The sequence below is a fragment of the Cupriavidus sp. 05T42 genome, from assembly GCF_056396345.1.
In genome coordinates, this window is sequence record NZ_JBFTLH010000008.1 from 113790 (window position 1) to 171460 (window position 57671).

Annotated in this window: 56 protein-coding genes and 1 other RNA gene (2 of these 57 cut by a window edge); 48 read left to right on the plus strand and 9 right to left on the minus strand. The window is 66.2% G+C overall.

Annotated features, from left to right (window positions below; translation table 11 throughout):
* The 17 genes from AC1EJR_RS13080 to AC1EJR_RS13160 all read left to right on the plus strand — a co-directional run.
* Positions 1 to 145: the final stretch of a YqaA family protein gene (locus AC1EJR_RS13080; protein ID WP_092291800.1), read on the plus strand. 434 nt of this gene lie to the left of the window's left edge; only the last 145 of its 579 coding nucleotides appear in the window; the start codon falls outside the window, past its left edge; the stop codon is at positions 143 to 145.
* A gap of 117 nt (positions 146 to 262) precedes the next feature.
* A complete protein-coding gene (locus AC1EJR_RS13085) occupies positions 263 to 4243 on the plus strand; it encodes a DUF3683 domain-containing protein (protein ID WP_477147174.1) in 3981 nt (1326 codons plus the stop codon).
* 27 nt (positions 4244 to 4270) lie between these two features.
* The gene (locus AC1EJR_RS13090) at positions 4271 to 4705 is read left to right on the plus strand and encodes an HIT family protein (protein WP_092291804.1); all 435 of its coding nucleotides are present in this window, start codon (positions 4271 to 4273) and stop codon (positions 4703 to 4705) included.
* Between the two features lie 142 nt (positions 4706 to 4847).
* Positions 4848 to 6782, plus strand: coding sequence for an ABC transporter ATP-binding protein/permease (locus AC1EJR_RS13095; protein ID WP_477147175.1), 1935 nt, complete (start codon positions 4848 to 4850; stop codon positions 6780 to 6782).
* A gap of 7 nt (positions 6783 to 6789) precedes the next feature.
* A complete protein-coding gene (locus AC1EJR_RS13100; protein ID WP_092291808.1) occupies positions 6790 to 7206 on the plus strand; it encodes a gamma-butyrobetaine hydroxylase family protein in 417 nt (138 codons plus the stop codon).
* Between the two features lie 37 nt (positions 7207 to 7243).
* Positions 7244 to 7975, plus strand: coding sequence for a bifunctional demethylmenaquinone methyltransferase/2-methoxy-6-polyprenyl-1,4-benzoquinol methylase UbiE (gene ubiE, locus AC1EJR_RS13105; RefSeq protein ID WP_477147176.1), 732 nt, complete (start codon positions 7244 to 7246; stop codon positions 7973 to 7975).
* 50 nt (positions 7976 to 8025) lie between these two features.
* Positions 8026 to 9036 (plus strand): Tim44 domain-containing protein, encoded by a 1011-nt coding sequence (locus AC1EJR_RS13110; RefSeq protein ID WP_454756804.1) that lies wholly within the window; start codon positions 8026 to 8028, stop codon positions 9034 to 9036.
* A gap of 108 nt (positions 9037 to 9144) precedes the next feature.
* Positions 9145 to 9810, plus strand: coding sequence for a ubiquinone biosynthesis accessory factor UbiJ (locus AC1EJR_RS13115; RefSeq protein WP_092291815.1), 666 nt, complete (start codon positions 9145 to 9147; stop codon positions 9808 to 9810).
* Positions 9811 to 9892: 82 nt separating this feature from the next.
* Positions 9893 to 11470: a ubiquinone biosynthesis regulatory protein kinase UbiB gene (gene ubiB, locus AC1EJR_RS13120; RefSeq protein WP_477147177.1), complete on the plus strand. Its 1578-nt coding sequence runs from the start codon at positions 9893 to 9895 to the stop codon at positions 11468 to 11470.
* A gap of 16 nt (positions 11471 to 11486) precedes the next feature.
* Positions 11487 to 12101: a methyltransferase domain-containing protein gene (locus AC1EJR_RS13125; RefSeq protein WP_477147178.1), complete on the plus strand. Its 615-nt coding sequence runs from the start codon at positions 11487 to 11489 to the stop codon at positions 12099 to 12101.
* A 182-nt stretch (positions 12102 to 12283) separates the two neighbouring features.
* Complete coding sequence (locus AC1EJR_RS13130; protein WP_092291821.1) at positions 12284 to 13720, plus strand: high affinity choline transporter 1; 1437 nt, start codon at positions 12284 to 12286, stop codon at positions 13718 to 13720.
* 243 nt (positions 13721 to 13963) lie between these two features.
* Positions 13964 to 14320 (plus strand): FmdB family zinc ribbon protein, encoded by a 357-nt coding sequence (locus tag AC1EJR_RS13135; protein ID WP_441591677.1) that lies wholly within the window; start codon positions 13964 to 13966, stop codon positions 14318 to 14320.
* A gap of 17 nt (positions 14321 to 14337) precedes the next feature.
* Entirely contained in the window at positions 14338 to 15054 is a 717-nt protein-coding gene (locus tag AC1EJR_RS13140; protein WP_477147179.1) for a DUF502 domain-containing protein, read from the plus strand.
* A gap of 48 nt (positions 15055 to 15102) precedes the next feature.
* Positions 15103 to 16911, plus strand: a complete 1809-nt coding sequence (aspS, locus tag AC1EJR_RS13145; protein ID WP_092291825.1) for an aspartate--tRNA ligase — start codon at positions 15103 to 15105, stop codon at positions 16909 to 16911.
* Between the two features lie 252 nt (positions 16912 to 17163).
* Positions 17164 to 18081: a hypothetical protein gene (locus tag AC1EJR_RS13150; RefSeq protein WP_092291827.1), complete on the plus strand. Its 918-nt coding sequence runs from the start codon at positions 17164 to 17166 to the stop codon at positions 18079 to 18081.
* Positions 18082 to 18128: 47 nt separating this feature from the next.
* Entirely contained in the window at positions 18129 to 18602 is a 474-nt protein-coding gene (gene nudB, locus AC1EJR_RS13155; protein WP_092291829.1) for a dihydroneopterin triphosphate diphosphatase, read from the plus strand.
* Positions 18599 to 19357, plus strand: coding sequence for an endonuclease/exonuclease/phosphatase family protein (locus tag AC1EJR_RS13160; protein WP_177219860.1), 759 nt, complete (start codon positions 18599 to 18601; stop codon positions 19355 to 19357). Before nudB ends, AC1EJR_RS13160 begins: the two co-directional genes overlap by 4 nt.
* A 10-nt stretch (positions 19358 to 19367) precedes the next feature.
* Here the strand turns inward: AC1EJR_RS13160 and mobB are convergent, their stop codons facing one another.
* A complete protein-coding gene (gene mobB / locus AC1EJR_RS13165) occupies positions 19368 to 19880 on the minus strand; it encodes a molybdopterin-guanine dinucleotide biosynthesis protein B (protein ID WP_092291833.1) in 513 nt (170 codons plus the stop codon).
* A 93-nt stretch (positions 19881 to 19973) separates the two neighbouring features.
* Here mobB and clsB point away from each other — a divergent pair, with 93 nt between their 5' ends.
* The 7 genes from clsB to AC1EJR_RS13200 all read left to right on the plus strand — a co-directional run bounded on the left by clsB (position 19974) and on the right by AC1EJR_RS13200 (position 29792).
* On the plus strand, positions 19974 to 21302 hold the full coding sequence (gene clsB, locus AC1EJR_RS13170) for a cardiolipin synthase ClsB (protein WP_255370713.1): 1329 nt from the start codon (positions 19974 to 19976) through the stop codon (positions 21300 to 21302).
* A gap of 379 nt (positions 21303 to 21681) precedes the next feature.
* Positions 21682 to 22272 (plus strand): TetR/AcrR family transcriptional regulator, encoded by a 591-nt coding sequence (locus AC1EJR_RS13175; protein WP_092291837.1) that lies wholly within the window; start codon positions 21682 to 21684, stop codon positions 22270 to 22272.
* Between the two features lie 88 nt (positions 22273 to 22360).
* Complete coding sequence (locus AC1EJR_RS13180) at positions 22361 to 24148, plus strand: acyl-CoA dehydrogenase C-terminal domain-containing protein (protein ID WP_477147180.1); 1788 nt, start codon at positions 22361 to 22363, stop codon at positions 24146 to 24148.
* Positions 24149 to 24233: 85 nt separating this feature from the next.
* Positions 24234 to 26660 carry a 3-hydroxyacyl-CoA dehydrogenase/enoyl-CoA hydratase family protein gene (locus tag AC1EJR_RS13185; protein ID WP_092291841.1) on the plus strand — a complete coding sequence of 809 codons (2427 nt, stop codon included), beginning with the start codon at positions 24234 to 24236 and terminating at the stop codon, positions 26658 to 26660.
* Between the two features lie 21 nt (positions 26661 to 26681).
* Positions 26682 to 27881 carry an acetyl-CoA C-acyltransferase gene (locus tag AC1EJR_RS13190; protein ID WP_092291843.1) on the plus strand — a complete coding sequence of 400 codons (1200 nt, stop codon included), beginning with the start codon at positions 26682 to 26684 and terminating at the stop codon, positions 27879 to 27881.
* 136 nt (positions 27882 to 28017) lie between these two features.
* Complete coding sequence (locus AC1EJR_RS13195) at positions 28018 to 28974, plus strand: DegV family protein (RefSeq protein ID WP_092291845.1); 957 nt, start codon at positions 28018 to 28020, stop codon at positions 28972 to 28974.
* Between the two features lie 41 nt (positions 28975 to 29015).
* Positions 29016 to 29792, plus strand: coding sequence for an enoyl-CoA hydratase (locus AC1EJR_RS13200; protein ID WP_477147181.1), 777 nt, complete (start codon positions 29016 to 29018; stop codon positions 29790 to 29792).
* Between the two features lie 18 nt (positions 29793 to 29810).
* Here AC1EJR_RS13200 and AC1EJR_RS13205 read toward each other — a convergent pair whose 3' ends face one another.
* On the minus strand, positions 29811 to 30215 hold the full coding sequence (locus tag AC1EJR_RS13205) for an acyl-CoA thioesterase (protein ID WP_477147230.1): 405 nt from the start codon (positions 30213 to 30215) through the stop codon (positions 29811 to 29813).
* 97 nt (positions 30216 to 30312) lie between these two features.
* Between AC1EJR_RS13205 and AC1EJR_RS13210 the strand changes: the two genes are divergently transcribed.
* From AC1EJR_RS13210 to AC1EJR_RS13225, 4 genes are all read left to right on the plus strand, one after another.
* Entirely contained in the window at positions 30313 to 32214 is a 1902-nt protein-coding gene (locus tag AC1EJR_RS13210; RefSeq protein WP_477147182.1) for an ABCB family ABC transporter ATP-binding protein/permease, read from the plus strand.
* Positions 32215 to 32396: 182 nt separating this feature from the next.
* On the plus strand, positions 32397 to 33455 hold the full coding sequence (locus tag AC1EJR_RS13215) for an ABC transporter substrate-binding protein (RefSeq protein WP_477147183.1): 1059 nt from the start codon (positions 32397 to 32399) through the stop codon (positions 33453 to 33455).
* Positions 33455 to 34324, plus strand: coding sequence for an ABC transporter ATP-binding protein (locus AC1EJR_RS13220; RefSeq protein ID WP_092291855.1), 870 nt, complete (start codon positions 33455 to 33457; stop codon positions 34322 to 34324). The genes AC1EJR_RS13215 and AC1EJR_RS13220 overlap by 1 nt, the downstream gene beginning before the upstream one ends.
* A 15-nt stretch (positions 34325 to 34339) precedes the next feature.
* On the plus strand, positions 34340 to 35113 hold the full coding sequence (locus AC1EJR_RS13225; protein WP_477147184.1) for an ABC transporter permease: 774 nt from the start codon (positions 34340 to 34342) through the stop codon (positions 35111 to 35113).
* 19 nt (positions 35114 to 35132) lie between these two features.
* On the opposite strand, the gene AC1EJR_RS13230 is transcribed toward AC1EJR_RS13225, so the two are convergent.
* Complete coding sequence (locus tag AC1EJR_RS13230) at positions 35133 to 35591, minus strand: Lrp/AsnC family transcriptional regulator (RefSeq protein WP_092291859.1); 459 nt, start codon at positions 35589 to 35591, stop codon at positions 35133 to 35135.
* A gap of 6 nt (positions 35592 to 35597) precedes the next feature.
* The gene (locus AC1EJR_RS13235; RefSeq protein ID WP_477105515.1) at positions 35598 to 36128 is read right to left on the minus strand and encodes a cysteine dioxygenase family protein; all 531 of its coding nucleotides are present in this window, start codon (positions 36126 to 36128) and stop codon (positions 35598 to 35600) included.
* A gap of 176 nt (positions 36129 to 36304) precedes the next feature.
* On the opposite strand from AC1EJR_RS13235, the gene AC1EJR_RS13240 reads away from it, so the two are divergent.
* The 6 genes from AC1EJR_RS13240 to AC1EJR_RS13265 all read left to right on the plus strand — a co-directional run bounded on the left by AC1EJR_RS13240 (position 36305) and on the right by AC1EJR_RS13265 (position 42093).
* Positions 36305 to 37255 (plus strand): LysR family transcriptional regulator, encoded by a 951-nt coding sequence (locus tag AC1EJR_RS13240; RefSeq protein ID WP_092292143.1) that lies wholly within the window; start codon positions 36305 to 36307, stop codon positions 37253 to 37255.
* Between the two features lie 122 nt (positions 37256 to 37377).
* On the plus strand, positions 37378 to 38685 hold the full coding sequence (locus AC1EJR_RS13245) for a Glu/Leu/Phe/Val family dehydrogenase (protein WP_092291861.1): 1308 nt from the start codon (positions 37378 to 37380) through the stop codon (positions 38683 to 38685).
* 288 nt (positions 38686 to 38973) lie between these two features.
* Positions 38974 to 39873 carry a glutamate/aspartate ABC transporter substrate-binding protein gene (locus AC1EJR_RS13250; RefSeq protein WP_092291863.1) on the plus strand — a complete coding sequence of 300 codons (900 nt, stop codon included), beginning with the start codon at positions 38974 to 38976 and terminating at the stop codon, positions 39871 to 39873.
* 66 nt (positions 39874 to 39939) lie between these two features.
* A complete protein-coding gene (locus tag AC1EJR_RS13255; RefSeq protein ID WP_092291865.1) occupies positions 39940 to 40668 on the plus strand; it encodes an amino acid ABC transporter permease in 729 nt (242 codons plus the stop codon).
* Positions 40669 to 40678: 10 nt separating this feature from the next.
* Positions 40679 to 41362, plus strand: a complete 684-nt coding sequence (gene gltK, locus AC1EJR_RS13260) for a glutamate/aspartate ABC transporter permease GltK (protein WP_092291867.1) — start codon at positions 40679 to 40681, stop codon at positions 41360 to 41362.
* Positions 41359 to 42093: an amino acid ABC transporter ATP-binding protein gene (locus AC1EJR_RS13265; RefSeq protein WP_092291869.1), complete on the plus strand. Its 735-nt coding sequence runs from the start codon at positions 41359 to 41361 to the stop codon at positions 42091 to 42093. The genes gltK and AC1EJR_RS13265 overlap by 4 nt, the downstream gene beginning before the upstream one ends.
* Positions 42094 to 42180: 87 nt before the next feature.
* Here AC1EJR_RS13265 and AC1EJR_RS13270 read toward each other — a convergent pair whose 3' ends face one another.
* Positions 42181 to 43011, minus strand: a complete 831-nt coding sequence (locus tag AC1EJR_RS13270) for a class II glutamine amidotransferase (RefSeq protein ID WP_092291871.1) — start codon at positions 43009 to 43011, stop codon at positions 42181 to 42183.
* Positions 43012 to 43141: 130 nt separating this feature from the next.
* On the opposite strand from AC1EJR_RS13270, the gene AC1EJR_RS13275 reads away from it, so the two are divergent.
* The 5 genes from AC1EJR_RS13275 to rnpB all read left to right on the plus strand — a co-directional run bounded on the left by AC1EJR_RS13275 (position 43142) and on the right by rnpB (position 47738).
* Positions 43142 to 44215 (plus strand): tartrate dehydrogenase, encoded by a 1074-nt coding sequence (locus AC1EJR_RS13275; RefSeq protein ID WP_092291873.1) that lies wholly within the window; start codon positions 43142 to 43144, stop codon positions 44213 to 44215.
* A 23-nt stretch (positions 44216 to 44238) separates the two neighbouring features.
* Positions 44239 to 45537: a glycerate kinase type-2 family protein gene (locus AC1EJR_RS13280; RefSeq protein ID WP_477147231.1), complete on the plus strand. Its 1299-nt coding sequence runs from the start codon at positions 44239 to 44241 to the stop codon at positions 45535 to 45537.
* A gap of 10 nt (positions 45538 to 45547) precedes the next feature.
* Positions 45548 to 46582: a dihydroorotase gene (gene pyrC / locus AC1EJR_RS13285; protein ID WP_092291877.1), complete on the plus strand. Its 1035-nt coding sequence runs from the start codon at positions 45548 to 45550 to the stop codon at positions 46580 to 46582.
* A 5-nt stretch (positions 46583 to 46587) separates the two neighbouring features.
* Positions 46588 to 47373 (plus strand): DUF3025 domain-containing protein, encoded by a 786-nt coding sequence (locus AC1EJR_RS13290; protein WP_255370715.1) that lies wholly within the window; start codon positions 46588 to 46590, stop codon positions 47371 to 47373.
* A gap of 24 nt (positions 47374 to 47397) precedes the next feature.
* An RNA gene (gene rnpB / locus AC1EJR_RS13295) (RNase P RNA component class A) lies at positions 47398 to 47738 on the plus strand.
* Between the two features lie 22 nt (positions 47739 to 47760).
* On the opposite strand, the gene AC1EJR_RS13300 is transcribed toward rnpB, so the two are convergent.
* Positions 47761 to 48183: an OsmC family protein gene (locus AC1EJR_RS13300; RefSeq protein WP_441591695.1), complete on the minus strand. Its 423-nt coding sequence runs from the start codon at positions 48181 to 48183 to the stop codon at positions 47761 to 47763.
* A gap of 701 nt (positions 48184 to 48884) precedes the next feature.
* Here AC1EJR_RS13300 and rplM point away from each other — a divergent pair.
* From rplM to erpA, 5 genes are all read left to right on the plus strand, one after another.
* Positions 48885 to 49313 carry a 50S ribosomal protein L13 gene (gene rplM, locus AC1EJR_RS13305; protein ID WP_092291883.1) on the plus strand — a complete coding sequence of 143 codons (429 nt, stop codon included), beginning with the start codon at positions 48885 to 48887 and terminating at the stop codon, positions 49311 to 49313.
* A gap of 12 nt (positions 49314 to 49325) precedes the next feature.
* Positions 49326 to 49718 (plus strand): 30S ribosomal protein S9, encoded by a 393-nt coding sequence (gene rpsI, locus AC1EJR_RS13310; protein ID WP_092291885.1) that lies wholly within the window; start codon positions 49326 to 49328, stop codon positions 49716 to 49718.
* 202 nt (positions 49719 to 49920) lie between these two features.
* Positions 49921 to 50676 (plus strand): DUF6776 family protein, encoded by a 756-nt coding sequence (locus AC1EJR_RS13315; RefSeq protein WP_477147185.1) that lies wholly within the window; start codon positions 49921 to 49923, stop codon positions 50674 to 50676.
* Positions 50677 to 50698: 22 nt separating this feature from the next.
* Positions 50699 to 51193, plus strand: a complete 495-nt coding sequence (locus tag AC1EJR_RS13320; RefSeq protein WP_092291889.1) for a bactofilin family protein — start codon at positions 50699 to 50701, stop codon at positions 51191 to 51193.
* A 112-nt stretch (positions 51194 to 51305) separates the two neighbouring features.
* Entirely contained in the window at positions 51306 to 51674 is a 369-nt protein-coding gene (gene erpA / locus AC1EJR_RS13325) for an iron-sulfur cluster insertion protein ErpA (RefSeq protein WP_092291891.1), read from the plus strand.
* A gap of 81 nt (positions 51675 to 51755) precedes the next feature.
* Here the strand turns inward: erpA and AC1EJR_RS13330 are convergent, their stop codons facing one another.
* Together AC1EJR_RS13330 and AC1EJR_RS13335 are read right to left on the minus strand one after the other, a co-directional pair.
* A complete protein-coding gene (locus tag AC1EJR_RS13330) occupies positions 51756 to 52898 on the minus strand; it encodes an anhydro-N-acetylmuramic acid kinase (protein WP_477147186.1) in 1143 nt (380 codons plus the stop codon).
* Positions 52899 to 52900: 2 nt separating this feature from the next.
* Positions 52901 to 54295: a M23 family metallopeptidase gene (locus tag AC1EJR_RS13335; RefSeq protein ID WP_092291895.1), complete on the minus strand. Its 1395-nt coding sequence runs from the start codon at positions 54293 to 54295 to the stop codon at positions 52901 to 52903.
* A gap of 215 nt (positions 54296 to 54510) precedes the next feature.
* Between AC1EJR_RS13335 and tyrS the strand changes: the two genes are divergently transcribed.
* The 4 genes from tyrS to AC1EJR_RS13355 are packed head-to-tail and all read left to right on the plus strand — an operon-like array spanning position 54511 to position 57627.
* Entirely contained in the window at positions 54511 to 55752 is a 1242-nt protein-coding gene (gene tyrS / locus AC1EJR_RS13340; RefSeq protein ID WP_092291897.1) for a tyrosine--tRNA ligase, read from the plus strand.
* 6 nt (positions 55753 to 55758) lie between these two features.
* Positions 55759 to 56229 carry a D-aminoacyl-tRNA deacylase gene (gene dtd / locus AC1EJR_RS13345; protein WP_092291899.1) on the plus strand — a complete coding sequence of 157 codons (471 nt, stop codon included), beginning with the start codon at positions 55759 to 55761 and terminating at the stop codon, positions 56227 to 56229.
* 19 nt (positions 56230 to 56248) lie between these two features.
* Positions 56249 to 56896, plus strand: coding sequence for a YbhB/YbcL family Raf kinase inhibitor-like protein (locus tag AC1EJR_RS13350; RefSeq protein WP_092291901.1), 648 nt, complete (start codon positions 56249 to 56251; stop codon positions 56894 to 56896).
* A gap of 56 nt (positions 56897 to 56952) precedes the next feature.
* Entirely contained in the window at positions 56953 to 57627 is a 675-nt protein-coding gene (locus tag AC1EJR_RS13355) for a histidine phosphatase family protein (RefSeq protein WP_477147187.1), read from the plus strand.
* Between the two features lie 30 nt (positions 57628 to 57657).
* On the opposite strand, the gene AC1EJR_RS13360 is transcribed toward AC1EJR_RS13355, so the two are convergent.
* Positions 57658 to 57671: the 3' end of a queuosine precursor transporter gene (locus AC1EJR_RS13360; RefSeq protein WP_255370731.1), read on the minus strand. The gene runs 649 nt beyond the window's last position; only the last 14 of its 663 coding nucleotides appear in the window; the start codon falls outside the window, past its right edge — the gene reads right to left on this strand; its stop codon occupies positions 57658 to 57660.

The window sequence follows — 57671 nt, forward strand, 5'->3', positions numbered from 1 at the left end:
GTGGTTGCGCCTGTCGTTCTGGCCCAGCCTCGGCTATATGGCGATCGGCAAGTTCTTCCGCTACCTTGTGATGACGGCCAGCCTGATGTGGATTCCAGACTCGTTCTGGCACGGCGTGGGGGAAGCGATTCGTCAATGGTTCTGACAGAACCGTCTCTTATGCCTTGTTGCGGTGCAGCGAAGCGGGCCGTTGCAGTACAATCGCGCTTCAATGAACGACAATCGCGCACTGTCCCCGTGCGCAGCAGGAAGCGGTCCCGCCATGAACGCCCCACTCGTGCTCGATGCCAAGCTCGCCGCACAGGACGCCCCCGCGCGCCTGCGCGAGATTCCCTATAACTACACGTCCTTTTCGGACCGCGAGATCGTTATCCGCCTGCTGGGCGAGGAAGCCTGGCGCATTCTGGATGAACTGCGTGGTGAGCGCCGCACTGGCCGCTCCGCGCGAATGCTGTACGAAGTGCTCGGCGACATCTGGGTCGTACGGCGCAACCCGTACCTCCAGGACGACCTGCTCGAGAACCCCAAGCGCCGCCAGATGCTGGTCAGCGCGCTGCATCACCGCCTGAGCGAGATCGAGAAGCGCCGCGCCGCCGACCGTGCCGAGCACGCCGAGCCGGCCGCCGAGGATCGCTCGCACCGGGTGGAGCAGCTGGTGGCCTTCGCCAAGCAGGCCATCGAGTCGTTCAAGCAGGAATTCGCCGACGCCTACGACCTGCGGAAGCGCGCGCAGCGCGTGCTGGGCAAGGTCACGCAGAAAGACAACATCAAGTTCGACGGGCTGTCGCGCGTCTCGCACGTGACCGACGCCACCGACTGGCGCGTGGAATACCCGTTCGTCGTGCTGACTCCGGACAGCGAGGAAGAGATCGCCGGGCTGGTGAAGGGCTGCTTCGAACTCGGCCTGACCATCATCCCGCGTGGGGGCGGCACCGGCTACACCGGCGGCGCCGTGCCGCTGACGCCGTTCTCGGCCGTCATCAACACCGAGAAGCTCGAGGAGCTTGGCCTGGTCGAGCAGACCGACCTGCCCGGCGTGGACCACAAGGTGGCGACGATCTTCTCCGGCGCCGGCGTGGTCACGCGCCGCGTGGCGGACGCGGCCGACAAGGCCGGTCTCGTCTTCGCGGTGGACCCGACCTCGATCGATGCCTCGTGCATCGGCGGCAATGTGGCGATGAACGCCGGCGGCAAGAAGGCCGTGCTGTGGGGTACCGCGCTCGACAACCTGGCCTGGTGGCGCATGGTCGATCCCGAGGGCAACTGGCTCGAGATCACGCGCCTGGACCACAACCTCGGCAAGATTCACGACGTGCCCGTGGCCACCTTCGAACTGAAGTGGTCGGACGGCAACCGCGCGCCGGGCGACAAGGTGCTGCGCACCGAGACGCTGGCCATCGAGGGCCGCAAGTTCCGCAAGGAAGGGCTGGGCAAGGATGTCACGGACAAGTTCCTGGCCGGCCTGCCCGGCGTGCAGAAGGAAGGCTGCGACGGCATCATCACCAGCGCGCGCTGGATCCTGCACCGCATGCCCAAGCACGTGCGCACGGTCTGCCTGGAGTTCTTCGGCCAGCCGCGCGACGCGATTCCGAGCATCGTCGAGATCAAGGATTACCTGGACGGCGAGTCCAAGCGCGAAGGCGGCGCCATCCTGGCCGGCCTGGAGCACCTGGACGAGCGCTACCTGCGCGCCGTGGGCTACGCCACCAAGAGCCGCCGCAACGCCTTCCCGAAGATGGTGCTGATCGGTGACATCGTCGGCGACGACGAGGACGCCGTGGCGCGCGCCACCTCGGAAGTGATCCGCATGGCCAACGGCAAGAGCGGCGAAGGCTTCGTCGCGGTGAGCCCGGAGGCCCGCAAGAAGTTCTGGCTCGACCGCTCGCGCACGGCCGCCATCGCCCGCCACACCAACGCCTTCAAGATCAACGAGGACGTGGTGATTCCGCTGCCGCGGATGGGCGAGTACACCGACGGCATCGAGCGCATCAACATCGAACTGTCGATCAAGAACAAGCTCAAGCTGGCCGACGAGCTGGAAGCGTTCTTCGCGCGCGGCAACCTGCCACTGGGCCGCAGCGACGACGCGAACGAGATTCCGAGCGCCGAACTGCTGGAAGACCGGGTTGCACACGCGCTGACGCTGCTGCGCGAGGTGCGCGCGCGCTGGCGCTACCTGCAGGACCACCTGGACGTGCCGCTGGCCACCGCGCGTGCCGCGCTGATCGGTCACGGCCTGGGCCTGCTCGGCCCGGCGTTCGAGGAGCGCCTGCACCAGCAGCCGGACGCGAACGTGTTCCACCTGCTGCAGGACCGCACCATCCGCGTGAGCTGGAAGAGCGAGGTCCGCGCCGAGCTGCGCAAGATCTTCAACGGCGGCGAATTCAAGCCGATCCTGGACGAGGCGCAGAAGATCCACAAGCAGGTGCTGCGCGGCCGCGTGTTCGTGGCGCTGCACATGCACGCCGGCGACGGCAACGTCCACACCAACCTCCCGGTGAACTCGGACGACTACGCCATGCTGCAGGACGCCCACCGCGCGGTGGCCCGCATCATGGCGCTGGCGCGCTCGCTGGACGGCGTGATCTCGGGCGAGCACGGCATCGGCATCACCAAGCTGGAGTTCCTGACCGAGGACGAGATCGGCGAGTTCCGCGCCTACAAGCAGCGCGTGGACCCGCAGGGCCGCTTCAACAAGGGCAAGCTGCTGCCGGGCGCCGACCTGCGCAACGCGTACACGCCGTCGTTCGGCCTGATGGGGCACGAGTCCATCATCATGCAGCAGAGCGACATCGGCGCGATTGCCGAAAGCGTGAAGGACTGCCTGCGCTGCGGCAAGTGCAAGCCGGTGTGCGCCACCCACGTGCCGCGCGCCAACCTGCTGTACAGCCCGCGCAACAAGATCCTGGCGACCTCGCTGCTGATCGAAGCCTTCCTGTACGAGGAACAGACGCGCCGGGGCGTGTCCATCAAGCACTGGGACGAGTTCTMGGACGTGGCCGACCACTGCACGGTCTGCCACAAGTGCGTGACGCCGTGCCCGGTGAAGATCGACTTCGGCGATGTGTCGATGAACATGCGCAACCTGCTGCGCAAGATGGGCCAGAAGAAGTTCAACCCGGGTACCGCGGCGTCGATGTTCTTCCTGAACGCGACCAACCCGCAGACCATCAACCTGACCCGCTCGGCAATGATCGGGCTCGGCTACAAGGCCCAGCGGCTCGGCAACGAGGTGCTGAAGAAGTTCGCCCGCAAGCAGACCCAGCACCCGCCGGCCACGGTCGGCAAGCCGCCGGTGCAGCAGCAGGTGATCCACTTCATCAACAAGAAGATGCCGGGCAACCTGCCCAAGAAGACGGCCCGCGCGCTGCTGGACATCGAGGACAACGAGATCGTGCCGATCATCCGCGACCCGAAGCTGACCACGGCCGAGAGCGAGGCGGTGTTCTACTTCCCGGGCTGCGGCTCGGAACGGCTGTTCTCGCAGGTGGGGCTGGCCACGCAGGCCATGCTGTGGCACGTGGGCGTGCAGACCGTGCTGCCGCCGGGCTACCTGTGCTGCGGCTATCCGCAGCGCGGCAACGGCCAGTACGACAAGGCCGAGAAGATGGTCAGCGACAACCGCGTGCTGTTCCACCGCGTGGCCAACACGCTGAACTACCTCGACATCAAGACCGTGGTGGTCAGCTGCGGCACGTGTTACGACCAGCTCGCCGGGTATGAATTCGACAAGATCTTCCCGGGGTGCCGCATCATCGACATCCACGAGTACCTGCTTGAGAAGGGCGTGAAGCTGGAAGGCGTGACCGGTACGCGCTACATGTACCACGACCCCTGCCACACCCCGATCAAGACGATGGACCCGACCAAGTTGGTCAATGACCTGATGGGCGGGAACGGCGGCAGCGGTGCGGGCAAGATCGAGAAGAACGAGCGTTGCTGTGGCGAATCCGGCACTTTGGCCGTGACGCGCCCGGACATCTCCACGCAGGTCCGCTTCCGCAAGGAAGAGGAAATGCGCAAGGGCGCCGACAAGCTGCGCACGGACGGCTTCACCGGCGACGTGAAGATCCTGACCAGCTGCCCGTCGTGCCTGCAGGGGCTGTCGCGCTACAACGAGGACGCCTCGGTGACGGCCGACTACATCGTGATCGAGATGGCCAAGCACCTGCTGGGCGAGAACTGGCTGCCCGAGTACGTGGCCCGCGCCAACGCCGGCGGCATCGAGCGCGTGCTGGTGTAAGGCAGCCAGCGGACTCCGGCGGACACCATGACGCGACTCCCCAACTGCCCCCTGTGCGAAGCCGATGGCGGCGAACTGGTCTGGATGGGGGATCGCGCGCGCGTGATCCTCGTCGAGCATGACCGGCATCCCGGCTTCTGCCGCATCGTCTGGAACGACCACGCCGCCGAGCTGACCGATCTGGACGATGCCGACCAGGCCTGGCTGATGCGGCTGGTGGCCCGGGTGGAGCGCACCGTGCGCGAGGTGATGACGCCGGACAAGGTCAACCTGGCCGCGTTCGGCAACATGGTGCCGCACCTGCACTGGCATATCATTCCGCGCTACCGCTGGGACACGCATTTCCCGGAGGCGATCTGGGCGGCGCCCCAGCGCGCGGCGGAGCCGGCGCGCATCGGCGAGCTGGCCCTGCGGCTGCCGACGCTGCGCACCGCGCTGGCCGTGATGCCGTCCGCTGACTGATTGTCTGACTGCGATAACAACCGAGCATGGCTGACTGACCGGAGGGCGGCACGGAACCCGCCACGGGGCGGCGACGTCTGACCTCCGTCGAACAACAACACGCCCGCTGGCCGGAACGGCGGCGGGCCACACCTGCGCCACCATGTCCTCCACTCCGTCGTCCGTCACCGTGCCCGGCCCGGCCGTCCCGGCCGAGGCTCTCAAGATCCAGAGCCGGCTGCGCCTGGCGGCCACCTGGGACCTGATCAAGCCCTACTGGAAATCCGAAGACCGCAAGGCGGGGCTGGGGCTGCTGCTCCTGGTCGTCGCGCTCAATCTCGGCATCGTCTATATCAACGTGCTGCTGACCGAGTGGAACCGGGTGTTCTACAACGCCCTGGAACAGCGCKACTTCGTCTCGTTCAAGGAACTGCTGCTGCGATTCTCGTGGATCGCGGCCTGTTTCATCGTGCTGGCGATCTCGCGCCAGTACTACCAGATGATGTTGCAGATGCGCTGGCGGACGTGGATGACCGGCGTCTTCATGCAGCGCTGGCTCGGCCATCAGGCGTACTACCGCATCGAACAGACCCATTCAACCGACAACCCCGACCAGCGTCTGGCCGACGACCTGCGCCAGTTCACCGACGGGGCGCTGACGCTCTCCATGGGGCTGCTGAACTCGGTGGTCACGCTGGTGTCGTTCATCGGCATTCTCTGGGTGGTGTCGGGGCCGATCAGCTTCGTGCTGGGCGGCACCGAACTGACGATTCCCGGCTACATGGTCTGGTTCGCCGCCGGCTACGCGGTGATCGGCTCGCTGATTGCCCACTTCGTGGGCCGGCCGCTGATCGGCCTGTCCTTCCAGCAGGAGCAGTACGAAGCTAACTTCCGTTTCATGCTGGTGCGCCTGCGCGAGAATAGCGAGCCGGTGGCGCTGTACCGCGGCGAACCGACCGAGCAGGCCGGCCTGCGGGCCCGCTTCGAACGGATCCGGGCGAACTGGAACCAGCTGATGCGCTACACCCGGCGGCTGACCTTCGTGAACTCGGGCTACGGCCAGTTCGCGATCATCTTCCCGCTGCTGGTGGCCGCGCCGCGCTATTTCTCCGGCAAGCTCACGCTGGGCGGGCTGATGCAGATCAATTCCGCCTTCGGGCAGGTGCAGGGCGCGCTGTCCTGGTTCGTGGACAGCTACGCCACGCTGGTCGGCTGGAAGGCCGCCGCCAATCGTCTGATCGACTTCCAGGACGCCATCCGCGTGGCCGAGCGCCAAGACCTGACGCACGAGGGCCCGGGCGACATCGAGGTGGTGGTGGCCGAGGGCCAGGACGGCATCGACCTGACCGGCCTCGCGCTGGCGCTGCCGGTGCGCGGCGGCAAGAGCCCGGACGAGGAGGGCGTGGATCCGCAACATCCGGCCCACCCGCGCCAGCGGCCGCTGGTGGCGCCGTTCTCGCTGTCCATCGGGCAGGGCGAGCGGTGGCTGGTCAGCGGGCCGTCCGGCTGCGGCAAGAGCGTGCTGTTCCGCGCGCTKGCCGGGATCTGGCCTTACGGCCACGGCCGCATCGCGGTGCCGGGCAAGCGCATGCTGTTCCTGCCGCAGCGCAGCTACCTGCCGATCGGCACGCTGGCCGATGCGCTGGCCTACCCGGACGCCGGCACGGCGCACTCGTGCGAGACGCTGCAACAGGTGCTGCGCCAGGCCCGGCTGGCCATGCTGGCGAACCAGCTCGATGTGTTCGACAACTGGTCGCTGCGCCTGTCGCCGGGCGAGCAGCAACGGCTGGCCTTCGCCCGCGCGCTGCTCCAGAAGCCCGATTTCCTGTTCCTGGACGAGGCCACGGCGGCGCTCGACGAGGAAACCGAGGCTGCCATGTACCAGCTGATGGTCGATAGCCTGCCGGACGCCACCATCGTCAGCATCGCCCACCGCAGCACCGTGGCCGCCTTCCATGACCGGCGGCTGCGCTACCTCCCCGTGGCGCCGACCGGCGCGCGCGACGAAAGCGGTGCCGGACCCCAGGATGGGCAAGGCATGGGGGGTGGAGTAAGCTATCGGGTCGTACAAGACACATCGGACGCGCTCCCCGCGTGACCCTACTATGGCTGGCCTAGAGAAAGACACCCCCCATCCCACCGCGCTGACCGTGCATACGCAGTCGCGCGTGCTGGAAATCGGCTTCGACAATGGCCGCGCGTGGCGCCTGCCGTTCGAGCTGCTGCGCGTCTATTCGCCGTCCGCCGAGGTCCAGGGCCATGGCCCTGGCCAGGAAACGCTCCAGACCGGCAAGCGCGAGGTGGGCATCGCGGCGGTGGAGCCCGTGGGCAACTACGCGATCCTGATCCGCTTCGACGACGGCCACGACACCGGCATCTACTCGTGGGAGCTGCTGTATCGCCTGGGCGACCAGCAGGAAGCGCTGTGGAACGACTACCTGAAGCGGCTCGAAGCCGCCGGCGTCGACCGCGATGCGCCGATGGTGGCCGGCGGCGGCCATGCCTGCGGCCACCACCACTGATCCCCGTCTATATATATCCGCACCTGGAGTACCAGACATGAGCGAGACCCACTTCGGGTTCGAGAAAGTCGACGAAACGGATAAGGCCGGCAAGGTAGCTGGCGTGTTCCATTCGGTCGCGAGCAAGTACGACGTGATGAACGACCTGATGTCCGGCGGCATGCACCGGCTTTGGAAGATGTTCACCATCGCCCAGGCCAATGTGCGCCCGGGCCAGAAGGTGCTCGACATCGCCGGCGGCACGGGCGACCTGGCCAAGGCTTTCGCGAAGCGGGCCGGCCCGACCGGCGAGGTCTGGCTGACAGACATCAACGAATCCATGCTGCGCGTGGGCCGCGACCGCMTGCTCGACAAGGGCGTGGTGACCCCGGTGGCGCTGTGCGACGCCGAGCGGATTCCCTTTCCGGACAACTACTTCGACCTCGTCACGGTGGCGTTCGGGCTGCGTAACATGACCCACAAGGACCGCGCGCTGGCCGAGATGCGCCGCGTGGTGAAGCCGGGCGGCAAGGTCATGGTCCTGGAATTCTCCAAAGTCTGGAAGCCGCTGGAAAAGGCCTACGATGTTTACTCGTTCAAGGTATTGCCGTGGCTGGGCGAGCGGGTGGCTGGGGATGCCCCGAGCTATCGCTATCTCGCAGAATCGATCAGAATGCATCCAGACCAGGGTTCACTTGTACGCTTGATGGAACATGCGGGGCTCGAGAAGGTCGAATACTACAATCTGACGGGCGGAGTGGTGGCGCTCCACGTCGGGCGTAAGTACTAATTCGCCATGTTCGGCCTTGGATGGCCGAAACTGACAGGGGATCGCAGAAAATGTCTTCTTTTCGTGGAAAATTCCTCGCCGCGTCGCTGATCGCGACGCTGGCGCTGGGGGTCGCACTGGACGCCAATGCCAAGCGGCTGGGCGGCTCGCGCAGTGTTGGCAAGCAGTCGTCCTCCGTGACGCAGCAACGTCAGCAGGCGCCGGCCCAGCAATCGCCGACGCAGCAACCGGCCCAACAGCCCAACCAGGCGGCACCGGCCACGGCTGGCGCGGCCGGCGGTGCGGCGGCTGCTGCACCCAAGCGTAACTGGGGCGGCATGCTCGGCGGCCTGGCGGCTGGTCTGGGTCTTGGCTACCTGCTCTCGCACTTCGGTCTGGGCGGTGCGGCTGCCAGCTTCCTGTCGAATCTGATCCTGATCGGCGGTATCGCGCTGCTGGCCTTCTGGCTGATCCGCAAGTTCCGCGGAGGCGCAGCGCGCCGCCAGCAACCGGCCTACGCCGGCATGGGCAATCAGGGCAACCAGGGTGGTTTCGGTGGCAACGACCTGTCGCGCACTGCCGAGCCGACCTTCCGTCAGGCCGAGCAACCCGCGCAACCTGCCGCCTACGGCGGCGCGGCGGCCAACCCGGTGATGGGTGGCGCTGCCGCCGGCGCCGTGGCTGCTGCAGTGCAGCAACCGTGGGGCGTGCCGGCCGACTTCGACACCGAAGCCTTCCTGCGCAATGCCAAGGTTCACTATGTGCGCCTGCAGGCCGCGTGGGACGCCGGCAATCTCGACGACATCCGCGAGTTCACCACGCCGGAAATGTTCGCCGAGATCAAGATGGATCTGGCCGAGCGCGGCGCCGAGGTCAACAAGACCGACGTCGTGACGCTGGATGCCCAACTGCTGGGCATCGAGGACACCCCGACGCAGCACGTTGCCAGCGTGCGTTTCGCCGGCATGATCCGCGAGCGCGCGGGCGAGCCGGCCCAGCCGTTCGCCGAGGTCTGGAACCTGGCCAAGGCCACCGCCGGCAACGGTGGCTGGCTGCTGGCCGGCATTCAGCAGGAGTCCTGAGCGTAATCTCCCCGCCGCTTCCACGGATGCGGCGGGCGAGTAGCTTAGAATGGAGGCCCACGCGTGCGTGGGCCTTTTTTGTTGCCCGACTACCGCAAACCGCTCGCCATGAACGCCTTGCCTTCCCCGCTGGCCGCGCCGATCGTTGCCGCCCTCAATCACCTGATCGAACAGGAGCCGTGGGCCTGCGCGCTGCTGTCGCCCTTTGCCGGCCGCGTGATCCGCTTCGATGCCGCCGCCTTTGCGCTAGCGCTGAAGGTGACCGAACACGGCTGCATCGAGCAGGCCACGGTGGCCGAGGCGCCGGCCGTGACCTTGCTGGTGCCGTTGCAGCAATGGCCGCTGGTGGTGGCCGACGTGGCCGAGGGCGGGCAGGCCGCCGCGATGCGCCATGTGCGGATCGAAGGCGACGCGGAACTGGCCAACGCCGTGTCCACGCTGGCCCGCAGCCTGCGCTGGGACGCCGCCGAAGACTTGTCGCGCGCGCTGCGCGGCGTGATGGGCGGCCCGGTCAGTGACAGCGTGGCGCAGCGCGTGGTCGATGGCGCACGCCAGGTCCACGACAACGCCACCCGCGTGGGCCGCGCCCTGCTCGACAATGTGACGGAATACCTACTCGACGAACAACCGACCCTCGTACGCCACGCGGCGCTGGACGGCTTTGCCGATGACGTGGCGCGGCTGCGCGACGACCTCGAACGGCTGGAAAAGCGGCTGGAACGGCTGGAACGCCAGCCGGCCGCGCCGGGCAAGCTGCCGTCCGCCCACCGTTGATGGCCCGGCCGTCGTCCTCCCTCCCTTTTGCCTGCGCCGCCGCCTGCGCGCGCGGCGTGCCTCCGCACCGTAAAGAACCCGCATGACCCGCCTTCTGCGTCTCTGCAAGATCGTCTTTGTCATCCTGTATTACGGGCTCGATGAACTCGTGCTGTCCGGCTTCAAGAGCCGGCGCATCAAGCTGCTGGTGAAGGTCATCACCATCGGCCGCAAGCTCGAGCAGCCGCGCGGCGTGCGCCTGCGGATGGCGCTGACCACGCTCGGGCCGATCTTCGTCAAGTTCGGCCAKGTGTTGTCSACCCGSCGCGACCTGMTGCCGCCCGACATCGCCGACGAACTGGCGATGCTCCAGGACCAGGTGCCGCCGTTCGACCCGGTGTTGGCCGTCAAGATCATCGAGAAGTCGCTCGGCCGGCCGCTTTCGGACTTGTTCGAGAATTTCGAGCACACGCCGGTGGCCAGCGCGTCCATCGCGCAGGTGCACTTCGCCACGCTGCGCGGCGGCCCGAACCATGGGCGTGAGGTGGCGGTGAAGGTGCTGCGGCCCGGCATGCTGCCCGTGATCGACAGCGACCTGGCCCTGATGCGCGACATGGCGACCTGGCTCGAGCGCGTCTGGGTGGATGGCCGCCGGCTCAAGCCGCGCGAGGTGGTGGCCGAGTTCGACAAGTACCTGCACGACGAACTCGACCTGATGATCGAGGCCGCCAACGCCAGCCAGTTGCGCCGCAACTTCATCGAGAGCGGGCTGCTGCTGGTGCCGGAAGTGTTCTGGGACTGGTGCACCAGCAACGTGTTCGTGATGGAGCGGATGCACGGCATCCCGATCTCGCGCATGGAGTCGCTGAAGGCGGCTGGCGTGGACATGCACCAGCTGGCCGAGGAGGGCGTGGAGATCTTCTTCACGCAGGTGTTCCGCGACGGCTTCTTCCACGCCGACATGCACCCCGGCAACATCCTCGTCTCGGTGCAGCCGGAGACGTTCGGGCGCTATATCGCGCTGGACTTCGGCATCGTCGGCGCGCTGTCCGAGTTCGACAAGAACTACCTCGCGCAGAACTTCATCGCATTTTTCCGACGCGACTACCACCGTGTGGCGCTGCTGCACGTGGAATCGGGCTGGGTGCCGGCCGAGACGCGCGTGGAGGAGCTGGAGTCCGCCGTGCGCGCCTGCTGCGAGCCGTACTTCGACAAACCGCTGCGCGAGATTTCGCTCGGCATGGTGCTGATGCGGCTGTTCCAGACCTCGCGGCGGTTCAACGTCGAGATCCAGCCGCAGCTGGTGCTGCTGCAGAAGACGCTGCTCAATATCGAGGGGCTGGGCCGGCAGCTCGACCCGGAACTCGACCTCTGGAAGACCGCCAAGCCGTTCCTCGAAAAGTGGATGTACGAGCAGGTGGGCTGGCAGGGCGCCTGGGAGCGGGTAAAGGTGGAGGCGCCGCAGTGGGCCAAGATGCTGCCTGACTTCCCGCGCCTGGCGCACCAGTTCCTGGAACGCCGCGCGCTGCAGAACAATGGCGAGCAGGAGCGGTTGCTGGCGCAGCTCGTGGTGGAGCAGCGGCGCACCAACCGTCGGCTGTCCACGGCGCTGATGCTGATCGGCGGCTTCCTGGCCGGCATCGTGCTGGTGCAGGCGCTGGCCTGGGCGGGCTACTGGTAAGCCTCGGACGCACGCCATGCCGAATCCCCCGAAACGCGAATTCGAGAGCCGCAACGCCGCCKACGCGGCGTTCTGGGACGAGCGCTTTGCGCGGCAATTCACGCCTTGGGACGCTCAGGGCGTGCCGGCCGAGTTCGAGGCGTTCGCTGCTGGATTGACGCCGTGCCCGACCCTGGTGCCGGGCTGTGGCAACGGCTGGGAGGCCGGCTGGCTCCACGCGCGCGGCTGGCCGGTGACGGCGATCGACTTCTCCGCCGAGGCGGTGGCGTCGGCGCGGCGGGCGCTCGGCGCCGCCGCCGTGGTGGTGCGGGAGGCCGATTTCTTCGCCTTCACGCCCGAGCCGCCCTGCCAACTGATCTACGAGCGCGCCTTCCTGTGCGCGCTGCCGCCGGCGCTGCGCCAGCCCTATGCCGACCGCGTGGCGGCACTGCTGCCACCGGGCGGATTGTTGGCCGGCTACTTCTATATAGGTGAGACGCGCGGCGGGCCCCCGTTCACCATGCCCCGCACCGAGCTGGACGGGCTGCTGGCGCCGGCCTTCGATCTGGTGGAGGACCGTCCGTCCGCCGCGCCGCTGCCGGTCTTCGCGGCCGGCCAGGAGCGCTGGCAGGTCTGGCGCCGGCGGGCCTGAAGCGAACCTGATCCGATCCAGATTCGACCCTGAGCCGTTTCCAAGTCGTCCATGCGCCGCTTCCCGCACCGGCGTGGGGAATTCGCCGCGCCCGGGGATTTTTTTTCGACCCGTCGGGTCTGCATCGCTATAATCCGCCGGCATTTCTCCGCAACTTCGGAAATCTGGGATAGGGCAGCGGCATGCTGATCTGGTTCGTCATCATCTATTGGGTTATCTCGGTCGGCATTGGGCTGTGGGCGGCGCTGCGCGTCAAGGGCACCGCCGACTTCGCCGTGGCCGGCCGCAGCCTGCCGTTCTACATCGTCACCGCCACGGTGTTCGCCACCTGGTTCGGCTCCGAAACCGTGCTCGGCATCCCGGCCGTGTTCCTCAAGGAGGGGCTCTCCGGCGTGGTGTCCGACCCGTTCGGCTCCTCGCTCTGCCTGATCCTGGTGGGCCTGTTCTTCGCCCGGCCGCTGTACCGGATGAACCTGCTGACCATCGGCGACTACTATCACAACCGCTACGGGCGCGTGGCCGAAGTGCTGACCACGCTATGTATCGTGGCGTCCTACCTCGGCTGGGTGGCGGCGCAGATCAAGGCGCTGGGGCTGGTGTTCTATACGGTGTCCGACGGCGCGCTGTCGCAGGACGCCGGCATGATGATCGGCGCGGCCAGCGTGCTGGTCTACACGCTGTTCGGCGGCATGTGGTCGGTGGCGGTGACCGATTTCATCCAGATGATCATCATCGTGATCGGCATGCTCTATATCGGCTACGAGGTCAGCGGGCAGGCCGGCGGCGTGGCGGCGGTGGTGTCGCACGCGGCGGCGGCCGGGAAGTTCGAGTTCTGGCCGTCGCTGGACCTGATCCAGATCATTGGCTTCGCGGCGGCGCTGTTCACGATGATGCTGGGCTCGATTCCGCAGCAGGACGTGTTCCAGCGCGTGACCTCGTCGCGTACCGAGAAGATTGCCGGGCGCGCCTCGGTGCTGGGCGGCGTGCTGTACTTCTTCTTCGCCTTCATCCCGATGTTCCTGGCCTATTCGGCCACGATGATCGATCCCGGCATGGTCGAGAAGTACATCAACTCGGATTCGCAGCTGATCCTGCCGCAGCTGATCCTGACCCATGCGCCGATGTTCGCGCAGGTGATGTTCTTCGGTGCGCTGCTGTCGGCCATCAAGAGCTGCGCGTCGGCCACGCTGCTGGCGCCGTCCGTGACGTTCGCTGAGAACATCATGCGGCCGTACTTCCGCCATCTGACCGACAAGCAGTTCCTGCGCGTGATGCAGGCCGTGGTGCTGGTCTTCACGACGCTGGTGACGCTGTTCGCGCTGAATTCGCACCTGTCGATCTTCCACATGGTGGAAAACGCATACAAGGTGACGCTGGTGTCGTCCTTCGTGCCGCTGGCGTTCGGGCTGTTCTGGAAGCCGGCCACGCGACAGGGCGGGCTGGCCGCCATCCTGATGGGGCTGGCATCCTGGCTGACCTGCGAGGTGGCCTTCGCCGACGCCGCCGTGCCGCCGCAGATGGTGGGGCTGATGTTCTCGATCAGCGGCATGGTGTTCGGCTCGCTGCTGCCGCAATGGATCAGCGAGCGACCGGGCGTCAAGGAAGTGCATATTGCGTAACTTCCAAGCCTGAAACCGGGTCCGGCACCCCGGCGGCGCCGGTAAAACGGGCCCCAGGCGCCTCATGGGCGACCTGAGGCGCCCGGAATGGCCTCTTTTCCCGGCGGTGGACGGGCCGCCGACAGTTTATAATCCGAGGCTTTGCATCGCCGTGCGGGTGTTTTTCCGCGAATTGCCATTGCAAATGGCCTCCGGCGCTGCCACCTGTTGTTCCCAATCCAGATTTCCGCGAAAAGAACCATCATGCCGATCTATGCCTACCGTTGCGACGCCTGCGGCCACGGGCGCGATGTGCTGCAGAAAATGAGCGATGCCCCGCTCACGGACTGCCCATCCTGCGGCGCTGCCGGGTCCTTCAAGAAACAACTGACCGCCGCCGGCTTCCAGCTCAAGGGCTCGGGCTGGTACGTCACGGACTTCCGTGGCGGCAACAGCGGCAACAAGGGCGCCAGCGCGCCAGCGGCTACGGGCGGTGCGGCGGCATCGGCCCCGGCGGCCTCGGGCGGTGACGCGTCTGGTTCGTCGGCTTCGTCGTCGTCCACGTCCACGTCCACGTCTTCGACGCCTTCCGCCCCGGCGGGCGGCAGCGCCAGCGCCTGACCCTCATGGCCAAAACCGTGGTTGCCAAGAAAACCTCCGCCCTCAAGACCTGGTTCCTGACCGGGCTGCTCGTGCTGGTGCCGCTCGGCATCACGCTGTGGGTGCTCAATTTGATCATCGGCACGATGGACCAGAGCATGGCCCTGCTGCCGGTGGMGTGGCAGCCCGAGAACCTGTTCGGGCGCCGCATTCCAGGTCTTGGCGCCATCCTGACGCTGCTGTTCATCCTGCTGGTGGGCGTGCTCGCGCACAACTTCATCGGCCAACGGCTGGTGCGCTGGTGGGAAATGCTGCTCGGCCGCATTCCCGTGGTGGGCCCCATCTACACCAGCGTGAAGCAGGTCTCGGACACGCTGCTGTCGTCGTCCGGCAACGCGTTCCGCAAGGCGCTGCTGGTGCAGTATCCGCGCGAGGGGTCCTGGACCATCGCGTTTCTGACCGGCCGGCCCGGCGGAGACGTGCAGAATCACCTCCAGGGCGAATACGTCAGCGTCTACGTGCCGACCACGCCGAATCCGACCTCGGGCTTCTTCCTGATGATGCCCAAGGCCGACACCATCGAACTCGACATGACCGTCGACGCCGCGCTCAAGTACATCGTCTCGATGGGCGTCGTGGCGCCGACGGAGCTGCCCCGCAAGTCCGGCACGTCGGGCCGTCCGGCGGATGCGGCCGAGGCCGCGGACACCGCTGAAGAGGCGGTTGCGGTCGCCGACTCGAACTCTACTCATTGAATTGCGCGCGGGCCGCCTCGCGGCCGCGCATTACCGGGAATTTCTCCTATGTCCTCCATGCGTACTCACTACTGCGGTCTGGTGACCGAACAACTGATCGGCCAGGAAGTGGCCCTGACCGGCTGGGTACAGCGCCGGCGTGACCACGGCGGCGTGATCTTCGTCGATCTGCGAGACCGCGAGGGCCTGGTGCAGGTGGTTTGCGATCCGGATCGCCCGGAGATGTTCAAGGCCGCCGAAGAGATCCGCAACGAGTTCTGCATCCGCATCACTGGCAAGGTGCGTCCGCGCCCGGCCGGCACGGAGAACGCCAACCTGACCTCGGGCAAGATCGAGGTGCTGTGCCATGAGCTGAGCGTGCTGAACCCGTCGGTCACGCCCCCGTTCCAGCTGGACGACGACAACCTGTCGGAAACCACCCGCCTGACGCACCGCGTGCTGGACCTGCGCCGCCCGCAGATGCAGTACAACCTGCGCCTGCGCTACAAGGTGGCCATGGAAGTGCGCAAGTACCTGGACGCCCAGGGCTTCATCGACATCGAAACGCCGATGCTGGGCAAGAGCACGCCGGAAGGCGCGCGCGACTACCTGGTGCCGTCGCGCACGAACCCGGGCCATTTCTTCGCGCTGCCGCAATCGCCACAGATCTTCAAGCAGATGCTGATGGTCTCGGGCTTCGACCGCTACTACCAGATCACCAAGTGCTTCCGCGACGAGGACCTGCGCGCTGATCGCCAGCCCGAATTCACGCAGATCGACTGCGAGACGTCGTTCCTGACCGAGCAGGAGATCCGCGACCTGTTCGAGGACATGATGCGCACCGTGTTCAAGAACGCCATCAACGTGGACCTGGACGCCGCGTTCCCGGTGATGGAGTACCGCGAGGCCATGGCCCGCTTCGGCTCGGACAAGCCGGACCTGCGCGTGAAGCTCGAATTCACCGAGCTGACCGACGTGATGAAGGACGTCGACTTCAAGGTGTTCTCGGGCCCGGCCAACAGCGACAACGGTCGCGTGGTGGGTCTGCGCGTGCCGGGCGGCGGTTCGATCTCGCGTGGCGAAATCGACGCCTACACCCAGTTCGTCGGCATCTACGGCGCCAAGGGTCTGGCCTGGATCAAGGTCAACGAAGTGGCCAAGGGCCGCGACGGCCTGCAATCGCCGATCGTCAAGAACCTGCATGACGCCGCGATTGCCGAGATCCTGAAGCGCACCGGCGCCCAGGACGGCGACATCATCTTCTTCGGCGCCGACAAGGCCAAGGTCGTGAACGACGCCATCGGCGGCCTGCGCCTGAAGATCGGCCATTCCGAATTCGGCAAGTCCAGCGGCCTGTTCGAGGACGTGTGGAAGCCGCTGTGGGTGATCGACTTCCCGATGTTCGAGTACGACGAGGAAGACGCGCGCTGGGTGGCCATGCACCACCCGTTCACGAGCCCGAAGGACGAGCACCTGCAGTACCTGGAAACCGATCCGGGCAAGTGCATCGCCAAGGCGTACGACATGGTGCTGAACGGCTGGGAAATGGGCGGCGGTTCGGTCCGTATCTACCGCGAGGACGTGCAGAGCAAGGTGTTCCGCGCGCTGAAGATCGGCGAGGAAGAGGCACGGGCCAAGTTCGGCTACCTGCTGGATGCGCTGCAATACGGCGCGCCGCCGCACGGCGGACTGGCATTCGGCCTCGACCGTATCGTGACGATGATGGCCGGCGCCGATTCGATCCGCGACGTGATCGCCTTCCCGAAGACCCAGCGTGCACAGGATCTGCTGACGCAGGCCCCGTCGGCGGTGGACGAGAAGCAGCTGCGGGAACTGCATATTCGGCTGCGGGCGCAGGAGGCCAAGACTACGGTTTGAGTTTTTTGACCGGGGTTTTGATGAGGGGTGCCAGCCTTGGGGTGGTGCCCCTTTTGTTTTTTGGGGTGGTGGTTGTGGGCAACAGCCACCATCGCAACAACAGAAACAACCGCGGCCGAACGAACCCATTAGCACCAAATCCGCCAACAATCTCGTTTCCATTTGTTACGAATAGGAACGAAGCCTCCCGCAACAATGTCTCCCTAGGTTGAAAAACCCATAATCAACCGCGCCGTCTGGGAGGACGAATCTGTGAACCTCGATATCGAACAAATCCGCCAGTTCCTGCAGGCGCATGCGGAGACCATCCTGACGTGGCTGGTGGCCGGCCTGGTGATGATGTTGCTGGCGAAATTCGAGCTGCGCCGCGCGGTGCGCAAGTCGGCGCAGGCGATGTCCGAGTCAGTGGCGACCACGGTGGCCGCGTGCGTGCCCGACATCGCCCATGCGGCGCAAACGGCGCATCCCGTGGCTGTGGATCCCGATGGCGCCGAGCCTGTCACTGCCCAGCGCGCAGATGCGCTGCGTCGCCTGTCGCTCGATACCGTGGCGACCGTCATGGCTCGTGGGCGATGGCTTGAGGATGTCGGCAACCTGCGTCTGGCCGAGGACGCGCTACTGACCGGCCGGCGTGCCGGTGGCGCGGACCCGCTGCTGGTCGTCGCCCCGCAACCGGTCGTGCAGGCCTACCTGACCGCTCAGCGTACGTTCGAGGATGAAGCCGCCCGGCTCCAGACCCATCGCCGCGAGGCGCTGACGCTTCAGGAGGCGCTCCAGGCGCTGGTGGCGGAAGCCGCCCATGTCGAACAGGAAACCGCCAGCATCGTGATGCGCTTCGAGCAGGTCAACGCCCAGGCCGCGCAAGGCGTGGAAGCGGGCGATTACCAGCGCTTCCTGATCCAGAAGTACAACCAGCTGGGTCAGCGCGAGAAGGACATTGGGCAGGAACGTGCCGAGCTGGCCGCGCAACTGCGCGAGAGCACCGATGCGTTGGCCGAGCATGCCCACGTGGCCTCGCAGCGCTACACGCAGGCGCTGGCGCCGCTGATGCAGCAACTGCGTTCTGCGTGGGGCCATGGCGATTCGCCGGACGTCTTCGAGACCTGGCTGCGCCACGCCAAGCCGGAAGACGGGATGCCGGCACCTGCCGCCGATCGCTCGGCGGCCTGAGCGGAGGGGTTTGCGCTATCCTTGGGTTTGTCCTTCCAACGCGCCCCATGCCCTACAAGATTCCCGAATCGGTGCTGGTTGTCATCTACACGCCAGACCTGCAAGTCCTGCTGATCGAGCGCGCCGACCGGCCCGGCTTCTGGCAGTCGGTCACCGGCAGCCTGGACGCCGAGGACGAACCGCTGCCAGTGACCGCCGCCCGCGAGGTGGCCGAGGAAACCGGCATCATCGCCAGCGCGCATAGCCTGACCGACTGGCAACACACCATCACGTACGACATCTACCCCCAGTGGCGCCACCGCTACGCGCCCGGGGTGGCACGCAACACCGAGCACTGGTTCGGGCTGTGCGTGCCCGCACCTCTTAATGTGACGCTAGCGCCGCGTGAACACCTGCGCTACGCGTGGCTGCCCTGGCAGGAAGCCGCCGAGCGCTGCTTTTCCAGCAGCAATGCGGAAGCGGTGCGCCAGCTGGCCTGGCGGGCGGCGGCGGGGCTCGACGTCACCTCGGGAGCGGCATGATGAAGCTGCGCGTGGTCACGTACAACATCCACAAGGGCGTGAAGGGGTTCAGCGGGAAGCCGCGCATCCAGAATGTACGCACCGGCCTGCAGACCATGAACGCGGACATCGTCTTCCTGCAGGAAGTCCAGGACCGCAACGACCGGCTGGTCGCCGCCGAGTTGTTCGACCCTGACCACACCCAGCTCAACTATCTGGCCACCGACGCCTATCCGCATTCGGTCTACGGCCGCAACGCGGTCTACGATCACGGCCATCACGGCAACGCGATCCTGTCCCGGCATCCGATCCTGATGTCGGAAAATCTCGATATCTCCGATCACCGCTTCGAGCAGCGCGGCCTGTTGCACGCGGTGGCGGACATCAACGGCGTGGAGGCGCACCTGATCTGCGTGCATTTCGGCTTGTTCGCGCGCAGCCGGGCGCGGCAGGCGAGCGCGCTGGTGGAGCGTGTGCGCGCCGTGGTGCCGGCCGATGCGCCGCTGGTCATCGCCGGCGATTTCAACGACTGGAACCATCGGCTGGACGCCCAGATCTGCAACACGCTCAACGCGGTGGAGTCGGCGCACGCCAAGAGCGGGCGTATCCACACGTTTCCGAGCCATATGCCGTGGTGGCAGCTGGATCGGATCTACGTACGGGGATTCGAGATCGAGCGCACCCAGGCGCTGACCGGCCGCGAATGGGCCGAGCGTTCGGACCATGTGCCGCTGGTGGCGGAGCTGGCCCGCCGGGTGGCGATTCCCGAGGCGTAGTGCCCCGGGGTTACAGGCTGATGAGGGCGGTGCGGATCCAGTGGTAGATGGCGTCTGGATCGGCGAGGTCGAGTACCGGCAGCGCCGTTTGCGTGGCAACTTCGGCCGGCGCGTCGGTCGCCACGGCGACCACGCCGGGTACGTCGCGCCAGAGCGGCGGCTTGCCGTGGGCGGGCCGATAGACCTCGAGTTTCGGGAAATCGCTCCATTTATAGCCTTCGACCAGCACCAGGTCGGTCTCGGGCGGCAGCACGGCCAGGGCCTCGCTGATTTCGGGCGATGGCTTCGACTCCGGGTAGTGGCGCATCAGCGTCAGGTGCCGCGCGCCGACCAGCACGACGTTCTCGCAGCCGCCGGCGCGCATGCGCCAGGAGTCCTTGCCGGGGGTGTCGGGGTCAAAGCCGTGGTGGGTGTGCTTGATGCCGGCGACCCGCAGGCCGTCGGCCACGAAGCGGGGAATCAGCTGGTCCAGCAGCGTGGTCTTGCCGCTGCCCGACGCACCGGCGATGCCGAATACCTTCACAATACTTTCCGTTTTCCGCCACACAATGGCCCGACAATAGCAGAGTTGGCCCGGGCGATGTGCAGGAGCCGCCCGTTATCCGATAATCAAGCCATGTCACGGATCTACGACCGGGTCGACCGCCCCGCACCCGCCTCGACGCCCCAGTCCCCGGCACCGCCCATCCCCCAGGCGGCGCCCGCGGACGTCCACCTCCGCGCGCCCCTGCTGCGCTGGGGCCGCCGGCGCGGCAGCCCGGTGCCCGGCAACGCGGTGGACCTGCTGCGCAATGGCGAAACCTTCTTCCCCGCCCTGATCGCCGCCATCGGCACGGCCACGCGCCACGTCGTGCTGGAGACCTATATCTATGCCGATGATGCGGTCGGCCAACGCGTGACCGAGGCGCTGGTCGCTGCGGCGCAGCGTGGCGTGGATGTGCGGCTCGTGGTCGATGGCTTCGGCGCCGGCGACATGCCCGAAGCCCTGCAACAGCGCCTCCAGGCCGGCGGGGTGAAGCTCGAGATCTACCGGCCGCTGCGCGGGTTCAAGCTGGCGCGCCGGCACCTGCGCCGGCTCCACCGCAAGATGGCCGTGATCGACGACAGCGTGGCGTTCGTCGGCGGCATCAATATCATCGACGACCACAACCACGGCCCGCTCGACCTGCCCGAACTCGGCCCGCGCTACGACTTCGCCGTGCGGGTGTCCGGGCCGCTGGTCGCGCAGATTGCGCTGGCGTCGGCCCGGCTCTGGTTCCGCATCGCCCAGCGCCGCGGCCTGCGCGAGACCGCCGAGGCCTTCGCCGAGGTGGAGACGCTGACCACGGCCGCCCGCCAGGCGCGGCGCAACGTGCAGCCGGGCGGCGTGCCGGCCGCGTTGCTGCTGCGCGACAACCTGCGCAACCGCCGCACGATCGAGCGCGAGTACCTCTACGCGCTGGGCGCGGCGCGGCACGACGTGATCCTCGCCAACGCCTACTTCCTGCCGGGCCACAAGATGCGCCGCGCGCTGCTGGCCTGCCGCGAGCGCGGCGTGCGGGTGCGGCTGCTGCTCCAGGGGGTGGTCGAGTACCGGCTCCAGCATTTCGCCACGCACGCGCTCTACGCCACGCTGCTCGAGGCGGGCGTGGAGATCTACGAATACGAGGCGAGCTTCCTGCACGCGAAGGTCGCCGTGGTCGACGATACCTGGGCGACGGTCGGCTCGAGCAATATGGACCCGTTCAGCCTGCTGCTGGCGCGCGAGGCCAACGTGGCCGTCTACGACACCCACTTCGCGAACGACCTGCGCGGGCACCTGGAACGGGCCATGGCGCAGCGCAGCGCGCGCGTGGTGCCGGAGGCGCACGCGGGCCTGCCGCGCCTGCGGCGGTTTGCCAACTGGGCGGCCTACTATGTGTTGCGCGTCGGCGTCGTCATCGCCGGGGTGACGGGGCGGTACTGAATGCCTCGACGCATGGCCGCGCGCGTGGCGTTACCATGCTGCCCTGCCGCACGCGCCATCCCGCGCGCGCTGGTGCCGTGCGGTTTTAAGCCGTTGCTGCAATGCGTGGTCAACGCAGGGCCCGCACCGTCTGTTTAGAAACCCCGGTCTAATTAATTGCTTGATGCCAAACGGCCTCGCCAGAATAATCTGAACGACCGTTCTTTTTTGGCTTAGACTGCGTGCATTCGCGACTTGCCACGGCTTTACGGCAGCCGCAATGCCAGGTTCAAAGCAAAGTCAGGTCATAGGCAGCGCCCGGGAAGTGCGCTGCGAGAACGGAGAGAACACCATGCGACACCAGTCAGTCCGTCTTGAATCCGCCGCCGCACCCGCGCCCTTGCGCAAGGGTGAGATGACGCGCGTGGCGATTCTCGATGCCGCACTGGAATTGTCGTCCCGCGACGGGCTGGAAGGGCTGACCATCGGCCTCCTCGCGGAACGCATGCAGATGAGCAAGAGCGGCGTATTCGCGCATTTCGGTTCGCGCGAGGACCTGCAGGTGGAAGTGGTGCGCGAGTATCACCGCCGGTTCGAGCAGGAGGTGTTCTACCCCTCGCTGCACGAGCCACGCGGTCTGCCGCGCCTGTGGTCGATGGTGCGGCGCTGGATGGAAAAGCGCATCCAGGAAGTGACCACGGGCTGCATCTACATCAGCGGGGCGGTCGAGTACGACGATCGCGCGGAAAGCCCGGTGCGTGACGAGCTGGTCAAGAGCGTCACGATCTGGCGGGCCGCGCTGATGCGCGCGATCGACCAGGCCAAGGAAGAGGGGCACCTGCGCGCGGACTGCGATCCGCGCACGATGCTGTTCGAGATGTACAGCCTTGAACTAGGCTTGCATCACGACGCCCGTTTCCTGCGCCTGCCGGACAGCGCCGAACTTGCCATGGTCGCGCTCAACAAACTGATTCAGTCTTACCGAACCTGACGCCGCCCCCGGCAACGGTCTCGCCCCCTCCCTGCAGGCGGCGCGGCGCGTGCGTGTGGCGGCATCGCAAACCTCCAAGGAGTTTTTGATGGGCCAGTACACCGCACCGTTGCGCGACATGCAGTTCGTGCTCCATGAACTGCTCGGCGCAGAAGCCGAACTCAAGGCGATGCCGACGCACGCCGACATCGACGCGGACACCATCAACCAGGTTATCGAGGAAGCCGGCAAGTTCTGCGCCGACGTGGTCTTCCCGCTGAACCAGCCCGGCGACCGCGAGGGCTGCACCTACGAGGGCGACGGCGTGGTCCGCGCGCCCAAGGGCTTCAAGGAGGCCTACCAGCAGTACGTCGAAGCCGGCTGGCCGGCGCTGGCCTGCGACCCCGAGTTCGGCGGCCAKGGCCTGCCCATCATCATCAACAACGCGCTGTACGAGATGCTGAACTCGGCCGGCCAGGCGTGGACGATGTACCCGGGCCTCTCGCACGGCGCCTATGAGGCGCTGCATGCCCACGGCACGCCGGAGCTGAAGCAGACCTACGTGCCCAAGCTGGTGTCCGGCGTGTGGACCGGCACGATGTGCCTGACCGAGCCGCATTGCGGCACCGACCTCGGCATGCTGCGCAGCAAGGCCGAGCCGCAGGCCGATGGCTCCTACCTGATCTCGGGCACGAAGATCTTCATCTCGGCCGGCGAGCACGACCTGGCCGAGAACATCATTCACCTGGTGCTGGCCCGCCTGCCGGACGCCCCGCAAGGCACCAAGGGCATCTCGCTGTTCGTGGTACCGAAGTTCATCCCCGATGCCAGCGGCAACCCGGGCGAGCGCAACGGCATCAAGTGCGGCTCCATCGAACACAAGATGGGCATCCACGGCAACGCCACCTGCGTGATGAACCTGGACGGCGCGCGGGGCTGGCTCGTGGGCGAGGCGAACAAGGGCCTGAACGCGATGTTCGTGATGATGAACGCCGCGCGCCTGGGCGTGGGCGCCCAGGGCCTGGGCCTGACCGAGGTGGCGTACCAGAACTCGCTGGCCTACGCCAAGGACCGTCTGCAGATGCGCGCGCTGACCGGCCCGAAGGCGCCGGAGAAGCCGGCCGATCCGATCATCGTGCACCCGGACGTGCGCCGCATGCTGCTGACGCAGAAGGCCTACGTCGAAGGCGGCCGCGCGTTCAGCTACTGGACCGCGCTGCAGATCGACCGCGAGCTGTCGCACCCCGACGCCGCCGTGCGCAAGGAAGCCGGCGACCTCGTGGCGCTGCTGACGCCGGTGATCAAGGCCTTCCTGACCGACAACGCGTTCACCTCGACCAACGAGGGCATGCAGGTGTTCGGCGGCCACGGCTACATCGCCGAATGGGGCATGGAGCAGTACGTGCGCGACGCCCGCATCAACATGATCTACGAAGGCACCAACACGATCCAGGCGCTGGACCTGCTGGGCCGCAAGATCCTGGGCGACATGGGCGCCAAGCTGAAGGCGTTCGGCAAGATCGTGCAGGACTTCGTCGAGGAAGAGGGCACCAACGAGGCGATGCAGGAGTTCGTCAACCCGCTGGCCGACATCGGCGACAAGGTGCAGAAGCTGACCATGGAAATCGGCATGAAGGCCATGGGCAACCCGGACGAAGTGGGCGCGGCCGCCGTGCCGTACCTGCGCGTGGTGGGGCACCTGGTGTTCTCGTACTTCTGGGCCMGCATGGCCAAGCTCGCGCTCGAGAAGGAGRGCAGCGGCGACAAGTTCTACACCAGCAAGCTCGCCACGGCGCGGTTTTACTTCGCCAAGCTGCTGCCGGAAACCGCCGCGGAGATCCGCAAGGCGCGCGCCGGCTCGGCCACGCTGATGGCGCTGGACGCCGACCTGTTCTGATTTGCCGGCAGGCGCGCGCGGCCATCCGCCGCCGCGCCTGCCCGTACCTCACATCCTCTCAACGCTCACAGACTGAGGAGCGCGCATGTCCAATTTCATCGTCAAGAAAGTCGCCGTGCTGGGTGCCGGCGTCATGGGGGCGCAGATTGCCGCCCACCTGGTCAACGCCCGCGTGCCCGTGGTGCTGTTCGACCTGCCCGCCAAGGAAGGCCCCAAGAACGGCATCGCCCTGCGCGCCATCGAGAACCTGAAGAAGCTCTCGCCCGCGCCGCTCGGCATCAAGGACGAGGCCGGCCTGATCCGCGCCGCCAACTACGAGGACGACATCGCCCTGCTGGGCGAGTGCGACGTGGTGATCGAGGCCATCGCCGAGCGCATGGACTGGAAGCACGACCTCTACAAGAAGGTGGCCCCGCACCTCGCCCCGCATGCGATCTTCGCGACCAATACCTCGGGGCTGTCGATCACCGCGCTGTCGGATGGCTTCGACGCTGGCCTGAAGGCCCGCTTCTGTGGCGTGCACTTCTTCAACCCGCCGCGCTACATGCACCTGGTGGAGCTGATTCCGACGGCCACCACGCAGCCCGAGATCCTCGACCGCCTGGAAGCCTTCCTGACCACCACGCTCGGCAAGGGCGTGGTGCGCGCCAAGGACACGCCGAACTTCATCGCCAACCGCGTCGGCATTTTCTCGATCCTGGCCGTGTTCGCCGAGGCCGAGAAGTTCGGCATTCCGTTCGATGTCGTCGATGACCTGACCGGTTCCAAGCTGGGCCGCGCCAAGTCCGCCACGTTCCGCACCGCCGATGTGGTGGGCCTGGACACCATGGCGCACGTGATCAAGACGATGCAGGACAACCTGACCAACGACCCGTTCGCACCGGTCTACCAGACGCCGACCGTGCTGAAGGGGCTGGTCGATGCGGGCGCGCTGGGCCAGAAGACCGGCGCCGGCTTCTACAAGAAGGAAGGCAAGGCGATCAAGGTGCTGGACGCCAAGACCGGCCAGTACGTGGAGTCGGGCAAGAAGGCCGACGAGATCGTGGTCCGCATGCTCAAGAAGGAGCCGGCGGAGCGCATCAAGCTKCTGCGCGAATCGACCAACCCGCAGGCGCAGTTCCTGTGGAGCGTCTTCCGCGACGTGTTCCACTACATCGCCGTCTACCTCGAACAGATCGCCGGTTCGGCGGCGGACGTGGACCTCGCCATCCGCTGGGGCTTCGGCTGGAACTCGGGCCCGTTCGAAGACTGGCAGGCCGCCGGCTGGAAGCAGGTGGCCGAGTGGGTCAAGGAAGATGTCGATGCAGGCAAGGCGCTGTCGAACGCCGCGTTGCCCGCCTGGGTGTTCAGCGGTGCCGTGGCCGAGAACCAGGGCGTGCATAGCGCCAAGGGTTCGTGGTCGCCGGCGACCAGTTCGTTCGTCCAGCGCGCCGAACTGCCGGTGTACCAGCGCCAGGTGTTCCGCGCAGCGCTGCGCGGCACCGACGCGGCCGATCCGCGCACGGCTGGCAAGACTGTCGAAGAGAACGATGCCGTGCGCATCTGGACCAGCGCCGGCGCCGACGACGTGCTGGTGGTGTCCTTCAAGAGCAAGATGAACACGATCGGGCCGGATGTCATCGACGGCCTGACGCGCGCCATCGACCTGGCCGAAGCCGGCTACAAGGGTCTGGTGGTGTGGCAGCCGACCTCGCTGCAACTGGGCGCGCCCGGCGGTCCGTTCTCGGCCGGCGCCAACCTCGAAGCTGCCATGCCCGCGTTCATGATGGGCGGCGCCAAGGGCATCGAGCCGTTCGTCAAGAAGTTCCAGGACGGCATGATGCGCGTGAAGTATTCGGCCGTGCCGGTGGTGGCGGCGGCGTCGGGCATCGCGCTCGGCGGTGGCTGCGAGCTGATGCTCCATTCGGCCAAGCGTGTGGCCGCGCTCGAAACCTACATCGGCCTCGTCGAAGTGGGCGTGGGCCTGGTCCCGGCCGGTGGCGGCCTCAAGGAGGCGGCACTGGCTGCCGCGCGCGCGGCGCAGGCGGCGGGCAGCACCAACTACCTGCAATTCCTGACCAACCGCTTCCAGGCGGCGGCGATGGCGAAGGTGTCCACCTCGGCGCTCGATGCGCAGCAGATTGGCTATCTGCAACCGACTGACACCATCGTCTTCAACGTCCACGAACTGCTGTACGTGGCGCAGAGCGAAGTGCGCGCGCTGGCCAACGCCGGCTACCGCGCCCCGGTGCCCGGCGCGCTGGTGCCGGTGGCGGGCCGCTCGGGCATCGCCACCATCCAGGCGTCGCTGGTCAACATGCGCGACGGCAACTTTATCTCGGCCCACGATTTCCTGATCGCCACGCGTATCGCCGAGGCCGTGTGCGGCGGCGACGTGGAAGCCGGCTCGCTGGTCAGCGAGGACTGGCTGCTGGCGCTGGAGCGCCGCGCGTTCATCGAGCTGCTCGGCACGGGCAAGACGCAGGAGCGCATCATGGGCATGCTGCAGACCGGCAAGCCGGTGCGCAACTAACAGGCCAGAATAGGAACCGACATCATGAAACAACTGCAAGACGCCTACATCGTCGCGGCCACCCGTTCGCCCATCGGCAAGGCCCCCAAGGGCGCGTTCCGGAACACCCGGCCTGACGACCTGCTCGCCATGATCCTGCGCGCTGCCGTGGCGCAGGTGCCCAATCTCGATCCGGCGCTGATCGAAGACGCCATCGTGGGCTGCGCCATCCCCGAAGCCCAGCAGGGCCTGAACGTGGCGCGCATCGGCGCGCTGCTCTCGGGCCTGCCAAACACCGTGGGCGGCATCACCGTGAACCGCTTCTGCGCCTCGGGCGTGTCGGCCGTGGCGATGGCCGCGGACCGCATCCGCGTGGGCGAGTCGGACGTGATGATCGCCGCCGGCGTGGAATCGATGAGCATGGTGCCGATGATGGGCAACACGCCGTCGATGTCGCCGTCGATCTTCACGCGCGATGAGAACGTCGGCATCGCCTACGGCATGGGCCTGACCGCCGAGAAGGTGGCGACCCAGTGGCAGGTCAGCCGCGAGGATCAGGACGCGTTCTCGCTGGCGTCGCACCAGAAGGCGATGGCCGCGCAGCAGGCCGGGGAGTTCGCCGACGAAATTACCCCAATCGAGGTAACCGAGAAGTTCCCGGACCTCGCCACTGGTCAGGTCGGCGTCAAGACGCGTACTATCTCGCTGGACGAGGGTCCGCGCCCCGACACGTCGCTGGAAGGCCTGGCCAAGCTGCGCCCGGTGTTCGCCAACAAGGGCAGCGTGACGGCCGGCAATAGTTCGCAGACGTCGGACGGCGCCGGCGCGCTGATCCTTGTCTCGGAAAAGATCCTCAAGCAGTTCAATCTCGTGCCGCTGGCCCGCTTCGTGTCGTTCGCGGTGCGCGGCGTGCCGCCCGAGATCATGGGGATTGGTCCGAAGGAAGCGATTCCGGCCGCGCTGAAGGCTGCGGGGCTGACGCAGGACCAGATCGACTGGATCGAACTGAACGAGGCCTTCGCCGCGCAGTCGCTGGCGGTGATGCGTGACCTGGCGCTGGACCCGGCCAAGGTCAACCGGATGGGCGGCGCGATTGCGCTGGGCCACCCGCTCGGTGCCACGGGCGCGATCCGCTCGGCCACCGTGGTGCACGCGCTGCGTCGCCACAACCTCAAATACGGCATGGTGACCATGTGCGTCGGCACGGGCATGGGCGCCGCCGGTATCTTCGAGCGCGTTTAAACGCGCCAGGGGCAGCGCGCCACCGGGACAGCCCGGCGGGTGGGCTGTCCCGAACCCTCTGATCAGGTGAAGAACGTAGTGCGATGGAACGGAGAACCCACACACTGAAACGCTTGATACGGAGGAACACAATAATATGCAGGAGACAGCTATTCTGGCCGACGCGGCATGCGACATGCCGCGCGCAATGATGGACGCGCTGGGCGTCCATACCATCCCTTTCCGGATTCGCGCTGGCGACCGCTTCGTGGTCGACACCCGCGACGAAGCCGCGCTGCCCGACCTGTACCAGCAGTACCTGGTCGGCAAGCAGGACCACTACGCCGAATCGATCCCCCTGCTCGAACGCGAGCTGGAAGACCATCTGCTCAAGCATGTGGTGGCCGGCTGCGACCGTGCCATCCTGCTGACGATTGCCAGCACGCGCAGCAAGTTCTACGCGAACGCCACCGGCGCCGTGGTCGGCACCGTGGCGCGCAGCTTCAAGCTGCGCAAGGACGCCGGGCGCAGCGGCCTGTTCGACCTGACCGTGATCGACACCGGCGCCATCGGCCCGGGCCAGGCGCTGATCGTGCGCGAGGTGGCCCGCATGCTGGGCCACGGCGGTGACGCCGCGGCGATCTCCCATGCGGTGGAGACCCGCCTGCGCGACGCCGCCCACATGATCATGGTGCCGAACGAGCTGCTCTATATGTATACGCGCGCCAAGCAGAAGGGCGAGAACAGCATCACCTGGGGCCGCTACATGCTGGGCAATGCGTTCAACATCCGCCCGATCATCCGCATGCACCAGGGCGAGACCGAGGCGATTGCCAAGGCGCGCGGACAGGAGGACGGCATCCGCCGGCTGCTGGCTCATGCCGAGAGCTGCGTGCGGGCCGGCTGCCTGCTGACGCCGGACATCTCGGTGGCCTATGCCGGCAATATCGACGAAGTGCGCGCGTGGCCCGCGTGGCAGTCGCTGGCCGCCACGGCCGAGCGCGCCGGCGTGGAGCTGATGCTGGCCCCGATGAGCCTGACCGTGGCGCTGAACATCGGCGCCGGCGCGTTCAGCATCGGTTACCTTTCCGAAGTGCCGCCACCGTTCGTATGAGCGGCATCCCAATGAGCTAGACGAGACAGACGAGGTTTGACATGAGCATTGCCACACGAATCGACCAGGGCATCCTGACCATCGGCTTCKACCGCATCGACAAGAAGAATGCGATCACGGCCGCGATGTACCAGACCATGGCCGATGCGCTGCGCGCGGCGGAGACTGACGCCGCCGTGCGTGTGATCGTGATCGAGGGCAAGCCGGAGATCTTCACCGCCGGCAACGACCTCGAGGACTTCATGAAGCGCCCGCCGTCGCACGGCGCGGATGGCACGCCGGCGCCGGTGTTCCAGTTCCTGCATGCGATCAGCCACGCGAGCAAGCCCGTGGTGGCGGCGGTCAGTGGCGCGGCGGTGGGCATTGGCACGACGCTGCTACTGCATTGCGATCTCGTCTACGCCTCGGACACGGCGAAGCTGTCCCTGCCGTTCGCGCAGCTCGGCCTGTGCCCGGAGGCGGCGTCGAGCCTGCTGCTCCCGCGTCTGGTCGGCTATCAGCGCGCTGCCGAGAAGCTGATGCTGGGCGAGGCGTTCAGCGCGCAGGAGGCGCTGGCGATGGGTCTGGTGACCAAGGTGCTGCCGGTGGCCGAATTGCAGGACTACGTGCGCCAGCAKGCGGCCAAGCTGGCCGCGCTGCCGGCGTCGTCGCTGCGCGAGACCAAGCGGCTCATGAAGGGCGACGACGTGGCAGCCGTCGAGCAGAAGATGGGCGAGGAGGGCGAGGTGTTCCGGCGCATGCTGGTGGCGCCGGAAGCGAAAGAGGCGTTCTCGGCGTTCTTCGAGAAGCGCAAGCCCGATTTCTCGAAGTTCAGCTAAGACGCGAGCGTTGGCGCTTCAGGCGGTCGGGAGGGTTCTCGGCTGCCGCGTATCGTCGGTGGCCACGTAGGTCAGCGTGGCCTCCGTCACCTTCACGCATTCGTGGCTGTGGCGCATGCGTTGCGCGTAGACCTCCACCGACACGGTGATCGAGGTCCGGCCGGTMTTGACGATATCGGCATAGAAGCTCACCAGATCGCCCACCATCACCGGGTGCTTGAACAGGAACGAGTTCACGGCCACCGTGGCGACGCGGCCCTGGGCGCGCTCCACCGCCGGGATCGAACCGGCGATGTCCACCTGGGACATGATCCAGCCGCCGAACACATCGCCATGCACATTGGCGTCGGCGGGCATCGGCACCACGCGGAGGGCGGGGTTCTTGCCGGCGGGCAGTTCGGAGAGCGGGGCAGGATGGTTCATATCGGCAGGAAGGTAAGGCGGGGTGCGGGGGAATGTCATGGCCTGCCGGGATGTGCGATCTCTGCGACAATCGCGGCATTGGCAAGAATTCTAACGTATGCGCCGCTACTCCACGTCCGCCGATTCCCCCCCCGAATCGGCCAAATCGCTGTTCCCCGCCGGCGGCAAGCCCCGCAGCGACTGGCAGACCGTCCGTAACCTGCTGCCCTACGTCTGGCACTACAAGTGGCGCGTGATGCTGGCGCTGACCTGCCTGGTGGCGGCCAAGGTGGCCAACCTCGGCGTGCCGGTGCTGATGAAGAAGCTGATCGACAGCATGAACATCGCCCCCGGCGATACCGCCGCGCTGCTCGTGGTGCCGGTCGGCCTGATCGTCGCCTACGGGGTGCTGCGGCTCTCGGGCACGCTGTTCACCGAGTTGCGGGAGATCCTCTTTTCGAAGGTGACGCAGAGCGCGGTGCGCGAGATCGCGCTGCAGGTCTTCCGCCATCTGCACGCGCTGTCGCTGCGCTTCCACCTGGACCGGCAGACCGGCGGCATGAGCCGCGACATCGAGCGCGGCACGCGCGGCATCCAGTCCCTGATCTCGTACTCGCTGTACAGCATCCTGCCCACGCTGGTGGAGATGTCGCTGGTGATCGGCTTCTTCGTGGTCCGCTACGACATCTGGTTCGCGGCGATCACCACCTGCGCGCTGGTCGGCTACATCGTGTTCACCATCGTCGTGACCGAGTGGCGCACGCACTTCCGGCGCAAGATGAACGAGCTGGACTCGCGCGCCAACCAGAAGGCGATCGACTCGCTGCTGAACTTCGAGACCGTGAAGTACTTCGGCAACGAGGAATACGAGGCCCACCGCTACGACGAGAACCTGCGCACCTACCGCACCGCCGCGATCCGCTCGCAGAACTCGCTGTCGTTCCTGAACTTCGGCCAGCAGACCATCATCGCCCTGGGGCTGATCCTGATCCTGTGGCGCGCCACGGTGGGCGTGGCGGCCGGCACGCTGACGCTGGGCGACCTCGTGCTGGTGAACACGCTGATGATCCAGCTCTATATCCCGCTGAACTTCCTCGGCGTGATCTACCGCGAGATCAAGCAGTCGACGACCGACATGGACCGCATGTTCGTCCTGCTCGGCACGAACCAGGAGGTGGCCGACACGCCCGGGGCGCTCCCGCTCCAGGTGCGCGGCGCCGAGGTGCGCTTCCGCCATGTGGGATTCGGCTACGAGAGCAACCGGGTGATCCTGGACGACGTCGATTTCACCATCGCCGCCGGGACGACCACCGCCGTGGTCGGCCACAGCGGCTCGGGCAAGTCCACGCTGGCGCGGCTGCTGTTCCGCTTCTACGACGTGTCCCGCGGCGGGATCGAGGTCKATGGCCAGGACATCCGCAACGTGCGCCAGTCGAGCCTGCGGGCGTCGATCGGCATCGTGCCGCAGGACACCGTGCTGTTCAACGACAGCATCTACTACAACATCGCCTACGGCCGGCCGGAGGCCACGCGCGACGAGGTCATCGAAGCCGCGCGCGCGGCCCAGATCGACACCTTCATCCGCGAACTGCCGCAGGGCTACGACACCCCGGTGGGCGAGCGCGGCCTGAAGCTGTCCGGCGGCGAGAAGCAGCGCGTGGCCATCGCCCGCACGCTGCTCAAGAATCCGCCGATCCTGGTGTTCGACGAAGCCACCTCGGCGCTTGATTCGCGCACCGAGCAGGCCATCCAGGCCGAACTGATGCGGCTGGCGCAAAACCGCACCACGCTGCTGATCGCCCACCGGCTCTCCACCGTGGTCCACGCCGACCAGATCCTGGTGATGGATCACGGCCGCATCGTCGAGCGCGGCACGCATGCCGAGCTGATGCGCGCCAACGGCCGCTACGCGGAGATGTGGCTGATCCAGGCGCGCAGCGCGGCGGAKGGGGCGGTGGAGGCGGCGTCGCCGTCCGACGTGCTCGCCATCGACGTCGGCGACGCCACGCAGGACGCCTGAGATTGGCTTGGGATTGTCGACAATCGCTGTCGGCAACCCCGTCCCACAGAGCGCCGCGCACAATCATGGTTCGTCAATGCACGGCGCGCGTGCCCCGGATCGGGGCATGACACCCATGTGAAAAGCTGGCACGCGCCTTGCGAAAAGCCTTCCCAGGAGAGATCAACAACTGGAGAAGGTTCATGCCGCAATTCGCCGCGCGCCGTCATCTGCTGAAGCTGTGTACCGCATTGGGCACCACCATGGTGCTGTCGACACTCTGTGCAGGCACCGCTCAGGCGCAAGCCGCCACCAAGGTCCGCTTCCAGCTCGACTGGCGTTTCGAGGGCCCGTCCGCGCTGTTCCTGCTGGGCGAGCAGAAGGGCTACTACAAGGCGGAGAAGCTCGACGTGTCCATCGACGCTGGCAACGGCTCGGGCAACGTGGTCAACCGCGTGGCCTCCGGCACCTACGACATGGGCTTCGCCGACCTGGCCTCGGTGATGGAGTTCTACGGCAATAACCCGGACGCCAAGAACAAGCCGGTGGCCGTGATGATGGTCTACAACAACACGCCGGCCGCCGTGCTGGCGCTGAAGAAGTCCGGCATCCGCGCGCCCAAGGACCTGGCCGGCAAGAAGCTCGGCGCCCCGGTGTTCGATGCCGGCCGCCGCGCCTTCCCGATCTTCGCCAAGGCCAATGGCCTCCAGGCACAGTCGTTCAACTGGCAGGCGATGGACCCCACGCTGCGCGAGACCATGCTCACGCGCGGCGACCTGGACGCCATCACCGGCTTCTCGTTCACGTCGATCCTGAACCTGAACGCGCGTGGTGTGAAGGATGAGGACATCGTCGTCCTGCCGTACCCGCAGTTCGGCGTGAAGCTGTACGGCAACGCCATCATCGCCTCCGAGCAGTTCCTGAAGAGCAACCCGGAGACGGTCAAGGCGTTCCTGCGCGCGTTCTCCAAGTCCGCGCGCGACGTGATCGCGCATCCCGAGGAAGGCATCAAGGCCGTGAAGGCCCGTKACGGCATCATCGACGAGAAGCTGGAGGTGCGCCGCCTGAAGCTGGCGCTGGACAGCGTGGTGAAGTCGCCCGATGCCAAGGCCGAGGGCTTCGGCCGCGTGAGCAAGCCGCGCCTCTCGCTGATGGCGTCGCAGGTGGCCGATGCCTTCGGCACCAAGGGCCGGATCAACCCGGACACGCTCTGGACCGACGCCTACCTGCCTTCTGCCGCCGAACTGGACGTCCTGCGATGATGATGGCGCGAGAAAGCCTGTCCCCCGCCTCGGGCGGGGCGGCCAGCGGGGTCACGGAGGCCACCCTGGCTCCCCCGAAGCCGTTCGTCGATTTCAACCGTGTCTGGCTCGCCTATGACGACGAGCTGGCGCGGCGTGGCGAGTTCGCCGTGGAGGACATCTCGCTGCAGGCGGCGCAGGGCGAGTTCATCGCCATCGTCGGGCCGTCCGGCTGCGGCAAGTCCACCTTCATGAAGCTGGCCACCGGGCTGCGGCCGGCCACGCGCGGCGTGGTCAGCATCGCGGGCGAGAAGGTGAACGGCCCGCTCAAGCAGGTCGGCATGGCCTTCCAGGCGCCGACGCTGCTGCCGTGGCGCACCACGCTCGACAACGTGATGCTGCCGCTGGAGATCGTCGAGCCGTACCGCTCCACCATGCGCGCCAAGCGCAAGGAGTACGAGGCCCGGGCGCGCGACCTGCTCAAGACCGTCGGCCTGGCGGGCTACGAGGACAAGTTCCCGTGGCAGCTGTCCGGCGGGATGCAGCAGCGCGCGTCGATCTGCCGCGCGCTGATCCACCAGCCGCGCATGCTGCTGCTGGACGAGCCGTTCGGCGCGCTCGACGCCTTCACGCGCGAGGAACTCTGGTGCGTGCTGCGCGACCTCTGGCAGGCCCAGCGCTTCAACGTCATCCTCGTCACGCACGACCTGCGCGAGGCCGTGTTCCTGGCCGACACGGTCTACGTGATGAGCGCCCGCCCGGGCCGCATCCTGTTGCGCAAGGAGATCGACCTGCCGCGTCCGCGCGCGCTCGACGTCACCTATTCCGAACCGTTCGCCGAACGCGTGCACGAGTTGCGCGAGAAGATCGGCCACGTCCGCCAGCAATAAGAAGCKATCCACACCATGGCAACCATGACTTCCACCCAGGCAAAGCGCGTGCAGCGCGTGGCGCCGTGGCTCCTGCTGGGGGCTTTCCTGATGGTCTGGCAGGGCGCGTGCCTCGCTTTCCAGATCTCCGATTTCATCCTGCCGAGCCCGTCGGCCATCGTCGCCTCGCTGACCGAGTACAGCGGCGTGATCGCCGGCCATGCCTGGCGCACGTTCTGGACCACGATGGTTGGTTTTGGGCTGGCAATTGGCGTCGGTGTGGTGCTGGGCCTGCTGATGGGCTCGTCGAAGCTGGCCTACGCGGCCACCTACCCGCTGATGACCGCCTTCAACGCGCTGCCCAAGGCCGCCTTCGTGCCGATCCTCGTGGTCTGGTTCGGGCTGGGCGCCGGGCCGGCCATCCTGACGGCGTTCCTGATCTCGTTCTTCCCGATCATGGTCAACATCGCCACCGGGCTGGCCACGCTGGAGCCGGAGCTTGAGGATGTGCTGCGCGTGCTTGGCGCCAAGCGGCGCGACGTGCTGCTCAAGGTGGGCCTGCCGCGCGCGATGCCGTTCTTCTTCGCCTCGCTGAAGGTGGCCATCACGCTGGCCTTCGTCGGCACGACGGTGTCCGAGATGAGCGCCGCGAACGAGGGCATCGGCTACCTGCTGGTGTCGGCCGGCTCGGCGATGAAGATGCMGCTGGCGTTTGCGGGGCTGGTCGTCATCGCCGTGATGGCGATGGGGATGTACGAGCTGTTCGCGGTACTGGAAAAGCGCATGACGGGCTGGGCGCACCGGGGCTGATGCGCCCCGCAGGCGCCGCTCAGGCGTAGTCCAGCGGTAGCGCCGTCGTGTACTTGATTTGTTCCATCGCGAAGCTGGAGCTGACATCGGCCAGTTCCGCGCCCTGGATCAGCTTCTTGTACACGGCGTCGTAGGCGGCGATATCGGGCACCACCACGCGCAGCAGGTAGTCCGTGTCGCCGGCCATGCGGTAGAACTCGGTCACTTCGGGGATCGACGCCACCAGCCCGTGGAAGGCCTTGAGCCATTTCACGTTGTGCTGGTTGGTCCGGATCGACACGAAGACGGTCACGCCCACATTGAGCTTGCCGGCATCCAGCAGCGCCACGCGCTTGCGGATCACGCCCGATTCCTCGAGCTTCTGCACCCGCCGCCAGCACGGCGTGGACGTGAGGCCGACCTGCTCGCCGATATCGGCGACGGGCACGGTGGCGTCTTCCTGGAGGATCTCCAGGATCTGGCGGTCATAGCGGTCCATGAATCCTCAACTGACGATGGTATCCACCAGCAGGTTCACGCCGGTGGCGATGCGGTCCTGGTCCACGCCGTAGATATGGAGCGACACCGCTACGGCGTCGCTGGCATTGCCCAGCGCGTGGATGTGCTGCAGGCCGGCCGGCACGCTGAAGGTGTCGCCGGCCTCGCGGGTGACCGCGTTGACCTGAGATGCGGTGCGGTCCTCCGGGTTCCAGCGGTAGTGGCGCTCGGCCAGCGTGCCGCGCAGCACGCGGTAGGCGCACCAGGTGCGATGGCCGTGGACGGGGCTGAACTGCCCCGGCCGCCAGACCAGCACCATGACCGAGAACCGTTCGAAGGGATCGGCATGGACCAGGTGCCGCGTATAGCGGTCCGGACTGCCTTCGAGCGCGCCCGGCGGCAGGCTGGCGAGCAGCGTGTCGGCGTCCGGCAGGCTGGCCGCCACGTGCGCCGCCACCATCCGCGCGCTCTGGGCGAGCGTGGCTTCCATGCCGGTGGCGAGGGTGGAGAAGGACGAAGGGAGGAGGGGTGGCTGCATGGCGGGGGCGGGGCAGGATGGGATCCCATTCATCTTAGTCGGCCCCCCTGAGCAAGGATATCCAATTTGTCGTCCAAATCTCGCTCCAATTGTAATCCTGTTCCAAAAATATTCAAGAAATTGGAATAGATTTGCTCATCGTGCAGCCCGATGGCCGGCAAGCGATAATCCGCGCCATGGAAATCAAATGGCTTGAAGACTTCGTCAGCCTGGCCGAGACGCACAGCTTTTCGCGCTCGGCGGAGCTGCGGCATGTCACGCAACCGGCGTTCTCGCGGCGTATCCAGTCGCTTGAGGCGTGGGTGGGCACCGAACTGATCGACCGATCGAGCTACCCGACCACTCTGACCGACGCCGGAAAGGTGTTCTACGAGCAGGCGCTGGCCATGCTGGCCCAGGTCAGCGAAACCCGGGCGCTGATGCGCGGCCAGCGCTCGGCCAACGCCCAGGTGCTGGAATTCGCGGTGCCGCACACGCTGTCGCTGACCTTCTTCCCGGAATGGCTCAAGGGCGTGGAGCGCAAGGTCGGCACGCTGCCCTGCCGGCTGCGCGCGCTGAACGTCCACGATGCCGTGCTGATGCTGGTGGAGGGCGGCTGCGACCTCGTCATGGTCTACCACCACCCGCGCCAGGCCATCCAGCTGGATCCGGCCCACTACGACATGCTCGTGCTCGGCACCGAGCGGCTGTCGCCCTACAGCGTGCCCGACAGCACTGGCCGGCCCGTGTTCCGGCTGCCCGGCAGCGACAAGAAGCCGGTGCCGTTCCTCAGCTACACGCCCAATGCGTTCCTGGGACGGATGGTGGACATGCTGCTGTCCGAGTCGCCGGACATCCTCAAGCTCGACAAATGCTACGAGACCGATATGGCCGAGGCGCTCAAGGTCATGGCGCTGGCCGGCCACGGCATGGCTTTCCTGCCCGAGAGCGCGGTGCGGGACGACGTGCACGCAGGCCGGCTGGTGCGGGCCGAGGCCGCGCGCGGGCTGCCGCAGTCCATCGACATGGAGATCCGGCTCTACCGCGAACGGCCCACCGATGTCGGCAACGACCGCCGCAGCGGGCAGAGCCGGCGCAAGCGCCAGCTGGTGGACAAGGTCTGGGCTGCGTTGACGACGCAAGCCTGAGGGGTCGGGCGCAAGGTTATGCGCATCTTGCATAATGCTGCAGGGCGGGATGAGCAAACGGCATTGGATTCCGATGTGGAGGCGCCGATATTCTGCGTGTCACCTTCACTCGGAACTCAACGATGTCTTCCGCAGCACCGTCCAAGCCGTCCATCGCCTCCCACATCCTGCCTTCGTACCTGAACGCCGACGCGCTCGGGCCCTGGGGCATCTACCTCCAGCAGGTTGACCGTGTCACGCCCTACCTGGGTTCGCTGGCCCGCTGGGTGGAAACGCTGAAGCGCCCCAAGCGCGCGCTGATCGTGGACGTGCCCATCGAGCTGGACAACGGCACCATCGCCCACTACGAGGGCTATCGCGTGCAGCACAACCTCTCGCGCGGCCCGGGCAAGGGTGGCGTGCGTTTCCACCAGGACGTGACGCTGTCCGAGGTGATGGCCCTGTCCGCGTGGATGTCGGTCAAGAACGCTGCCGTCAACGTGCCCTATGGTGGTGCAAAGGGCGGCATCCGCGTGGATCCGCGCACGCTCTCCACGGCCGAACTGGAACGCCTGACGCGCCGCTACACCAGTGAAATCAACCTGATCATCGGCCCGACCAAGGACATTCCGGCGCCGGACGTGAACACCAACGCCCAGGTCATGGCCTGGATGATGGATACCTACTCGATGAACTCGGGCAGCACGGCCACCGGCGTGGTGACCGGCAAGCCGATCTCGCTGGGCGGCTCGCTGGGCCGTCACGAGGCGACCGGCCGCGGCGTGTTCGTGGTCGGCAAGGAAGCCGCCCGCAACCTCGGCATGGACATCAAGGGCGCGCGCGTGGCCGTGCAGGGCTTCGGCAATGTAGGCGCCGTGGCGGCCAAGCTGTTCCACGAGGCTGGCGCCAAGGTGGTGGCCGTGCAGGACCACCGCACCACGCTGTACAACCCGGCCGGGCTCGATGTGCCGGCGATGATGGAATACGCGTCGCACAGCGGCACGATCGAAGGCTTCCAGGGMGAAGTGCTGACCACCGAGCGGTTCTGGGAAGTCGAGTGCGACATCCTGATCCCGGCCGCACTGGAAGGCCAGATCACGGCCGCCAACGCGCCCAAGATTACGGCCAAGCTGGTGATCGAGGGCGCCAACGGCCCGACCACGCCCCAGGCGGACGACATCCTGCGCGAGCGCAACATCCTGGTCTGCCCGGACGTCATCGCCAATGCCGGCGGCGTGACCGTGTCCTACTTCGAATGGGTGCAGGATTTCTCGAGCTTCTTCTGGACCGAGGAGGAGATCAACGAGCGCCTGGTACGAATCATGCAAGAGGCCTTCCGGGCGATCTGGCAGGTGGCCCAGGACAATAAGGTCACGCTGCGGACGGCTGCGTTTATCGTTGCTTGTACGCGAATCCTGCAGGCGCGCGAGATGCGCGGCCTGTATCCCTGATTGAAACGGGCAATGAAAGGGGCGGATGGATGTTGCGACGCAGCATCCATCCTTTCCCCGGACATGAAAGGACGCGGCGGCCGGAGTTTTCCGGCTGCCGCGTTTTTTGTTGTCTGAATCATTGCAGTTGTGTCGCATTTTGGCGCAATGCCGCGCAACCATGCCTGAACTGGCACCAGTTAGGGGAAAAACCCGTTGTCTTGGGTCACGAGCTAAGCAATACTGTTTCGCCGGTGGGGCGTTTTTTTGCTAGAGTCCCGCCTTTCTCTTCATGGTCAAGGAGATGTTATGAATGTAGCCAAGCTGGCTAGCCTGGCGGTTGCTGCGGGTATTCTGTGCGGTACCGCGCAGGCTGCAGAGCCGCTGACGGGCACGCTGCAGAAGATCAAGGACACGGGTGTCATTACGCTGGGTGTGCGGGATTCCTCGATTCCGTTCAACTACAACCTTGGCGGCGTGCGCCAGGTGGGCTATTCCTACGATATCAATATGAAGATCGTGGAAGCCGTGAAGGACCAGCTGAAGCTGCCGAACCTGCAGGTCAAGGAAATCCCGATCACCTCGCAGAACCGGATCACGCTGCTGCAGAACGGCACGATCGACATCGAGTGCGGTTCCACGACCAATAACCTGGAACGCCAGAAGCAGGCCTCGTTCTCGAACAGCATCTTCATCATCGGCACCCGCATCATGGTGAAGAAGGATGGCGGCATCAAGGACTGGTCTGACCTGAAGGGCAAGAACGTGGTCACCACCGCTGGCACGACGTCCGAGCGCCTGCTGCGCAAGATGAACGACGACCAGAAGCTGGGCGCCAACATCATCAGCACCAAGGACCATGGCCAGTCGTTCCTGACGCTGGAATCGGGCCGTGCCGTGGCGTTCATGATGGACGACGCGCTGCTCTTCGGCGAACGCGCCAAGGCGAAGAACCCGGCCGACTGGATCGTCGTGGGCAAGCCGCAGTCGCGCGAGTCGTACGGCTGCATGATCCGCAAGGATGATGCCCCGTTCAAAAAGGTGACGGACACCGTGATCGCCGGCCTGATGAAGGACGGATCGATCAACACGATGTACACCAAGTGGTTCATGCAACCGGTACCGCCGAAGGGCCTGAACCTGGACTTCCCGCTGTCCGACGACATGAAGGCGCTCTTCAAGAACCCGAACGACAAGGCACTCGACTGATCCCTGTGATCGGAGCAGTGCGAAACGGAAGGAGAAGTCCTTCCGTTTCTTTTTGAAGGACGCACTATGGATTACATTTTTCACTGGGGAGTGTTCCTCGAGCAGGCCGCGCAGAACGAGACGTACCTGGACTGGATGATTTCCGGTCTCAAGGTGACGATCGCGCTGGGCCTGACCTCGTGGGCCATCGCCCTCGTCATCGGCTCGGTGCTCGGCGTGCTGCGCACGGTGCCGAACAAGCTGCTGTCGGGTATTGCCGCGACGTATGTCGAGATTTTCCGGAACATTCCGCTGCTGGTGCAGCTGTTCATCTGGTATTTCGTGATTCCCGAGCTGCTGCCGTTCGGCGACGCGATCAAGCAGATGAACCCGTTCACCCAGCAGTTCCTGGCCGCCATGCTCTGCCTGGGCACGTTTACCGCCGCCCGGGTTTGCGAACAGGTGCGCTCGGGTATCAACTCGCTGCCGCCGGGTCAGCGCAACGCCGGCCTGGCGATGGGCTTCACGCTCGCGCAGACTTACCGCTTCGTGCTGTTGCCGATGTCCTTCCGTGTCATCGTGCCGCCGCTCACCTCCGAATTCCTGAACATCTTCAAGAACTCGGCGGTGGCGTCCACGATCGGCCTGCTGGAACTCGCCGCGCAGGGCCGCCAGCTGGTGGATTACACGGCGCGTCCGTATGAATCGTTCATTGCGGTCACGGTGATGTACATGCTGATCAATCTGACGGTCATGCTGATCATGCGCTGGGTGGAACGCCGGACCCGGGTGCCGGGCTTCATCGGCGGCAAGTAAAGGGGCGCACATGGCATACGAATTCGACTTTAGTTCCATCAACCACGAAACGCTGGACGTGCTGTGGGAAGGCATGACGGTGTCGCTCAAGATCACCGTGACCGCGGTGGTGGTGGGCATTGTCTGGGGCACCATCCTTGCGATGATGCGCCTGTCTTCCTTCAAGGCGCTGAACTGGTTTGCGCAGGGGTACGTGACCATCTTCCGCTCMATCCCGCTGGTGATGGTGCTGTTGTGGTTCTTCCTGATCATCCCGCAGCTGCTGCAGAAGGTGTTCAACCTGTCGCCCGCGGCCGATTTGCGGATGACCTCGGCGCTCATCGCGTTCGCGCTGTTCGAGGCCGCGTACTACTCCGAAATCATCCGGGCCGGTATCCAGAGCGTGTCGCGCGGACAGATGTTCGCCGCGCAGGCGCTGGGCATGACCTACGGCCAGACCATGCGGCTGGTGATCCTGCCGCAGGCGTTCCGCAACATGGTGCCGCTGCTGCTGACGCAGGGCATCATCCTGTTCCAGGATACGTCGCTGGTCTACGTGAGCGCGCTGGCTGACTTCTTCGGCCAGGCCTACGGCATTGGCGAGCGCGACGGGCGCATCGTCGAAATGCTGCTGTTCGCGGGCTTCGTGTACTTCGTTATCTGCTTCTCCGCTTCGCTGCTGGTCAAGCGTTATCAGAAAAAGGTGGCTGTATGATCGAAATTAATAACGTTTCCAAGTGGTACGGCACGTTCCAGGTGCTGACGGACTGCACCACCAAGGTTGCCAAGGGCGAAGTGGTGGTGGTGTGCGGCCCGTCCGGTTCGGGCAAGTCCACGCTGATCAAGACCGTGAACGCGCTGGAGCCGTTCCAGAAGGGCGACATCCTGGTCGACGGTACTTCGGTGGGTAACGCCAAGACCAACCTGCCGAAGCTGCGCTCGCGCGTGGGCATGGTGTTCCAGAACTTCGAACTGTTCCCGCACCTGTCGATCACCGAGAACCTGACCATCGCCCAGATGAAGGTGCTCGGCCGCTCGAAGGACGAGGCGATGGCCAAGGGCCTGAAGTACCTGGAGCGCGTGGGCCTGAAGAACCAGGCGGCCAAGTTCCCCGGTCAGCTGTCTGGCGGCCAGCAGCAGCGCGTGGCGATTGCCCGCGCACTGTCGATGGACCCGATCTGCATGCTGTTCGACGAGCCGACCTCGGCGCTTGACCCGGAAATGGTCAACGAGGTGCTGGACGTGATGGTGCAGCTGGCTCAGGAAGGCATGACCATGATGTGCGTGACCCACGAAATGGGCTTCGCACGCAAGGTGGCCAACCGCGTGATCTTCATGGACGCCGGCAAGATCGTCGAGGACTGCCCGAAGGAAGAGTTCTTCGGCGACATCGCTGCCCGCTCGGAGCGCGCCCGCCAGTTCCTGTCGAAGATCCTGCAGCACTAATTGGTGTAGCAGGTCGTCGGACCCCCTCTCCCGTCGGGAGAGGGGCGCAGCATCCCTCCCGCTTCACCCTCCCCAAAGCCTAAAGCCTCAAGTACACGCCGTATTGGCCGCGTTCTTCGCCTGCACCTCGGGCGGGATCGGCACGGTCAGCGTCATCGTCGGCAGGCCATGTTCGAACATGATCAGCTCGCCCGGCATGAAGCGCGTCCACGTCTCGTTGTCGGTCAGCGGCGCGGTGGCGATCACGGCCACGCGGTCGTCGGGTGTGGTCACCTGGGCGAAATCGATCGACAGGTCGGCATCGATCAGATGCGCCTTCGAGAACGGCCACTGCCGCACGATGTAGTACAGATGCGTCGAGCAGTGCGCGAACAGCGCCTGGCCATTGCATAGTAGAAAGTTGAAAACGCCATGCAGCGTGATGTCGCGCGTGATGTCCGCCAGCGCGTGGCCCAGCTCGTTCAGCGGCGGCTGGGAGCCCGGGAACCGCTTGCGCAGCCCCTGCATCAGCGTGCAGAACGCGAGTTCGCTGTCGGTATCGCCCACCGGCTGGTACACGCCGGACAGGAACGGCGAGAAGCCCTTCAGGTCGCCGTTATGGGCGAAGATCCAGTGCCGGCCCCAGAGTTCGCGCATGAACGGATGGCAGTTCTCGAGCAGCACCGTGCCCTGCGTCGCCTTGCGGATATGGGAAATGACGTTTTTCGACTTGATCGGATAACGCTTGATCAGCTCCGCCACCGGCGAGGTGCCGGCGGACTGGTTGTCGATGAACAGCCGGCAGGCCTTGTCCTCGAAGAATGCCACGCCGAAACCATCGGCATGGTGGTCGGTTACGCCGCCACGGGCGGCAAAGCCCGTGAAGGAGAACGTCACGTCGGTTGGCGTGGCGCAGTTCATGCCTAGCAGCTGGCACATGGGGGCACCGGTGCGGCAAGGGGCTGCCGCTTTGCAATAGAATGCAGACATTATCCCGCGCGTGCGGGACGCTGCCAAGCGCGGCGCCCGGGCGCCCCCCCTGCTGTTCAGCCCCAGCCCCTTCCCAGCCATGAGTCAATACAAGATCGCTGTCATTCCCGGAGACGGAATCGGAACGGAAGTGATGCCCGAAGGCATCCGTGCCATGGACGCCGCCGCGCGCCGCTTCGGCATCGACTTCCAGTGGGACCACTTCGACTTCTCCAGCTACGACTACTACGCCCGCCACGGCAAGATGCTGCCGGACGACTGGTTCGACACGCTGGTCAAGTACGACGCCATCTACTTCGGCGCCGTGGGCTGGCCCGAGAAAATCCCGGACCACGTGTCCCTGTGGGGCTCGCTGCTCCAGTTCCGCCGCTCGTTCGACCAGTACGTGAACCTGCGCCCGGTGCGCCTGATGCCCGGCATCAAGAGCCCGCTGGCCGGCCGCCAGCCTGGCGATATCGACTTCTACGTGGTGCGCGAGAACACCGAGGGCGAGTATTCGAGCATCGGCGGGCGCATGTTCCCGGGCACCGAGCGCGAAATCGTGGTCCAGGAGACCGTGATGAGCCGCGTCGGCGTGGACCGCATCCTGAAATTCGCGTTCGAGCTGGCCCAGAAAAGGCCCAAGCAGCACCTGACCTCGGCCACCAAGTCGAACGGCATCTCCATCACCATGCCGTACTGGGACGAGCGCGTGGAGGCCATGGCGGCCAATTACCCGGGCCTGAAGGTGGACAAGTACCACATCGACATCCTGACTGCGCACTTCGTGCAGCATCCGGACTGGTTCGACGTGGTCGTGGCCAGCAACCTGTTCGGCGATATCCTGTCCGACCTCGGCCCGGCCTGCACGGGCACGATCGGCGTGGCGCCGTCGGGCAATATCAACCCGGACAAGACCTATCCGAGCCTGTTCGAGCCCGTGCACGGCTCGGCGCCGGACATCGCCGGGCGCGGCGTGGCCAACCCGATCGGCCAGATCTGGTGCGGCGCGATGATGCTGGAGCACCTCGGCCATGCCGATGCGGGCGCCGCCGTGCTGGCCGCCATCGAGAAGGTGCTGGCCGCCGGGCCGGGCCACGCGCCCCTGACGCGGGATATTGGCGGCACCGCCGGAACGGCCGACCTGGGTCGTGCGATTGCGGAGGCGCTGTGAATACCGCTAACACCACCAACACCGTGACCTCCCATATCGACCCCCGCACGCTGCTGCTGGAGAGCTTCCGGGCCGCCGTGGCCGCAGCTGACCCGCTCGAGATCGTCGCCGCCCACCTGCCGCCGCCCCATGCCGGCGGCCGCACGCTCGTGGTCGGGGCGGGGAAGGCCGCCGCATCGATGGCGCTGGCCGTGGAGCGCGCCTACGCGGGCCGCGCCACGCTCGACGGCATCGTTGTCACCCGCTACGCGCACGGCCTGCMGACCGACCATATCCGCGTGATCGAGGCCGGCCATCCCGTGCCCGACGAGGCCGGCGAACAGGCCGCGGCGGACATCCTCGCCCGCGTGCAGGCGCTCGGGCCGGAAGACCGGCTGATCGTCCTGGTGTCTGGCGGCGGGTCGAGCCTGCTGTCGCTGCCGGCCGAAGGCATCGCCATGGCAGACCTCAAGGCCACCACGCGCGAACTGCTCCGATGTGGCGCACCGATCACAGAAATGAATATCGTGCGCAAGCACCTGTCGCGCATCCAGGGCGGCCGGCTGGCGCAGGCGAGCAAGGCGCCCGTGACCACGCTGATCGTCTCGGATGTGGCCGGCGATGATCCCAGCGCGATTGCATCCGGCCCCACCGTGGCCGATCCGAGTACCTATGCCGATGCGCTGGCCATCCTGCAACGCTACGGCGCGAAGGTGCCGGCCCCGGTGCAATCCCACCTGGAACGCGGCGCGCGGGGGGAGATCGACGAGACGCCCAAGCCGGGTGATCCGTTGTTCACCCGGGTCGAGAATCACATGATCGCCACCGCGCACGGCAGCCTGGAAGCCGCCGCCGCGCTGTTCCGCAAACAGGGCATCCAGCCCGTGGTGCTGGGTGACACCGTGACCGGCGAAGCCCAGGAAGTCGCGCGGGTCTATGCCGCGCTGGTGCGCGAGATTCGCGCGTACAATGCGCCGTTCGCCGCGCCGGTGGCGCTGATTTCCGGTGGCGAATGCACGGTGACGCTGCCCGCGAGCGGTGCCGAGCGGGCCCGGGGCGGCCGTTGCTCGGAGTTCCTGCTGTCGCTGGTGATCGAGCTGGGCGGGGCGGACAATATCCATGCGATCGCCGCCGATACGGACGGCATCGACGGCTCCGAGGACAACGCCGGCGCCGTGTGCTGCCCCGATTCGCTCAAGCGCGCCGAGGCCGCCGGCGTCTCCGCCCGCCAGCAACTCGATGCGCACGATGCCTGGGGTTTCTTCGATGCCATCGGCGACCTGGTCCAGACCGGCCCCACGCGCACCAACGTGAACGATTACCGCGCCATCCTGATTCTTTGAATTTCCAGCTATGACCCAGACGCTCACCATCACCCGCCCGGACGACTGGCACCTGCACCTGCGCGACGGCGCGGCGCTGGCTGCCGTGCTGCCGGACACCGCGCGCCAGTTCGGCCGCGCGATCATCATGCCGAACCTGAAGCCGCCCGTGACCACGGTGGAGCAGGCTGCCGCCTACCGCGCGCGCATCCTGGCCGCGCTGCCGTCCGGCATGGCGTTCGAGCCGCTGATGACGCTGTACCTGACCGACAACTTGCCCGCCGAGGAAATCGTCGCCGCCAAGGCGAGCGGCTTCATCCACGCGGTGAAGCTGTACCCGGCCGGCGCCACCACCAACAGCGACGCCGGCGTGACTGATATCCGCCGCTGCGCCGCCACGCTGGAAGCCATGCAGCGCGCCGGCCTGCCGCTGCTGGTGCACGGCGAAGTGACCGATGGCGACATCGACATCTTCGACCGCGAAGCCGTGTTCATCGACCGCGTGATGCGGCCGCTGCGCAAGGATTTCCCRGAGCTGAAGGTGGTCTTCGAGCACATCACCACCAAGGACGCGGCCCAGTACGTGGCCGAGGCCGAAGGCCCGGTCGGGGCGACGATCACCGCGCACCACCTGCTGTACAACCGCAATGCGATCTTCACCGGCGGCATCCGCCCGCATTACTACTGCCTGCCGGTACTCAAGCGCGAGACCCATCGCGAGGCGCTGGTCAAGGCGGCCACGTCCGGCAGCGCGCGGTTCTTCCTCGGCACGGACAGCGCGCCGCATGCACGCGGCCTGAAGGAACACGCCTGCGGCTGCGCGGGCTGCTACACGGCACTGCATGCGATGGAGCTGTACGCCGAAGCGTTCGATACTGCCGGGGCGCTCGACAAGCTGGAAGGCTTCGCCAGCTTCCACGGCCCGGCGTTCTACGGCCTGCCGCGTAACACCGGCACGCTCACGCTGTCGCGCGAAGACTGGGAGTTGCCGGCTGAACTGCCGTATGGCGACACCACGCTGGTGCCGCTGCGCGCCGGCGAGACMCTGCGCTGGAAGGCGCAATAAGCGACTTGCCTGGCATCGACTGGACGCGGCCGTGGTTCCGGCCATTCGCCGCGTCCGGGGTCGCGCTCTCCGCCGCCGCGCTTTCCGCCGCCGATCTGCGCGCGGCGCTCGACGAACAAGCCGTAGCCGCCGGGCTGGCGAACGCCAACGACCAGCCACTGCGCTTCGTCCCCCAGTCTGACCTCCCCGATGGGGTGGCCTATGAGGCGCATATCCACGCCACCGGCCACGTTCCCACGCGCGACAACCTCCACGACGCGTTCAACGCGCTGATCTGGCTCCATTTCCCCGCGACCAAGGCCGTGCTGAACCGGCTCCAGGCCGAGGCCATCGCCCGTGATGGCGTGCTGCCCGTGCGCGGCGGCCTGCGCGATGCCGCGACGCTATTCGACGAAAACGCGGTGATCTTCCTGACCGAGGACACCCGGCTGGCCCAGGCGCTGCAAGGGTTTGCGTGGCACACGCTGTTCGTGGCGGCGCGCGCCGCATGGGGCAGCGCCTGCACGGTCATCCCGTTCGGCCACGCCTTGCTGGAGAAGCTGGTGCAGCCCTACAAGTCGATCACGGCCCACGCATGGTGGCTGCCGATGCCGCCCGGCACGCCGCGCGCGGTCATCGACCGGAAGCTGGCCGAATCGCTGGCCGAGGCAGCCGGGCAGGGCACGCTGCGCGGCGGCCGCTGCTTCGCGCCGCTGCCGGTGCTGGGCATTCCAGGCTGGTGCGATGAGAACGATGCGCCGTCGTTCTACGACGACACGGCCGTGTTCCGCCCCGGGCGCCAGATCCGCTGAGTTCGGTGGTAGACTGCGGGCCGCAAAGCAGGCCAGACAATCGCTGCTTGTCTCGCAAGGGGCAAGGGGAGGAAAGTCCGGACTCCACAGGGCAGGGTGTTGGCTAACAGCCATCCACGGTAACGTGCGGAATAGGGCCACAGAGACGAGTCTTGCCGCCGGGTTCGCCTGGCGGGAAGGGTGAAACGCGGTAACCTCCACCCGGAGCAATCCCAAATAGGCAGACGATGAGGCGGCCCGCTGAGTCTGCGGGTAGGGAGCTGGAGCCGGCCGGTAACGGTCGGCCTAGAGGAATGGTTGTCACGCGCAGCGCGCCGCAAGGCGGGCCGCGCGCACAGAATCCGGCTTATCGGCCTGCTTTGCTCTCTCTTCCTGACGTCAGGGCGTTCAGCCCTCGACGATTTCCATCGTGTGCGTGATCTCGGCGGTCTTGGCCAGCATGATCGAGGCCGAGCAGTACTTGTCGTGCGACAGCGTGATCGCGCGCTCCACCGTGGTCGGGTTCAGGTTGCGGCCCGTCACCGTGAAGTGGAAGTTGATGCGCATGAAGACCTTCGGGTCCTCGTTGGCGCGCTCGGCTTCGAGCTTTACCGTGCAGCCGCGCACGTCCTGGCGGCCACGCTTGAGGATCAGCACCACGTCATAGGCCGTGCAGCCGCCGGTGCCGAGCAGCACCATCTCCATGGGACGCGGCGCCAGGTTGTTGCCACCGCCATCGGGCGCGCCGTCCATCGCCACGATATGGCCGCTGCCGGTCTGGGCCACGAAGCTCATGCCTTCCGGGCCCATCCATGTCACTTTGCATTCCATTTTGTTCGTTCCTGGGTTTACGAATGTGTTTTCGCGCTCACGTCCGCGCAATCACGAATCTTGCATTTCGTCAGTATATGGCATCGGCGGATCGTGCCCGAGGCGAGGGATTTCCCTTGGGATTCTGAGGGAATCCTCTATTGTGGCGCCGATGACTCAGCATCACATCGAGGGTAAGTCTTTGATTTTTAAGAAAGACAAACATTTGCAAGAGGCTACTAAAGCATTGCGCAATGTGCAATGCGATTTCGCACTGCAAATTTTCTTGCGTTGCGACGGCCGCTATGTATAATTCAGTTCATTGAACGACGGCGCATCTGGCGCGCCAGAGTGCGAAAGCGAAAGCCCTCCGCACCGCCCGCCGCCCCGTCGATCTACCAGTGTCTCCTCCACCCTCCTCCTTTGGTGGATTCAAACCCAAGTCCAAACCGACTTGGGTTTTTTTTCGTCCACTTTCGTCCACATTTCGCCCCCGGCTTCCATGTGATGCAGGGGGCTTGACGAAAAGCCACGACTTTGCTTGTGCGCCATCGCATTCCCCGAGTATAATCGCAGGCTTTTCCGGTCATTGCCCCCGGAAAAGGAATCAGGGAGAGCCTGCAAACACAAGCAGGAAGGTCAGGTCCCAAGGGCCGGCCGAACGACAGGACGCTAAAACGGCGACCGTCACATCGGGCAGTATTCAATAGTCAGGAAAAATCATGAAGACCTTTTCCGCCAAGCCTCATGAGGTAAAGCGCGACTGGTACGTGATTGACGCGACGGACAAGGTCCTCGGCCGTGTTGCCAGCGAAGTGGCACGCCGACTGCGCGGCAAGCACAAGCCGGAATTCACTCCGCACGTCGACACGGGCGATTACATCGTCATCGTCAACGCAGCCAAGCTGCGTGTCACGGGTACCAAGGAAACGGACAAGAAGTACTATCGCCATTCGGGTTACCCGGGCGGTATCTACGAAACGACGTTCGGCAAGATGCAGCAGCGTTTCCCGGGCCGCGCCCTGGAAAAAGCTGTCAAGGGCATGCTGCCGAAGGGTCCGCTGGGCTATGCAATGATCAAGAAGCTGAAGGTTTACGCCGAAGCCGATCATCCGCATGAGGCACAGCAACCCAAGACGCTCGACATCTAAGGAGGCCAATCCATGATCGGTAACTGGAATTACGGTACTGGCCGCCGMAAGAGCGCTGTGGCTCGTGTCTTCATCAAGTCGGGCAAGGGTGAAATCGTCGTCAACGGCAAGCCCATCAACGAGTACTTCGCTCGCGAAACCTCGCTGATGATCGTGCGTCAGCCGCTGGAACTGACCACCCACGCCGAAACGTTCGACATCAAGGTCAACGTGACCGGCGGTGGCGAAACGGGCCAGGCTGGCGCAGTGCGCCACGGCATCACCCGCGCCCTGATCGACTACGACGCCACGCTGAAGCCGACGCTGTCGAAGGCTGGTTTCGTCACGCGCGATGCACGTGAAGTGGAACGTAAGAAGGTCGGTCTGCACAAGGCACGTCGCCGGAAGCAGTTCTCGAAGCGCTGATGCGCTTTCGCAGGTCCGCTCTGGCGGATCTGTCGAATCCGGAAAAACCGCACGCTCTGTCGTGCGGTTTTTTTTCGTCTGCGTGGTGCAGAAATCACCACTTTTCTGGCGAAGGTGCCTCAGATGTCATACATTGATCGGCACAATGGCGGCTCGGAGATACAATCACGGGCCTGCGAATGAGAGGACGAACGATGGTGTCATGGGCCTGAAGTACCGGCCACTGCGACCGCGCCGGGGATTGCGCGCTTCGCGGGCCGTGATTCGTGTGCATCGGCCGTGGCGTGTGTGGATCTGGGCGCTGGTGCTGGCGATCGGGCTTGGACTCGCCGTGCTCTGGGCCATCGATGCCGGCCATGCCATGCGTCAACCTGCCGCGCCAACGGATACGGCACTCGTGGCGGCCAATGCCGCGTTGCGTGTGCAACTGGCCGAGGTGACCGCCGAGCGCGACCAACTGCTTACCAGCGCGAACACCCCGGAGGCCCGTCTCGAGATGGCCCGCGCCGAGCGCGAGCGTCTGGTGCAGCAACTGAAGTCGGCAGAGGCCGAGGTAAGCCAGCTCAAGGAAGACCTTGGGTTCTTCGAGGCGCTGCTGCCGGCCACCGGCGATACGTCTGGCATCCACGTGCGCAGTTTCCGCGTGGTCATCGACGAAGCACAGCCCCAGGCCGTGCACTATCGCCTGCTCGTGATGCAGGGCGGTTCGAAGGCATTTGTCGAGCAGCCCGAATTCAAAGGTKATCTACAATTCACAATTTCAGCAGTCCGGGCTGGGCAGCCGTTAACMATGACACTGCCGAATCCGAAAGAGGCGCCGTTACCGGCGGTGCGCCTCACGCATTACCAGCGTATCGAGGGCGACCTGGCGATTCCCAAGGGCGCCGAGGTACGTGCCGTATCGGTCCGTATCGTGCAGAACGGACAGGTCCGCGCGGCGCAGTCGGCAACGCCGTAGGACCCGAACAAGGAGAGGGATCATGTTGTTTTCGAAGAAGAAAGGCCTGTCGATCGACACCCTGATCGGCCAGGACGCCACCATCGAGGGCGATGTCACGTTCGCGGGCGGCCTGCGCCTGGATGGCCGCGTGCGCGGCAACGTGCTGGCATCGGACGCGCAGCGCAGCATGCTCGTCATCAGCGAGAAGGGCGCAGTCGAGGGCGAAGTGCGCGTCGGGCACCTGATCCTCAACGGCACTGTGACCGGCCCGGTGAGCGCCAGCGAACTGCTCGAACTGCAGCCCCATGCGCGCGTCTACGGTGAAGTGCACTATGCGGCGCTGGAAATGCACCAGGGCGCCATCGTCGAAGGCCGTCTCGTGCCAATCGGGCAGGGCGAGGTGCGCGCCTTGCCGAACCATGTGCCGGCCGCCGAGGTCAATCAAGAGACGCCAGTGGAATCGAACACGTCCGAAACCGAGGCCGAAGAGGTGTCGGCCAAGGCCACACCCGAGAACGCAGGCGCCGCGGCCTGATTGTTTGTCGATGGATGTGACGTGAACGCCTAGAAGCCCTTGAAATTTAATGGGTTCGGCACGATTTCGAAGTAGCGCTTAGAATACGGCGTATCTAAATAGGAGAATCCCCATGAACGCAGTCGCTGAGGCACCCGTAACCGAGGACGTGCCGGCACCGTTCGTCTTTACCGACAGCGCCGCCGACAAGGTCAAGCAGTTGATCGAGGAAGAGGGCAATGCCGAGCTGAAGCTGCGCGTGTTCGTGCAGGGCGGCGGCTGCTCTGGCTTCCAGTACGGCTTCACGTTTGACGAAGACGTCAACGAAGACGACACCACGATGGTCAAGAACGGCGTCATGCTGCTGATCGACTCGATGAGCTACCAGTACCTGGTGGGCGCCGAGATCGACTACAAGGAAGACATCAACGGCGCGCAGTTCGTGATCAAAAACCCGAATGCCTCGACCACTTGCGGTTGCGGCTCGTCGTTCTCGGCCTGATCCCGGTTTCGGTCGATAAAAAAAGCGCACTTCGGTGCGCTTTTTTGTTGCCTGTCGATTCCTGGCAATCAACGCGCGACCTCAACGCGGATAGATCGCCCCAAGCACGCGCGGGCCGGCCGCGCCGGTAACCGTGGGCACGTTGCCGGGCGCGCGCCGCACGCATTGCCGCGCCAGCCAGGCGAAGGCGAGTGCCTCCACCTCCAGGACCGGTACGCCGAAATCATCGGTCGTCTGCACGGCCACGCCCGGAAGCAGCCGCGCGAGTTCAGCCATCACATAGCCATTGCGGGCGCCGCCGCCGCAGACGATGAGCCGGCGCGCATCGGCGGCATGCGTCTGCACGTCGCGCGCGATGGCGGTGGCCGTCAGCGTCGCCAGCGTGGCCTGCACGTCGGCGGCGGGCGGCTGCCGGTMGCCGCGCGTGGCCAGCAGCGCCTGCAGCCAGCCCGGGTGGAACAGATCGCGCCCGGTGCTCTTGGGCGGCGGCGCGCTGAAATAGGGCTCGGTCAGGCACTGCGCCAGCAGCGCCGCATCCACCGTGCCGCTCGCGGCCCAGGCGCCATTGTCGTCGTAGGGCAGGCCGCGATGGCGGTGGATCCAGTCGTCGAGCAGCGCGTTGCCGGGGCCGCAGTCGAACCCGGTGACCGGGCGACCGCTGGCCGTTTCCGGCAGGATGCTGATATTGGAGATGCCGCCGATGTTGCAGACCACGCGGGTCTCGTCCGGCGCGCCGAACAGCGCCGCGTGCACAGCGGGCACGAGGGGCGCGCCCTGGCCGCCGGCCGCCACGTCGCGGCTGCGGAAGTCGGCGATCACGTCGATGCCGGTMAACTCGGCCAGCAGCGCCGGATGCTGACTCTGCCGCGTGTAGCCGGTGCCGTCATAAAGACCGGGGCGATGGCGGATGGTCTGGCCGTGCGCGCCGATGGCCGCGACCGATGCCGGGCGGGCATCGGCGAGCCGCAGCAGCGTCGCCACGCACTCGGCATAGACGCTGGCGAGCGCGTTGGCGGCCAGCGCCTCGCGATGGATCTCATCGTCGCCCGGCTGCTGCAAGGCGCCGAACGCCTCGCGCAACGGCTGGGGAAAGGGGGTGTGCGCCGCCGCCAGCACGACGGGGTGCGCGCCGGAAAAATCGACGAGCACGCCATCCGCGCCATCCATGCTGGTGCCCGACATCAGGCCGATAAATCGCTMGCTGCTTGCCGGGGGCACGGACATGGTCAGTTGCTGGCGGTCAGGACGTTGTAGGTGCGCAGCATGTTGATGCGGCTCAACATCGCGCTGGTATAGGTCAGGAACTGCGTGCGCGACTTGCCGGTCAGCGCCGGCGCTTCCATCAGGGTGATGGTGAGCGGGTTCTGCGGCACGTCGTTGAAGCGGAATTCGTAGTGCAGGTGCGGCCCGGTGGCCCAGCCGGTGGCGCCGACATAGCCGATCACCTGGCCCTGGCTCACGTGCTGGCCCTGGCGCAGCCCGGCAAAGCCGGACAGGTGGGCGTAGTACGTCGAGTACCCGCCCGCGTGCTGGAGCACCACGATGTTGCCGTAGCCGTTCTGCTGGCCGACGAAGTCCACCGTGGCATCGCCGGTGGCGATGACCTTGGTGCCCTGCGGCGCGGCGAAGTCCACACCCTTGTGCTGCGCCCACTGGTGGTGGAGCGGATGGTCACGCCCGCCGAAGCCCGACGATACGCGCGAGAACTCCACCGGCGAACGCAGGAACGGCCGCTTCATGGTGCGACCGTCGAACGTGTAGTAGGCGCCGGCTTCACCTTCTTCCGGGGCGTACCAGAGCGCCTGATGCAATGTGTTGCGATTGATCAGCTCCACGGCCACCACGCGGCCGTTGCGCACGAAGGCGCCGTCGCGGAAACCGGCCTCGTAGACGATGCGGAAGCGGTCGCCCTTGGCGATGTCGTGGTGGAAGTCGATCACGCCCGAGAAGATCGAGATCATCTTCTGGACGATGTCGTCCGGCACGTTGGCGCTGTCCATCGACTTGAAGAAGCCGCCGGCCTCGATCCCGCCGGAAGCCATCTCGTAGTGCACGTCGTTGTCCACGGACTGGACGCGCGCCTTGTAGGTGTAGTCGCCGCCCTCGGCCTTCGGCGCCACGCGCTCGATCACGAGTTCGCGCGAGGCGGCGGCGTCGCCGCCCAGGTTGGCCTGGAGCGACACCAGCAGGTTGTGGTCGTCGATCTCGGCCTGCACGGCCTGGCCGGCGTCGAGGTTGAGCAGCCCACGCGCGGTGGCGTTCTTGAGGATGAACGCCTGGGCGTCGGGATCCTCCACGCCCAGCCGGCGCAGCAGCGTGGCCAGGGTGTCGCTGCGCTGCATGCGGTCCTCGCGCACATAGCGGCTTTCGGGATCGCTCTCGGTGAGCTGTTCGAGCTGGGTGCGCAGGTCGGGCAGGCGAATGGCCTCCTGCACCTTCGGCGCCTGGGGGTCGTCATAGGCATTGCGCGGGGCGACGCCCATCGCGGCAGCCATGCCGAGCGTGAAAACGGTGCCGACAGCAACGGTGAGTTGCTTCCGGCGCCGGGCATGCTGGGGGTTGGTCGGGTCGACAAGCACCACCAGCTCGCGCGCGAAAACTTCGCGGAGACTGGACCACATCACGTAAAATTCAACCTTGATTCCGGGCTCCGCTGCCGCGACGATGTGTCTTCGTCTGCCTTCCTCCCCCGAGGTTGCGGCGCGGGCCAATGTTTGTCAGCCGCCTACAATGGCGGTTGCCGCCGGGCTGCCCCGGCAGACGCAAAGCGCGAATTATACCAGAACGACACCGGCTGTCCGTCGGCGATTCCTTAATTATTTCAACGACTTATCTCATGTCTGAAGTGACCCCGGCCGCCGCGGCCAAATATCCACTTACGCCGTCGGTGATGCAGGCCCTGGAGATCACCAAGCGTGGCTGCGACGAGCTGTTGATCGAAGCCGAGTGGCTCCAGAAGCTCGCCCGCAGCGAGGCCACCGGGGTGCCACTCCGCATCAAGCTGGGCCTGGACCCCACCGCGCCGGACATCCACCTGGGTCACACCGTGGTGCTGAACAAGCTGCGCCAGCTCCAGGACCTTGGCCACCAGGTGATCTTCCTGATCGGCGATTTCACCTCCACGATCGGCGATCCGTCCGGCCGCAATGCCACCCGGCCGCCGCTTACCCGGGAGCAGATCGAGGCCAACGCCCAGACCTACTACCGCCAGGCCAGCCTGGTGCTCGACCCCGCCCGGACCGAAATCCGCTACAACAGCGAGTGGAGCGACCCGCTCGGCGCGCGCGGCATGATCCAGCTGGCAGCCAAGTACACCGTCGCCCGGATGATGGAGCGCGACGACTTCACCAAACGGTTCCGGTCTGGGATTCCGATTTCGGTMCATGAGTTCCTTTATCCGCTMATGCAGGGCTACGATTCCGTGGCGCTCAAGGCCGATATCGAGCTGGGCGGCACCGACCAGAAGTTCAACCTGCTGGTGGGCCGTGAGCTGCAGAAGGAATACGGCCAGGAGCCGCAGTGCATCCTGACCATGCCGCTGCTGGTGGGGCTGGACGGCGTCGAGAAGATGTCGAAGTCGAAAAACAACTACATCGGCGTGGCCGAGGCCCCGAACGACATGTTCGGCAAGCTGATGAGCATCTCGGACGACCTGATGTGGCAGTACTTCACGCTGCTGTCGTTCCGGCCGATGAGCGAGATCGACCTGATGAAGCAAGAGATCGCGCTGGGCCGCAACCCGCGCGAATGCAAGGTGGCGCTGGCGCAGGAGATCGTCACGCGCTTCCACAGCGCGGCCGATGCCGAGAAGGCGCTCGAGGACTTCAACCACCGCGCGCGCGGCGGCGTGCCGGACGACATCCCGGCGGTGACGCTGGAAGGCGCGCCGCTGGGCATCGCCCAACTGCTGAAGCAGGCCAACCTGGTGCCGTCCACCTCGGAAGCCAACCGCAATATCGAGCAGGGCGGCGTCAAGATCGACGGTTCCGTGGTCGGCGACAAGTCCACAAAGGTGGCCGCCGGCACCTATGTGGTCCAGGTGGGCAAGCGCCGCTTCGCGCGCGTGACCCTGGTGTAAGGCGCGATGATCGCCCTGATCCAGCGCGTGGCGCAGGCCCGCGTGACCGTGGCGGGCCGCACCACCGGCGAGATCGGCGCCGGGCTGCTGGCGCTGGTCTGCGCCGAGCGCGGCGACACCGAGGCCCAGGCCGAGCGCCTGCTGGCCAAGCTGCTCGCCTACCGCGTGTTTTCAGACGCCGAGGGGAAGATGAACCTGCCGGTGCAGAACATGGACGGGCAGGGCAAGGCGGGCGGGCTGCTGGTGGTGTCGCAGTTCACGCTTGCCGCCGATACCAACAGCGGCACGCGGCCGAGCTTCACGCCGGCGGCGTCGCCCGAGGATGGTAGGCGATTGTATGAACATTTCGTGGCCCGCGCGCGCGCCGCGCATTCGTCGGTGGAAACCGGCGAGTTTGGCGCGATGATGCAGGTCAGCCTCGTCAATGACGGCCCCGTGACGTTCTGGCTGCGCGTGCCGCCGGCCGGCACGGCGTGACACATCCAAGGAGATCCTCATGAAACTCTGGAGCAAGGCATTTGCCGACAACGCGCCCATTCCGGGCGAGTTTGCGTTCTGCGTGCCCGATGCCGCCAATCATGTGGCGCTGTCGAGCAATCGCAATCCGGACCTGCATTGGGACGGTTTCCCCGCCGAGACGCGTTCGTTCGTGCTGGTCGCCCATGATCCCGATGTGCCGAGCGTGGGTGACGACGTGAACCAGGCCGACCGCGAAGTGCCGGCCACGCTGCCGCGCGCGGACTTCTTCCACTGGGTGCTGGTGGACATACCGCCGGGCCTGAACACGATCTCGGCCGGCACGCACAGCGACGGCGTGATCGCGCGCGGCAAGCCGGGCCCGGACACGCTGGTCGGCACGGCCGTGGCCGGCGGCCTGCGCCACGGCACCAACGACTACACGGCGTGGTTTTCCGGCGACGAGGACATGAAGGGCCACTACTTCGGCTACGACGGTCCCTGCCCGCCCTGGAACGACGCGCTGGTGCACCGCTACGTGTTCACGGTCTACGCGCTCGATATCGAACGCCTGCCCGTGGAAGGCCATTTCACTGGCGCCGATGTGCGCCAGGCCATCCAGGGCCACGTGCTGGCCGAAGCCTCGCTCACCGGCACCTACACGCTCAATCCGAAACTGATCCGGTAATCATCCGCACGCCGGGCGCAGACCCGGCGCGCAACCGTCGCMCCCAAGGAACCGGCATGTCGCAAAGCTCCGGGCCGCAGTCGCTGGCCTACACCCACCTGATCGTGATCCGTCATGGCGAGACGGCCTGGAACCGCGCGCGGCGCCTGCAGGGCCAGCTCGATATCCCGCTGAACGAGGTGGGCCGCGCCCAGGCGGCCGCGCTGGCCGAGGCGCTGGCCGGCGAGCCGATCGACGCCATCTATTCGAGCGACCTGGGCCGCGCCATGGAAACCGCCATGCCGCTGGCCGAGACGCTGGGTCTGCAAGTGCGGCCCGACGCCCGCCTGCGCGAGCGCTGCTACGGCGACCTGGAAGGCATGACCTATGCCGAAGTGGCCGAGCAGCGCCCCGAGGACTTCGCGCGCTGGCAGGCCCGCGTGCCGGACTACGCGCCGCCCGAGGGTGAGTCGCTGCTGGAATTCCACGAACGCGCGGTCGAGGCCGCGCTGGCGCTGTCGCGCCGGCATCCGGGCGAGCGCATCGCGCTGGTGGCGCACGGCGGCGTGCTCGACTGCCTGTATCGCGAGGCCACCKGCATGACGCTCGAGGCGCCGCGCCAGCACGAACTGCTGAACGCCAGCGTCAACCGCCTGCGCAGCGACAGCGCGCACCTGACCCTGCTGCAATGGGGCGATGTGAGCCACCTGGAGGCGCTGGCGCTCGACGAAGTCGACAAGCGCGTGCCCTAGCCGCGCGTCCGGGGGCCCGCCCCGGAAGGCTCAGACCTTGAGCC

What these genes read in the sequence shown, in the direction of transcription:
- dtd (WP_092291899.1), top strand. Translation starts at nt 55,759, where the DNA reads ATGATCGCCCTGATCCAGCGCGTGGCGCAGGCCCGCGTGACCGTGGCG.
- AC1EJR_RS13300 (WP_441591695.1), bottom strand. Translation starts at nt 48,183, where the DNA reads ATGGAATGCAAAGTGACATGGATGGGCCCGGAAGGCATGAGCTTCGTG.
- AC1EJR_RS13240 (WP_092292143.1), top strand. Translation starts at nt 36,305, where the DNA reads ATGGAAATCAAATGGCTTGAAGACTTCGTCAGCCTGGCCGAGACGCAC.
- clsB (WP_255370713.1), top strand. Translation starts at nt 19,974, where the DNA reads ATGTCACGGATCTACGACCGGGTCGACCGCCCCGCACCCGCCTCGACG.
- AC1EJR_RS13265 (WP_092291869.1), top strand. Translation starts at nt 41,359, where the DNA reads ATGATCGAAATTAATAACGTTTCCAAGTGGTACGGCACGTTCCAGGTG.
- AC1EJR_RS13250 (WP_092291863.1), top strand. Translation starts at nt 38,974, where the DNA reads ATGAATGTAGCCAAGCTGGCTAGCCTGGCGGTTGCTGCGGGTATTCTG.
- AC1EJR_RS13275 (WP_092291873.1), top strand. Translation starts at nt 43,142, where the DNA reads ATGAGTCAATACAAGATCGCTGTCATTCCCGGAGACGGAATCGGAACG.
- AC1EJR_RS13135 (WP_441591677.1), top strand. Translation starts at nt 13,964, where the DNA reads ATGCCGATCTATGCCTACCGTTGCGACGCCTGCGGCCACGGGCGCGAT.
- AC1EJR_RS13115 (WP_092291815.1), top strand. Translation starts at nt 9,145, where the DNA reads ATGAACGCCTTGCCTTCCCCGCTGGCCGCGCCGATCGTTGCCGCCCTC.
- AC1EJR_RS13110 (WP_454756804.1), top strand. Translation starts at nt 8,026, where the DNA reads ATGTCTTCTTTTCGTGGAAAATTCCTCGCCGCGTCGCTGATCGCGACG.
- erpA (WP_092291891.1), top strand. Translation starts at nt 51,306, where the DNA reads ATGAACGCAGTCGCTGAGGCACCCGTAACCGAGGACGTGCCGGCACCG.
- AC1EJR_RS13230 (WP_092291859.1), bottom strand. Translation starts at nt 35,591, where the DNA reads ATGGACCGCTATGACCGCCAGATCCTGGAGATCCTCCAGGAAGACGCC.
- AC1EJR_RS13235 (WP_477105515.1), bottom strand. Translation starts at nt 36,128, where the DNA reads ATGCAGCCACCCCTCCTCCCTTCGTCCTTCTCCACCCTCGCCACCGGC.
- AC1EJR_RS13220 (WP_092291855.1), top strand. Translation starts at nt 33,455, where the DNA reads ATGATGGCGCGAGAAAGCCTGTCCCCCGCCTCGGGCGGGGCGGCCAGC.
- aspS (WP_092291825.1), top strand. Translation starts at nt 15,103, where the DNA reads ATGTCCTCCATGCGTACTCACTACTGCGGTCTGGTGACCGAACAACTG.
- AC1EJR_RS13320 (WP_092291889.1), top strand. Translation starts at nt 50,699, where the DNA reads ATGTTGTTTTCGAAGAAGAAAGGCCTGTCGATCGACACCCTGATCGGC.
- nudB (WP_092291829.1), top strand. Translation starts at nt 18,129, where the DNA reads ATGCCCTACAAGATTCCCGAATCGGTGCTGGTTGTCATCTACACGCCA.
- AC1EJR_RS13130 (WP_092291821.1), top strand. Translation starts at nt 12,284, where the DNA reads ATGCTGATCTGGTTCGTCATCATCTATTGGGTTATCTCGGTCGGCATT.
- AC1EJR_RS13255 (WP_092291865.1), top strand. Translation starts at nt 39,940, where the DNA reads ATGGATTACATTTTTCACTGGGGAGTGTTCCTCGAGCAGGCCGCGCAG.
- AC1EJR_RS13270 (WP_092291871.1), bottom strand. Translation starts at nt 43,011, where the DNA reads ATGTGCCAGCTGCTAGGCATGAACTGCGCCACGCCAACCGACGTGACG.
- AC1EJR_RS13350 (WP_092291901.1), top strand. Translation starts at nt 56,249, where the DNA reads ATGAAACTCTGGAGCAAGGCATTTGCCGACAACGCGCCCATTCCGGGC.
- rplM (WP_092291883.1), top strand. Translation starts at nt 48,885, where the DNA reads ATGAAGACCTTTTCCGCCAAGCCTCATGAGGTAAAGCGCGACTGGTAC.
- AC1EJR_RS13195 (WP_092291845.1), top strand. Translation starts at nt 28,018, where the DNA reads ATGCAGGAGACAGCTATTCTGGCCGACGCGGCATGCGACATGCCGCGC.
- AC1EJR_RS13100 (WP_092291808.1), top strand. Translation starts at nt 6,790, where the DNA reads ATGGCTGGCCTAGAGAAAGACACCCCCCATCCCACCGCGCTGACCGTG.
- AC1EJR_RS13160 (WP_177219860.1), top strand. Translation starts at nt 18,599, where the DNA reads ATGATGAAGCTGCGCGTGGTCACGTACAACATCCACAAGGGCGTGAAG.
- AC1EJR_RS13335 (WP_092291895.1), bottom strand. Translation starts at nt 54,295, where the DNA reads ATGTGGTCCAGTCTCCGCGAAGTTTTCGCGCGCGAGCTGGTGGTGCTT.
- AC1EJR_RS13090 (WP_092291804.1), top strand. Translation starts at nt 4,271, where the DNA reads ATGACGCGACTCCCCAACTGCCCCCTGTGCGAAGCCGATGGCGGCGAA.